Consider the following 56,477-nt stretch of genomic DNA (forward strand, 5'->3'; position numbering starts at 1 on the left):
CGTCTGCACCGGTTTCGGCCATGGCTTCCGCCACTGCGCCGAAGACCTTGATTTCCTTCTCGCCGTGTAGCACGGTGGTGCCGGCCTTGCGGGCGTTGACGCCACCGACGATGTTGGTGCCGGCCTTCAGCATCAGGGCGGTGTGCTTGGTACCCTCGCCACCGGTGATGCCCTGAACGATGACCTTGGAATCCTTGTTAAGGTAAATGCTCATGTTCGCGTATCCCTACTTACTTCGCTGCGTTGGCGAGCTCGGCGGCCTTGTCGGCGCCCTCGTCCATGGTTGCTGCCAGGGTGACCAACGGGTGGTTGGCCTCGGCAAGAATGCGGCGGCCCTCTTCGACGTTGTTGCCGTCCAGGCGCACGACCAGCGGCTTGTTGGCTGCGGAACCGAGCTCGGCCAGTGCGCCGACGATGCCCTTGGCAACGGCGTCACATGCGGTGATGCCACCGAAGACGTTCACGAAGACCGACTTGACCTGCTCGTCGTTCAAGATGACGTCAAGGCCTGCGGCCATGACCTCGGCGGAGGCTCCGCCGCCGATGTCCAGGAAGTTGGCGGGCTTCACGTTGCCGTGGTTTTCGCCGGCGTAGGCTACGACGTCCAGGGTCGACATGACCAGGCCTGCACCGTTTCCGATGATGCCCACTTCGCCGTCCAGCTTGACGTAGTTCAGGTCCATGGCCTTGGCCTTGGCCTCGAGCGGATCCGCTGCGTCCTTGTCCTCGAGCGCGACGTGGTGCGGGTTGCGGAATTCGGCGTTCTCGTCGATGGAGACCTTGCCGTCCAGTGCAACGATCTCGCCGGCGCCGGTGCGAACCAGCGGGTTGACCTCGACCAGGGTTGCGTCTTCCTTCTTGAAGACGTCCCACAGCTTCAGGATTGCCGCGGCGACCTTTTCGGTCAGTTCCGGTGCGAAGCCTGCTGCTGCGACGATCTCGTCGGCCTTGGCCTGGTCGATGCCGACGGCCGGGTCAACGGCGATGCGGGCCAGGGCCTCGGGACGCTCAACGGCGAGCTCCTCGATTTCCATGCCGCCTTCAACCGAGCACATGGCCAGGTAGTTGCGGTTCGCGCGGTCCAGCAGCACGGAGAAGTAGAACTCCTCGGCGATGTCGGCACCCTGGGCGATCATGACCTTGTTCACGGTGTGGCCCTTGATGTCCATGCCGAGAATGTCGGATGCATACTTGAACGCCTCGTCGGCGGTCTTTGCGACCTTCACGCCACCGGCCTTGCCGCGGCCTCCGACCTTTACCTGGGCTTTAACGACCACGACGCCGCCGATTTTCTCGGCTGCGGCCTTGGCTTCTTCAGGTGTGTAGGCAACGATGCCGGCCAGCACGGGTACACCGTGCGACTCGAACATATCGCGCGCCTGGTATTCATACAGGTCCACGGGCTTGTGTCCTTCTTGTCGAAGTCTATGCTGACTCAAGACACGGCTCCGTAAACACGGTTCCATGCTTTGAGGGGGAGAGTCCGTCCTGGAAACAGGGCAGGCTCCATTCCACAGCCTAGCGCCTTGGCGCCCAATGGCACAGTTCTACAAACGGTAGAGCCCAGTGGGCCGTGACGCCCGCCACAGACCCTGCAAACATGGCGTTCGCGGGAGTATCCTCACGCTTGGCTACGGATCTAGTCCAGCTTGGCCAGCGGGGCGTATCGCAGCAATAGCCGTTTCTCCGCGTCCGCGAACTTCACCTTGGCCACGGTCTTGTCCCCGGCACCTTCCAGGGCCAGGACCACGCCCTCGCCGAAGGTGCCATGGCTGACCTTGTCCCCCACCGACAGGGAGATGATTTCCTTGTTCGGCTGCACCCGGCCCTTGGCCCGTGCCGTGGGTGCGGTGCTCAGCGTGTGGATTTCCGGGGCGCCGGAGAGCCTGCCCCCGCCGCCGGATCCCGTGCCTGCACCCCAGTAGGACCCCGACTCGTAGCGGCTCGTGGCGAAGTTGCTGCTCCCTCCAAAGGACTCGAAGCTGGAACGCTTGGTGCCCTCGCGCTTCCACTCCACCAGGTTTTCCGGGATTTCCTCTAGGAACTGGCTGGCGGGGTTGTACTGCGACTGGCCCCATAGGCTGCGGTACTCGGCGCGGGTCAGGTACAGACGCTGGCGTGCCCGGGTGAGCCCCACGTAGGCCAGCCGGCGCTCCTCGGCCAGCTCCTTCTCATCGGTCAGGGACCGCTGGTGCGGGAAGATGCCGTGCTCCATGCCGGTGAGGAAGACGACGGGGAATTCCAGCCCCTTGGCCGTGTGCAGCGTCATCAACGTGACCATTCCCTCACGGTGGGCCATGTCCACGCCCTCGGCATCGGAGGGGGCGTCGGGGATGGAGTCGGCGTCCGCCACCAGCGCCACGCGCTCGAGGAAGTCGGTGAGCGTGCCTTCGGGGTTCTCCTTCATGAAGTCCCGGACCACCGCCACAAGCTCGGCAAGGTTTTCCACGCGGGATTCGTCCTGCGGGTCGCTGGAGGAACGCAGCATTTCCAGGTAGCCGGTCTGCTCCAGCACCGCCTCAAGCGCCTCGGCCGGGCCGGACCCGTCGGCGACCACGGCCAGGTCGTCCATGATCTTCACGAACGCGCCGACCATGTTCTGGCCACGGGTGCCCAGCCCGGGTGCGTCCTCGGCCCGGCGCAGCGCCTCCATGAAGGAGATCCGCTCGCGTTCGGCCAGCGCGGCCACCGAGTACTCGGCCCGATCCCCGATGCCGCGCTTGGGCTCGTTGAGGATCCGGCGCACGTTGATGTCGTCCTCGGGGTTCACCAGCACCCGCAGGTAGGCCAGGGCGTCCTTGACTTCCTTGCGGTCGTAGAATCGGGTTCCACCGATGACCTTGTACTTCAAGTCCACGCGGATCAACTGCTCCTCGAGGGAACGGGACTGCGCATTGGTGCGGTAGAAGATGGCAACATCGCCGGGGCGGATGGACTCTTCGTCGTTCAGGCGCAGGATCTCCTCGGCGATCCAGCGGGCTTCGTCCGACTCGGACTCCCCCACGTAGCCGATGATCTTCTCGCCGTCACCCTCGGCGGTCCACAGGCGCTTCTCGGGCCGGTCCGGGTTGCGCTTGATGACCTCGTTGGCGGCCGAGAGGATGGTCTGGGTGGAGCGGTAGTTCTGCTCGAGCTTGATGGTGACCGCGTCCGGGTAGTCCTTGGCGAACTCGACGATGTTGCGGATGTCGGCCCCGCGGAAGGCGTAGATCGACTGGTCGGAGTCGCCCACCACGGTCAGTTCCCCGCCCGGGGTCGGGCCGTCGGGCCCGGTCAGTTCGCGCACCAGGGCGTACTGGGCGTGGTTGGTGTCCTGGTACTCGTCGACCATGACGTGGCGGAAGCGCCTGCGGTAGTTGTCCGCCACCGCCGGGAAGGCACGGAAGATGTTGACCACGTGGGCGATGAGGTCATCGAAGTCCAGGGCGTTGGCCGCACGAAGCCGTTCGGTGTAGCCCCGGTAGACCTGGGAGACCGCCGAGGCGAACGGGTCGTTGGAGGCAACGGTGGCCGCATATTGCTCGTCGTCGATGAGCTCGTTCTTCAACGCGGAGATCTTGTGCGCCATGGACTTGGGCGTGAACCTCTTGGGGTCCAGTTCCAGGCCCTTGGACACCAGCGTGATCAGGCGCAGGGAATCGGCCGAGTCGTAGATGGAGAAGCTGGACTTCAGTCCCACCGATGCCGCCTCGCGGCGCAGGATCCGCACGCACGAGGAGTGGAAGGTGGAAACCCACATCTTCTTGGCCACGTCCTCGCCCACCAGCGCGGAAATGCGTTCACGCATCTCGGCGGCGGCCTTATTGGTGAAGGTGATGGCCAGGATCTCGTGCGGGCGCGCCCTGCCGGTGGCCAGCAGGTAGGCCATGCGGTGCGAGAGCACGCGCGTCTTGCCGGAGCCGGCGCCGGCAACGATCAGCAGCGGGGACCCGGCGTGCTTGACGGCCTGCTCCTGCTGGGGGTTCAGCCCGGCGAGGAGCGCCTGGGCATCTGGGAGGGGCGGGGCTTGGGCGGGCGCGACGAAGTCATCGAAAAGAAAATCCATGATGGCCCCAGTCTACGGCGGTGCGCCCACCGGTTGGCCTGGCCCCGATCATTTGGCGGCATAATTGGGGTCATGGCCAAGTCACAGAAGAAAAAGAAGCAGTACAACCGTCCCACCCCGGCAGCACCGGTTCCCAACCCCTCGACGCAGCGTTCCCCGGAGAAGGCTGCCAACAACGGGAGCCTGATCCTGGTGGCCGGGTTCGTCGTGGTGCTCTTCCTCTTTTGGTACTACCACCTGCTCGTGCTGAACCAGATGACGGATCTGTCCAACGGGTTGGCCATGCCGGACCAGATGGTTGGCGGCTACTCCGTCGGGCACATCGAGGCGTTGCGCCAGGCCATGGATGCGGACGCCGTCGGACAGTTGAACTACGTGCACAAGACCGCGGGCCTGCTCTTCCCGCTCTTCCTGGCGTTGGTCACCATGCTGGCCGTGAACATCAACACCTCCCGCGGCGTAGGCCGCTGGATCCTGTGGGCGGTGCCCATGCTCTTCGCGGTCGTTGACCTGTGGGAGAACCGTGCCGTCGATGCCCTGTTCACCGGCGCGCTGGAACCGGCCGCCGTGTCCCTGGCCTCCACGCTGACCACCACCCGCTGGATCCTGCTCTTTGCCACCGCGGCCATCCTGTTCGGGGTGCTCATCGCCTCGTTCGTGCGCACGTTCCGCGAAAAGTGGGAGTTGTCCAAGAAGGGCCTGCTCTAGGTCTTGGAAGTTCGCAGCAGCCAAACGGCGCGCTGCGCCACATTGGCCAAGCTTCGCCAAAATACCGTTAGGATTGATCCGGATCGTTTTTTGGCGAAACGCGCCCCTGTAGCTCAGTTGGATAGAGCGACTCTCTCCTAAAGAGTAGGCCATCGGTTCAATTCCGGTCAGGGGCACCAAACAAGAGCGCGACCTGCGAACCTGCAGGTCGCGCTCTTCTCATTGGAGCGGTTTCGGGTGTATCCGGACGCCCGGGCCCCGCTGCAGGTCGAACAAGTGGCATGTGCCTGCCGGCCCCGCCGATGCCCGGTTCCCACCGCCGGGCAAGTCCAGGCCGTGGTCGTCGCGGCACCCATCGCCCCGCGTGGTTTCGGGGCGCGCCACACAATCCGGCGTTAAGAAAAAGGTGCCGTCGACCGGTGAAACCGTGGGATAACTCCCATTACATCCCACGGCACCGGTCGACGGCGTCAAGAGCCGGGTCCCCAGCAGCCGACCTGCCGTTCCCCCACGCGTTAGCTTTGCGGAAAATCAAGACTGTCACACAAACAACGGTGGGCAGCTCGGATGCAACCAACTCTTACCGGTCATCTAAATCCATTAGAGATAGATTGTCAACCGACCCATCAGTAGTAAGACAATGGGTCGTCAGATAGTCACATCCGACGACCCATTGACGCAATATATGACCGTTTAGCGCAACAACAGCGCCGCGGCCTTGGGCGAGAGGCTCTCGTCCATGACGACGCAGGCACCGCCAATCGCACCCACTTCATGGCCCAGGGTCGAGGACCGGACCTCGACGGCATGGACGGTCTTGGAGCTGAAGCGTTCGTTGATGATTGCGCGCACGTCTTCCAGGCACCACTGGCCGACCTCGGACCACAATGGTCCGGCAAGGACCACCAGTCCTACGTCCAGGGTGTTGCACAGTTGTCCCGCGACCTGGCCGACGTGGCCCATGCATTCGCGGATCAGTTCCACGGCGGTTTCGTTGCCGGACTTCGCCAGGGCCACGATTTCGCCCATTCCGGCCGCGCGTTGTTCCGCGGTGCCGTCGTCGGGCACCGTGAGGCCCAGCCCTCGGGCGCGGGCATGCTTCGCAATCAGGTTGAACGACAAGGAGGCATGCAGGCAGTCGTTGCGGCTGCAGATCTCGCATTCCTGGGCAACGACACCGGTGGAGTAGTGCCCGATCTCGCCGGCGTTGTTGCTGATGCCGCGGTGGATTTCGCCGTTCAGGACCATGCCTGCACCGATTCCGGCACCCACATACATCGTGACGAAGTTGTCGCGTTCGGCGTCGTTGCCCTTCCACTGCTCGGCAATGGAAGCGGCAATGGTGTCCTTCTCGATGACGACATCCAGCTTAAGCATCCGGTGCAGCGGCTCGACCATGTCGACATCTTTCCAGCCGTCGAGCAACGGCGGGTCGATCATGACCCCGCGCACGGGATCCAGCGGTCCGGGGACCACCACGCCCACGCCAAGCACGTTGCTGCGCGGCACGCCGGATTCGGAAATGATTTCGTCCACGGTCTGTGCCATGGTCTCGATGGTTTTCTCGGGGACCTCGACGGCAGGGATGTCAAGGCGACGCGAGTGCATGATTTCGCCGCGGAGGTTCAGCATGACCACGGTGATGACACCCGGGTCGAGGTGGATGCCCACGGCCACCATGCGGTTGGCTTCGAGTTCCAGAACGGTTCGGGGCTTGCCCGGACCGGAAACAATCGTGCGGTCCTCGCGGACGAGCCCCTCGTCCAGAAGACGGCGCACGACGTTTGAGATGGTTTGCGGGGAAAGCCCGGTGGAACCGGCAAGCTCTACACGACTGACCCCGTCGACTGCACGGCGGATCGATTCAAAGATGACCGCCTGATTAAAATCTCCGAGTCGACCTAAGTTGGTGCCCCGCTGCATCAATTCTCCATTTGTAGATCCACATTTGATCCCCCGTTGGCCTTGCCCGAACCGTTAGTCCCCAATGACTAGGCCGGTTCGTCGGACGTGGCGCCTGGCCGATTTGACTCCAGTATCCACCGTTAAATGGAAAAACGCGCGACGAGACCTGTCCACAAAGCACGTTATCACCCCCACCTGTGCTTTGAATGGTTGTTAAGCTCAAGTTGTGCCAAAGATTCTCACCATCGCCGCCCTGCAATTGCTCGACACCTCCGGACGCATCCTCTTGGTGCGTAAACAGGGCACCGTGATGTTCATGCAGCCTGGTGGCAAGCTCGAACCCGGCGAAAGCCCGATGGCCGCGGTATTGCGCGAAGTCCAGGAGGAACTGGGGCTGACCTTCGCCCCAGGCCAGGTCGAATCCATGGGCCTGTGGAAGGGCCCGGCGGCCAACGAGGCCGACACGGATATCCACGCGCACCTCTTCGGGGCATGCACTTCCGACACGCCCAGGATCCAGGCCGAGATCGAACAGATGCTCTGGGTCGACCCGGCGGCGGCACTCACCCGCGGCGACATCGCCCCGCTGCTGCGGGACAAGGTGCTGCCGGGATTGCTGGGCCGCTGAGCCCGGCGATCACTGCGCGAACTGGGTGTCGTGCAGCTCGGCGTAGCGCCCGCGCACGGCCATGAGCTCGGCGTGGGTGCCGCGCTCGGCGACCCGCCCGTCCTCGATGACCAGGATCAAATCCGCCGAGCGGATGGTGGAGAGCCGGTGGGCGATCACCAGCGCGGTGCGGTTCTGCAGGGCCTCGGCCAGGGCCGCCTGCACGGCGGCCTCGTTGGCGGAATCCAGCGCCGCGGTGGCCTCGTCCAGGATGACCACCTGCGGGGCGGCCAGCAGCAGCCGGGCGATGGTCATGCGCTGGCGTTCCCCGCCCGAGAGCCGGTAGCCGCGCTCCCCCACCACGGTGTCCAGCCCGTCGGGCAGCGCCGAGATGGTCGGTTCCAAGCGTGCCCTTTCCAAGGCCTGCCAGATCTCCGCGTCGCTGGCCTCGGGCTTTGCCAGGCGCAGGTTCGAGCCGATGGTCTCATGGAAGAGGTGCCCGTCCTGGGTGACCATCGAGACCGTGGAGCGCAGCGAGTCGAGCTTGAGCTTGCGGATGTCGACGCCGGCCAGTTGCACGCTGCCCGAATCCACGTCGTACAGCCGCGCCAGCAGCGAGGCGATGGTGGACTTGCCGGCGCCCGAGGAACCGACCAGGGCCACCGTGGACCCTGCGGGGATTTCGAAGTCGATGCCGTGCAGCACCGTTTCCCCTCCCCGGGTGTCGAGCACCGAGACGTCCTCCAGCGAGGCGAGGGACACCTTTTCGGCGCTGGGGTAGGCGAAGGAGACGTTGGTGAATTTCACCGACACCGGACCGGGATCCAACACACGGGCGTCGGGTGCATCATGGATCAGCGGCTTGAGGTCGAGGATCTCAAAGACCCGGTCGAAGCTGACCAGCGCGCTGGTGATCTCCACCCGGGCATTGGCCAGGGACGTCAGCGGGGCGTACAGCCGGGTCAGCAGCATGCCAAGGACCACCACGTCGCCGGCTGCCAGCTCCCCGCGCATGGCGTAGACCCCGCCCAGCCCGTAGACCAGGGCCAGGGCCAGCGCAGCCACCAGGGTGAGCATGGCGACGAAGAAGAACTGGCGCATGGCCATCTTCACCCCGATGTCCCGCACCCGTCCGGCGCGCAGCCCGAATTGCGCCGATTCCTCGGCCGGGCGGCCAAAGAGCTTGATCAAGGTGGCGCCGGGCGCGGAGAAGCGTTCGGTCATCTGGGTGCCCATGGACGCATTCAGGTCCGCCGATTCCCGGCGCAGCAGAGCAATGGACTTGCCGAAGTGCCGGGCCGGGAGCAGGAAGATCGGCAGCAGCACCAGCGCCAGCGCGGTGACCTGCCAGGAGGTGGAGAACATGACCCCGGCGGTGAGCACCAGGGCCACGGTGTTGGACACAAGTCCCGAGAGCGTGCCGGCGAACGCGGACTGGGCGCCGATCACGTCGTTGTTCAGCCGGCTGACCAGTGCGCCGGTGCGGGTGCGGGTGAAGAAGGCCACGGGCATCTTCTGCACGTGGTCAAAGACCGCGGTGCGCAGATCGAAGATGATTCCCTCTCCCAGACGCGAGGAATACCAGCGCACCACCAGCGAGACGATGGCATCGGCGACGGCCACGATCGCGATGATCCCGGCCACCTTCAGCACCACCTGGACCCCGGACTGGGCCACGATGGCATCGACCACGCGCCCGGCCAGCACCGGGGTGATCACCGCCAGCACCGCGGAGAACACCGAGAAGAGCACGAAGACCAGCAACCTGTTCTTGTAGCTCGCCGCAAAGGACAGCACCCGTCGCGGGGTCGTGTCCGCGTAGGCCTTGCCCTTGTCTCCGGACATCCGCCACAGCGAATGCCAGGCCGCGTTTTCCATGCTCATGAGGTGTTCTCTACATCCTGCAGTGGTCCATCGATGCCCTGCCGGGATTCCGGCGGCACCTCAATGAACGATCTTAGTCTGCGGGCTGGTGGCCCACTGTAGTGCCAACCGATTCGAGGGCGGGATTCTTCCCGGTTCCGCCCTCGGCTGGAATCGCGGAGGCGTTCATGCGCAGCTTCGGCCGGGGCGGGCCGAGCGTGGCCGGGCACATGGCGGCCGGCTGATCGCGATCAGCCGGCAATCATGCCCGGCCCGGTGGCCGGGATCCCGACATGCCGCCGCACCAAGATGACGGAAAGGGTCCGGCACCGGGACGGGATCGGACCAGCATTCCCGATGAATGGGCTTGCCGGCGCGGCGCCTGCCGGCCGGCGCCGGCTCAGCCGACCGTTACGGCGTCCTCGTCGAACATCCGCGCGGCCTCGCGGGTATGCGGCACGAAGCGCACCGTGATGGCCTTGAACCCGGGGGTGTTGGACTCGCGGGCCACCAGATCCCGGTGCACCAGCGCGTTTGCCTCCGGGAAGTAGGCCGCGGCGCAGCCCTTGGCGGTCGGGTACGAAACCAGCCGGAAGCGGTTGGCGCGGCGCTCGGTGCCGCCAAAGGTGGAGATCACATCGACCAGGGACTTGTCCTCCAGGCCCAGCTCGAGAAGGTCCGCCGGGTTGATGAGGATGACCCGGCGCCCGTCCTTGATGCCGCGGTACCTGTCATCGAGCCCGTAGAACGTGGTGTTGTACTGGTCGTGGGACCGCATGGTCTGCAGGATCAGGTGCCCTTCCGGGGCCGAAAGCGCCTCGAAGGGCGAGACGGTGAACCTGCCCTTGCCGATGTCGGTGGCGAAGGATCGGGTGTCGCGCGGCGGGTTGGGCAGCACGAAGCCGTTGCGCCCGCGAACCCGGCGGTTGAAGTCCTCGAAGCCCGGCAGCACCCGGGAGATGTGGTCGCGGATGACGTCGTAGTCATCGGCCATTCCCTTCCAGTTGACCACGTGGTCCTCGCCCAGGATGGCGGTGGCCATGCGGGCGACGATGACAGGTTCTGCCATCAGGTGCTCGGAGACCGGCTTGAGCCGGCCCTGGGTGGAGTGGACGACGGACATGGAGTCCTCCACGGAGAGGAACTGGGGTCCGCCGGGGTGCTTGTCGTCGCGGTCGGTGCGGCCCAGGGTCGGCAGGATCAGCGAGGTCTGCCCGTGCACCACGTGCGAGCGGTTGGGCTTGGTGGAGATGTGCACGGTCAGCTTGGCCCGCTGCATGCCGGCCTCCAGGGCCTCGGTCTCCGAGTTGGCCAGGGCGAAGTTCCCGCCCATGGAGACGAACACGTCGACGGTGTCGTTTTCGAAGGCCACCAGTGCCTCGGTGGAGTCGTAGCCGTGGGCGCGCGGGGAGTCGATCTTGAACTCCGCATCCAGTGCCGCCAGCAGCCCCTCGCCGGGCTTCTCCCAGATGCCCATGGTCCGGTCTCCCTGGACGTTGGAGTGCCCGCGCACCGGGCAGGCGCCGGCGCCGGGCTTGCCGAAGTTGCCCTGCAGCAGCAGCAGGTTGATGATTTCCTTCAGCGTCGGCACCGAGTGCGGCTGCTGGGTCAATCCCAGGGCCCAGCAGAAGATCGAGGCCTTGGACTTGATGAGCAGGTTGGCCACGGTGGTGATCTGCGCGCGGGTCAGCCCCGTCGCTTCCTCGGTCGCTTCCCAATCCAGGGTGGCACGGGCTTCCTTGTAGGCGTCGTAGCCGTCGGTCACCGAGTCGATGAATGCCGCGTCGATCACGGTGCCGGGGTTCTTGGCCTCGGCCGTCAAAAGCAGGTGGCCGAAGGCCTGGAAGAGCGCCAGGTCCCCGCCGACCTTGATCTGCAGGAAGTGGTCGCTGATGTCATCGGCCTTGCCGAGCATGCCGCGCACGGCCTGCGGGTCCTTGAACCCGAAGAAGCCGGCCTCCGGCAGCGGGTTCACCGCAACGATGTGTGCCCCGCGCTTGCGCGCATCGGCCAGGGCCGAGAGCATCCGCGGGTGGTTGGTGCCGGGGTTCTGGCCGATGACGAAGATCAGTTCGGCGTGCTCGAAGTCCTCCAGGGAGACGGTGCCCTTGCCGATGCCGATGGTGGGGTTCAGCGCGGAGCCGGAGGATTCGTGGCACATGTTCGAGCAGTCCGGCAGGTTGTTGGTGCCCAGGCTCCGCGCCAGCAGCTGGTACATGAACGCTGTCTCGTTGGCCGTGCGGCCCGAGGTGTAGAAGACGCATTTGTCCGGGGTGGTGGCGTTGACGTGCTCGCCGATGGTCGCGAAGGCGCGGGCCCAGGTGATCGGCGTGTAGTGGGTTTCGCCCTCGCGGATGATCATCGGTTCGGTGATCCGGCCCTGTGAGCCGAGCCAGTACTCTGTCTTCTCGCGCAGCACGCTGATCGGGTGCTTGGCCCACCACTCGGGGGTGACGGTGCGGGCACTGGCCTCCTCGGCGATGGCCTTGGCGCCGTTTTCGCAGAACTCGGCGGGCTTGCGGGCCCCGGTGATGGACTCGGGCCAAGCGCAGCCCGGGCAGTCGAAGCCGCCGCGCTGGTTGATGCGCAGCATCGAGCGCAGGGTCCGGCTCACCCCGGCCTCGGAGAACCCGCGTTCCAGGGACACCATCACGGCCTTGACCCCGGCCGCACTGCGTTTTGGCTCGGTGACTACCAGGTCGTCTTCATTGATATCCTGCGTTGGGGCTGGCCGATGCATGTGTCCTCCACGTTCAACAACGGTATCGCGGACCGCGGCCGCTCGCGTGCCCTGACGGGGAAACCCGGTTCCGGATGGTTCCTAGGAACCGGATCCAACCCTGTCGGCATGCGTATATATGTTTACCGTACTACCCCGGGAGAATGCAGCAAGCGTCAACCCGGTTTCATCGGCCAGTTCCACTGCCAGCGAAGAAGGGGCACTGACGGCCGACAGCACCGGAATCCCGGCCATCGCGGCCTTTTGCACCAGCTCGAACGAGGCCCTCCCGGAGACCTGCAGGACGGAGTCATGAAGCGGTAATTTATGCTCGCGCAGCGCCGCGCCGACAACCTTGTCCACGGCGTTGTGCCGCCCGACGTCCTCGCGCAGCACCAGCAGTTCCCCGGAGGTGGTGAACAGGCCTGCGGCGTGCACTCCCCCGGTGGCGGAGAACAGTTCCTGGGCGTCGCGCAGGGTGTCGGGCATCTTCAACAGCGTCTGGACCGGCAGGTGGCCGCGGGCCGGATCCAGCGGGTAGGAGGACTTCTTGGCGACCTCGTCGATGGAGTTGGTCCCGCAGATCCCGCAGGCCGAGGAAGTCACCACGTTCCGTGCCGCAGACAGGTCCGGGGCCTGGGCCCCGAAGCCGAGCTGCACGTCAATGACGTTGAAGGTTTGGTTGCCCTCCTCGTCGGTGCCGGCGCAATAGCGCATGGACAGCAGGTGTTCGGTGCGGCTGATGATGCCCTCGGCCAGCAGGAACCCGGCAACCATGTCGAAGTCGTCGCCCGGGGTCCGCATGGAGGTCGTGAAGGAGGTTCCGTTGAAGCGTATTTCCAGCGGTTCCTCGACGGCCAGCTTTTCCTCGCGGGCAATCCGGGCCCCGTCCAGCGTAGCCCGGGTGATGCGCCTGCGGACTATTTTCCGTCCCATGTCCTTCTCTTGCCTTTCCGGCCTTGGCTGTTGGTCTTGCGTGTTTTCGGTCCCGGCTACCACGGTAACCGAAGGTAGGAAACCGGCGCACCGGCACTTGCGCCGTCCGGCCCGACCACCAGGATCGCATCGGCCGCGGCCAGCCCGCGCAGCATCGCCGGGGAGACATGCTCCGCCGGGGCCAGGGCATCGGGCCCGGCGGAACCGGGGATCCAGCGGGCCGGGACCAGGCGGGTGCGCCCGGGCAGCGGAGCGAAGTCCGCGGCGCAGATCGCGGTGCGCAGCCTGGCCGGTTCGCGACCCGTGGCCCCGCGCAGCATCGGGTCAAGCAGCGTGGCCACGGCCATGAGCGCGGCCAACGGGTTTCCGGGCAGGGCGACCAACAGGCGGTTTCCGGGCAGCCTTGACAGCATCGATGGGTGGCCCGGGCGCATGGCGATGGAAGGGACCACTTCCGTCCCGCCCACTTCGCGAACTGCGGCGCGCACGAAGTCCCGATCGGAGAACCCGGTGCCGCCGGTGGTGACGATGATGTTCGCCGCCCGGGCCGACGCCGAGTCGATCGCCGCCACCGTGGCTTCGAGGCTGTCCCCGATGCGCACCGCGCTGCCGACCGTGCCGCCCAGGGCGGCCACGACCTGCGGCAGCACCGGGGAGAATCCGTCGCGGACCTGTCCGGGGGCCGGATGCCCCACGGCGATGACTTCGTCGCCGGTGAACACCAGGTGCACCGACGGGGTTGCCGCCACCAGCAGTTCGTCGTGGCCGGAGACCGCGGCCGTGGCGATCACCCCTGCCCGCAGCGTCATTCCGGCTCGGGCCAGCAGCTCGCCCTTGGCGGCTTCGGTTCCGGCCGGGCGGATGTCCGCGCCGAGGCGCAGCTGGCGGTCGCCGTGGAGCAGCCCGCCCTCCAGCCGGGAGTGCTCGACGCGCAGGATCGCGGTGGTGCCCTCGGGGACCAGCGACCCGGTGACCACCGCGGTTGCCTCCGAGGGTGCGAGCACCAGGTTTTCGCCCGCGCCCGGGTTGCCGGCCTGCGCCCTGAGCAGCTGCCAGGGTCCCGGTCCGTTGACCGCGTAGCCGTCCATGGCGGAGGTCGCGCAATGCGGCATCGGGTAGGCGGTCACCAGGTCGGCGGCGAGGATCCGTCCTGCGGCAAGGTGCAGGGGAACGGTTTGGGGGGCGGCGGCGATCCGGGTGCCCAGCCGGTGGGCATCGGTGCGGGCGCCGTCCCAGGAATGGTCTTTCAACGGGGCGCGGCTCAGGCGTCGTCGGTGGAGGCGGGGTGTGCCGCCAGCACGGTCCGTGCCAACGAATCGGCCGACTCCATCGCCGGTTTCATGCCGGACTGTCCGCTGCCCACGGCAAGGCCTGCCGCATAGCCGGCCAGGTAGGTGGTCAGCGGGGCGGCGGGGCGGATGATGGTGTGCGCGGCAACGCCGGCCAGCGAGAGCACCTGGTCGATGTCGATTTCGGTGTCGGTGAGTTCATACGCCGCCAGGAGTTCCCTGACCCATTGATCGAGCTGGGCTTCCGGCATGGTGCATTCTCCTTGTCAGTGGCCGTTGGCCACCGCTATCCCGTGCCGCCCGGCATCCCCGGGCGTATCGATGTCGCTGAAGTCCGCGTCGGGAAGCTTCAACCGTTCCATCTGCACTGTAGCAAGCAGACGCATCATTGACGCATTCTCGAGGCTTCCGCGGGGTTCGGAGGCCCGGGTGATGGCTTCGCGCAGGGACGAGGTGAGGACCGCGCAGGAGAGAGTCTGCAGCACCCCCGAGGCATCCTGGGGTACCCATGCCTCGGTTCCCGGAACCGGGTGGTCGGTGGCGGCCAGCAGGGCCGCGACCACCGGGCCCGGGTCCAGGAGATCGGAGGCCAGCACGACGGTCAGCTCGGAGGCCTCGTTTTCGCGCTGCGCGCTTTCGTCGTCGGGTCCGTCGTCCAGGGCGGCCCGTCCGGCGGCGACCGCCGCGGCGGGACCGGCAAAGGTTGGATATTCCCGGGTGATGACCACTCGCTGGTGGTCCGGGGCGCCGTCCATGTACCGGGTGACGGCTTCGGCCAGGGCGTGGGCGCCGACCACGGCGATGGCCTGGGCGTCACGGACGGCGTTGAGCGAATGCTCCAGCAACGTCTCGCCGCGGTGTTCAAGAAGGGGCTTGCTGACCCCGCCAAGCCGGGACCCACGGCCACCGGCCACGATGATCGCATCGAATTTCATGCTGCACTCCGTAAGAAGGGACTCCAAGCCTCTGCGGGGCGTTCCAGTTCGGTGATGAACCACTGGGCGCCTCGCGGTCGGCTCGGGGCGAACCGCAGCTTCCAGCCCAGCTGTGCCAGCGTCCGGTCTCCCTTGGCGCTGTTGCAGCCCTGGCATGCCGCTACTAAATTCTCCCATGAATCCTCGCCGCCGCGGCTCCGCGGCACGATGTGGTCGATCGTGTTGGCGCTTCGTCCGCAGTATGCGCAGCGGTGCCCGTCGCGGCGCAGCACCCCGCGGCGCGAGACGTTGACGACGGAGCGGTACGGCAGGCGGATGTAGCGGTTCAGCAGGATCACCGTGGGTCTGGGCACCACCTGGTTGACCCCGACGACCGGGTCCCGGTCGTCATCGGCAAGGACGGTGGCCTTCCCGGTGAGGACAAGGAGAAGTGCCCGGCGGAAGGTGATGACCGCCAGCGGTTCAAATCCTGCATTCAGTACAAGGGTTCGCATGTGCGCATCCTTTGATCCTGACCCGGCGCAACAGAGGGACCCGTCCACGACGGAAATCCCTCACGGTGGCGCACGCGGCACTCGGCTTTGGCTCCTGTGCCCTAGCCTAAGACAATGGATCACTGTTTTGCTCGCATTTGCCGGCAACTGGTTCAAAAATCCACCGGAAATTTGCCCTCAGTACACCCCTGCAAGGGTGTTCCGACCGTTCCCGGGAGCACTGGCGAGGGCGTCGCGGGCCGTCCTTGCCGTCCCGGACGGGCCCTGCTGGCGGCATTAACCACAAAGGCCCCCGTCGATCCTTGCGGATCGCCCGGGGGCCTTGGAACGCTTGAGCTTAGCCCTTGAGGGTGTAGTACCCGTAGAGCGGGTTGCGGGTCACGTCGTGAAGGATCGTGTCGACGGTCGGGTTCTGTGCACCGATCATCTTGCCGCCACCGAGGTAGATGCCGACGTGGCCGCCACCGTTCTGGAACACCAGGTCGCCCGGCTTCGGGCTGGAGGTGCGAACGAACTGGCCCGAGCCACGGATGGCCGAGGTGCCGCGGGCGATGTTGATGCCGTGCTGTGCGTAGACGTACTTGACGAAGCCGGAGCAATCCCAGCCCGACGGGGTGCTGCCGCCCCATACGTAGGGAACGCCCACGTACTTGGCAGCGGTTGCCGCGATGCCAGAGAGGTTGGCGGTGTTGACCGAGTCGCTTTTGACCTTGGGTGCCGAGGCGGTGGAGTCTGTGGTGCCGCGGTTCGAGCGGGTTACCGGCGCAAAGGCGTCGGCATTGCTGGAACGCGTCGAGGAAGTGGTGGAGCGCGGGGTGACCTCGTTGGCCACGGCGATCACGACGGGAGCCGGAGCCGGCTTGGAGGTGAACGCTGCGCGCTCGATGTTCAGGTCCTTGGCACGTTCGGTCGAGACCGAGACGGCCTTGACGGCTACGCGCTCTGCGGAAAGGCCCTCAACGGGGACGGCGCTTGCTTCGCGGGATACGTTGCCCTGGGCTGCGGGAACGCCCAAGGTCAAAACGAGACCTGATGCGGCTGCAATGACTGCGGCCTGGCGGCCAACCGACCCAGCGTTCGAGGCTACGGCCTTCGAGATGGATTCTAGCGGGTTGGTCCGAACCGGGGTCGCGCGGTGGCGGCCCAATGCTTGACGTGTAGTCACGTAGTAATGCCTCTCCTGATGCCTGCGAGGTGAGCTGTCGGGTTCGAGTGGGAGTCACTCGGCAATCCGGCCGCCAGGCCGAACTACTTAACCCCAAGGCTTCCTGGTGTGGAAACCGAAAGTGGGTCCCCCGCCACTGCCAAACGAGTTTTTGAACGGACACCGTGGGCTGGCAGTGCTCGGCACTTCCCACGGCGGTGATCAGGGTTGGTCCCTGAGCACTTACTTAGAATATATGAAGCGAATCCAAAAGTCACGTTCCGGTCACGGAACGGTGACAATTGTCGTTATAACCAGCCTTCGGGGTTTACCCACTTGCCGTTGACGATGACCTCGAGGTGCAGGTGGGGGCCGGTTGAGTTGCCCGTGCTGCCACTGAGCGAGACAATTTCTCCACGCTTGACCTTTTGCCCCACGGTGACCTTCAAGGACGAGTTGTGGTTGTAGCTGGTGTGCAAGCCGTTCCCGTGGTCGATCTCCACGCGGAAGCCGGAGTGGCCCGCCCAGGCTGCCTGCACGACGGTGCCGGCGGCGGCGGCCTTGATCGGCGTACCCATGGGAACTGCGTAGTCCAGTCCGTTGTGGTTCATGTAGCCGGGGCCGGTCGGGTTCTTGCGGTGGCCGAAGCGCGAAGTCAGTCGAATGCTGTCCACCGGCTGGGCAAGTACACCGCTCGTGGCGATCTTGGTGACATCCCCGCCTGCGGCGGTCATGACCGTTGCCAGCTTGTCTTCCTTGGTGAATTCGCTGGTCAGCGAGGCACGCTCGATCTTGACCTCGTCACCGGTCGGTGCCTGGACATCAACCACGACCGACTGGGCGACGCGCTGGGCGTCGGCGACGGCGCTCTCGGGCTCCTGCCCGGGAGATGCGGCGGCGAAGGCCAGGCCGGAAACGGCGGCAACCGCGGCGATCTTGTGCGTGAACCCCAGGCGGGTGCGCTGCGGCCGGGGAGCGAACTTGATGACATTGTCGAGCTCGTCGGCTTCGGCCGGGGCGACCATCGGGGCCACGGGTGCGGCCAGGGCCACGGGGATCTCGGTGGCTGCAATGGCTGCCGCGTCCGGGGACGCGCCGTAGCGCAGGCCCGCATCGAAGCGGCGGCCGGTGTACTGCAGGGAACCAATGGCCTCGACGGCTTCCGGAACCACGCTCAGTGCGCGGCGGCCGGGACGTCGGGAAGTGTTTTCGCCGCTCAGGGCGGTGTCTACGATCTGCTCCAATGAGCCTTCAGCAGGCAAAGCATCAACGGGTCCGGTCGCACGGCGGCGGCCGGAAGTGTGCTGCTGAGTCAAATGGTCAACCTCTCATGTATCGCCTGCGAAGTTAGCTGTCGGATTCGAGTCATGAGATCAACTCGGCCGAGCCCACCTAGGCGGACTCAACTTCACCCCAAGATCCATGGCCAATGGCCGGGAACGGTTGAAATGGGTCCTCCGCCCCTACCGGGAATTCTTGCTCCTGGATCCGCCGGTAGGGTTATGCGAACCGGATCAGGACTGGATTGCCTAAGTGCAACCCAACGAGAAACCCTACCGGGGTTTATGCCAAAGTTACAATTCCGTTATCAATCCATGCGGCGGACAAACACATGGGCGCTGACTTCGGTCGGAAGCTCCAGCGCACCCTCGATGCCCTCGACCCGCACCACCACGTACTCCCCGGCCCTTTCGAGGGTGACTAGGGCACCTGGGCGGATGCCTCCCTCATCGAGCTGCACCAGCAGCTCGGGTTCCACCTGGATGGTTTCGGCCAGGCGCTCGATGCGGACCGGGCCCACGTTGCCGTCCAGCAGGGCCGAATCGAGATTTTGGACACTCACGGAGATCTCGGCCAATCCTGGCCCTCCCAGCGCCTCGAGCCCCGGGATCGGGTTGCCGTACGGGGAAGCCGCCGGGTGGCCCAGCAACTTGTACAGCCGCTGCTCCACGCGCTCGCTCATCACGTGCTCCCAGCGGCAGGCCTCCTCATGGACGTACTCCCACTCCAGGCCGATCACGTCGGCCAGCAGGCGTTCGGCCAGGCGGTGCTTGCGCATCACGCCGGTGGCGACTTCCGCACCATGCTCCGTCAGTTCGAGGTGACGGTCGGTGGTGACCACGACCAGCCCGTCGCGCTCCATGCGGGCCACCGTCTGCGAAACCGTGGGCCCCGAGTGCCCCAGGCGCTCGGCAATACGTGCGCGCAGGGCGATGATGCCCTCCTCCTGGAGTTCCAGGATGGTACGCAGGTACATTTCGGTGGTATCGATCAGGTCTGACACGTTTGCAGCTCCCGCATGGGTTGATTTTTACAAGAGATCACTACGCTTCCCACTCTACCTGCGTTCACATTTCCGACTCGCTATTACGCATTGGGCGTCCGAGTGCGGGATTATTGAACCACTGGGCATCCCCGAATCGCATCAGACAGCGGATGCGAGGGTGTCAAAGCGTAAAACCCCCCTTATGAGGAGCAACATGAGCACCGGCCTGACTATTCCCCAAGAACTCTTGCCCGTGGACGGCCGATTCGGTGCCGGACCTTCCAAGGTCCGCCCCGAACAGGTCCAGGCACTGCTCGAGGCAGGCACTCAGCTCTTGGGCACCTCGCACCGCCAGGCCCCCGTGAAGAACCTGGTCCGCGAGATCCAGGAGGGCCTCAAGGCCTTCTTCAACGCCCCGGCGGACTACGAAGTGGTCCTTGGCGTTGGCGGGTCCACCGCATTCTGGGACATCGCCGCATTCGGCCTGGTCCGCGACAAGGCCCAGCACCTGTCCTTCGGCGAGTTCGGCTCGAAGTTCGCCGCGGCGACCAACAAGGCACCGTTCCTGGAGCCGTCTTCGATCATCACCTCCGAGCCCGGCTCCCGCCCGGTTCCCGTGGCCGAGGTTGGCGTGGACGTATACGCTTGGCCACAAAACGAGACCTCCACGGGCGTTGCCGCCCCGGTGCACCGCGTTGAAGGCGCCGACGAGGGCGCCCTGGTCGTCATCGACGCGACCTCCGCCGCCGGCGGACTGGATGTGGATGTCTCGCAGGCCGATGTGTACTACTTTGCCCCGCAGAAGAACTTCGCCTCCGACGGCGGCCTGTGGATTGCGCTCTTCTCCCCGGCGGCAATTGCCCGCGCCGAGGAAATTGCCGCCTCCGGACGCTGGATCCCGGACTTCCTGAACCTGAAGACGGCGATCGACAACTCACGCCTGAACCAGACCTACAACACCCCGGCACTGTCCACCCTGGTATCGCTCAACGCCCAGGTGCAGTGGCTCAATGCCAACGGCGGCCTGAAGTTCGCCGCAGCACGCACGGCCGACTCTGCTTCCCGCATCTACGACTGGGCCGAGGCCTCCGAGGTCGCCACCCCGTACGTCGTCGCACCCGAGGATCGCTCCAACGTCATCGCCACGATCGACTTCGACGATTCGATCGATGCCGCCGCGGTGGCCAAGACGCTGCGTGCCAACGGCGTGGTGGACGTGGAGCCGTACCGCAAGCTGGGCCGCAACCAGCTGCGCGTGGCAACGTTCGTGGCCATCGAGCCCGAGGATGTCTCTTCGCTGCTCAAGTGCATCGAGTACGTGCTGAAGAACAGCTAGGTTCTTCGCGAAGCATCCGGGCGGCGCCCCGGCACGGGTCAACACCACGTGCCGGGGCGCCGCCCTTTTGGCGTGGATTCCAAAGCCAACGGGCAACCCTTGCAAGGCCCGCCGCGCACGGGAAAGGGGGCCGGCGGTGACCAGTTCACGGTCGTCGCCAGCCCCCTTCAACATTCAGGGGACCAGTCCCCTGGTTGTCTATTCGACTACTTTGCGTCCGGGTCTTCGGAATCCTGCGCTTCGGCGTCGGCATCCTCGGTCGTTGCCGACTCGTCGGTCGCCTCGCCGCCCGTGGGTGCCTCGGCCTCGGCATCGGCATCGCCGGCTTCCCCACCCGGAGCCTCGATGCCGGCTTCTGCGGCAGCGGCCTCCTCGGCGGCGCGACGCTCGGCGTCCATTTCCTCCGGGCGGACGCGTTCGGCCCAGGGAACCCAGGCCGGGGCCAGCAGTGCGTCCTCGCCGGGAAGGATCCCGACCTCGCACACCGTGATGTCCTTGGCCTGGGCGCGCGGGATGCGGGTCAGCGTCGCGAACCAGCTCCATCCCTCGTAGCCGATGCGCAGCGACTCAAAGCGGTGGGTCACCAGGCGTTCGCCGTCGTTGACCGCCTCAAGGTACTCGCCAATCATCGCTTCGTCGGTGATCTCCAGCAGCGCGGCGCGTGCCTGGTCAACGGCCTTGGCCAGGGTTGTGTCCAATATCGGTTTGCGTGCCATGTGATCAGGCGTCCAAGTCGTCGGCTACGGCGCGCAGCACGGCTGCAATCTTGGCGCCATGGGCTTTTTCCGGGTAGCGGCCGTGGCGCAACCCGTTGGAGACAGAGTCGAGCACCTTGATGAGGTCCTCGATCAGCACTGCGGTGTCAACGGCCGGCTTGCGCTTGGCACGGGCCACCGAGGGTGCATCGTCGAGGATGCGCACGCTGAGCGCCTGCGCGCCCTTGCGCCCCTCGGCAATGCCGAATTCCATGCGTGTGCCTGCGCGCAGCTCGGTCACGCCCGCGGGCAACGCCGAGGCGTTCAAATACACTTCCTGGCCCTCGTCGGTTACCAGGAACCCGAACCCCTTGGAGGGTTCGTACCATTTCACTTTGCCGGTTGGCACGTCTAGCTACCTCGTCCTTGCGTCACAATGGGCCAACCGCGGGGGTCGAAAACCGTTCCGCGTTCCCATTTTCTGGCGATCTCCCGGCGCGAAACCACACAACCCGGCCCCGATGGGGGCTTGTGGGCGGGCTCTTGCGTCCGGGGAAGTCTATATCTTCTAGGGTACGACATCAGCGCCTTGCCCCCTTCCATGGCCGGGGACCGATCCCGATGTGGCTCTTTGCCCGGTGCGCGGTAGTTTTAAGGGGTGAACACCACCGCCCCGACCCCGGCTTCCCAGCGCATCCTGACCTTCCTATCCGGAGGCATCGCGATCGTCTCGCTGGCAGCGCTGGCAGTGATCCTCATCCAGTACATGATGCAGGTCGCCCCGGCGCCGGCATTCTTGGCGGTTGCGCTCTACGGCTTGCCGGTGGCCTTCATCCTGCTCATGGTGGTCCTGGTGCTGAACTTCCGCGAGCGACGCCGCTCCCGCTAGCGCCGCACGCCCTGCGCTTCGGGGCCCGTCTCCGGCAAGTTCCGGGTGCCTTGGCGGCGTTCGTGCTGCCAAGGACCCTTGCATGCACAACGAACACACAGGGTTCTTACAGATAGCGGTTGCAGACTGGTACCCATGAATGCCAAAACCCCCGAAGCAAAGCTCCTGGTCGTCGACGACGAACCAAACATCCGCGAATTGCTTTCCACCTCCCTGCGCTTTGCAGGCTTCGAGGTGGTTGCGGCGGCGAACGGCCGCGAGGCCCTGGCTGCCGTGGAGGCAGAGACCCCTGACCTTGCGGTGCTCGATGTGATGCTCCCGGACATGGACGGCTTCACCATCACCCGCCGCCTGCGCGCCGCGGGCAAGCACTTCCCCGTGCTGTTCCTCACCGCACGCGACGACACCGAGGACAAGGTCACCGGGCTGACCGTCGGCGGGGACGACTACGTCACCAAGCCCTTCAGCCTCGACGAGGTCGTGGCCCGCATCCGCGCGGTGCTGCGCCGCACCCAGCCGGCCGAGGAGGACAGCGCGGTCATCCGCGTCGATGACCTCGAGCTGGACGACGACGCGCACGAGGTCCGCCGCTCCGGCGAGGTCATCGAGCTCTCCCCCACGGAATTCAAGCTGCTGCGCTACCTGATGATGAATCCCAACCGGGTGCTGTCCAAGGCGCAGATCCTTGACCACGTCTGGGAATACGACTTCAACGGCGACGCCTCCATCGTGGAGTCATACATCTCCTACCTGCGCCGCAAGATCGACTCCAGGCCCGAGTGGCCCTCGCTGATCCAGACCAAGCGCGGTGTCGGCTACCTGATGCGAACCGCCGACCGCCGCTAAGACGAAAGACCGGTTCCCCCACGTGGAAAGCGCCCGCAGGTTCTGGCGACAGGTGTCGCTGCGCACCAAGCTCGTGGCCCTCATGAGCTCGTTGATGATCCTGGGGATCGTGGTCACCGCGGTCGGCTCGGCCCAGTCCCTGCGGCTGATGCTCACCGCGCAGCTGGACACCGATTTGAAGTCCAACACCGCCACGATCACCGCCACGATGCTCAACGACTATGCGGGCATCGCCTCCATCAACCCCAAGTCCAACGGGCTTGCCCGGTTCTACGGGGACTTGCGCAACGAGTCCGGGGACATCCTCTACACCATGCCGCGCAAGGCGGCCGCGGACAACAAGCCGCTGGATGCCCCGGACGTCAATGCCCAGGCCCTTGACCGGCTGCGCGAGGAACCCGCCGCCTCGCTGACGGTGCGCGGCACCAAGCTCGGCTCGGCCGGCTGGCGGGTGCGCATCGTGGATCTGCCGCGCACCGACTACGACCTGATCTATGCGCTGCCGATGACCTCGGTGCAGGACACCGTCACCAAGGCCACGATGCTGGTGATGTCCACCGGCATGCTCGCCACGCTGCTGATGTCGATGATCGCCTACGGGATCACCACCCGGGCCCTGCTGCCGCTGCTGCGCGTCGAACGCACGGCCGCTGCCATTGCCGCCGGGGACCTCTCCCGGCGTGTGGAGGACTATCCGCCGGAGACCGAGGTCGGGCGGCTCTCGCGCTCGCTGAACGCGATGCTGGCGCACATCGAGCACGCCTTCCGCGGCCGTGCGGCCTCCGAGCGCAAGATGCGCCGCTTCATCCAGGACGCCTCGCACGAGCTGCGCACCCCGCTGGTCACCATCCAGGGGTATTCGGAGTTCTACCGGCAGGGCGGGCTGAACGACCCGGAGATGCTGCGCACCGCAATGGGGCGGATCGAGGCCGAGTCCAAGCGCATGGCCCAGCTGGTCGAGGACCTGCTGACCCTGGCACGGCTGGACGAGCAGCGCCCGCTGGAGCGCAAGCCCATCGACCTGCTGCTGCTGGCCGGGGACGCCGCCGAGGATACCCGGGTCAACGCCGTGGACCGCAGGGTGCGGCTGATCGGCCTGGACGGCGGGGCCCCGCAACCGGCGCCCACCAGCGGGGACGAGGCCCGACTGCGCCAGATCGTGGCCAACCTGATGACCAACGCCCTGCGCTACACCCCCGAGGGCACCGACATCGAGATCGCGGTGGGCGTCAAGCCCGTCATCGACGGACGCTCGGATGCGGTGCTGGAAATCCGCGACCACGGGCCGGGCATCTCGGAGGAGGACGCGGGCCGGGTGTTCGAGCGCTTCTACCGCGCCGATTCCTCCCGCCAGCGCGAGACCGGCGGCACCGGGCTGGGCCTGGCCATCGTCGCGGCGATCGCCGCGCAGCACGACGGGTCCATCAGGCTCAGCGACACCCCCGGCGGCGGGGCGACCATGTCGATCCACCTGCCCTACGTCGCACCCGAGGACGAGCCAGAGGACGACGATCAGGACTAGGCCCACGCTCCCCACGCGTTATCCACACCCCGTTGCGGCCCTGCCCGCAGCGGGGTGTGCCGCTTCTAGCCTGAAGACGGAAGCACGCAGCGAATGCACCGGCGCGCTTCCCGCCGGGAACCGACAGGGCGAACCCCGTTTGCGCGGCCCCGGCGCCACGGAACCAATTGCACGGGAGTGAAAAGCAACATGAGCACGTTTGCCGCCAACACCAACGAGATGCAGGCCCGGTCCATGAACCTGCATGCCACCATCGAGCGCGTCCGGGCGGAGGTGAATTCGCTGACCTCTTCGCTGCAGGACCTGCAGGGCACCTGGCAGGGTGCGGCCTCGGCCAATTTCCAGTCAGTGGTCGCCGACTGGCGCAACACCCAGGCACGCGTGGAGGAATCGCTGTCCTCCATCGGCACCGCGCTGAACCGTGCCTCGGTGCAATACGACGAGGCCGAGGCCGCCAACGCCTCGCTGTTCACCTACTGAGGCCCTCGGGTGCCGGAGCCGGTGCGTGGTCCGGGCGCGTATTAGTCTGGGGACGTGTCCATCCTCATTGATCCCCCGTCGTGGCCGGCCCACGGAACGTTCTTTTCGCATCTTGTCTCCGATGTGTCCCTCGGCGAGCTCCATGGCTTTGCCCGGGCCCAGGGCCTGCCGGAGCGCGCCTTCGACCGCGACCACTACGACGTGCCGCAAAGCCGCCACGCCGACCTGGTCGCGGCCGGGGCACTCCCGCTCCCGGCCACCGAGCTGGTGCGACGGCTGATTGCCTCCGGGCTGCGGGTGCGCGCCAAGGAGCGCCCCGAACGCCTCGACGCGGTGCTGCTGGCCCGCTGGGAGTCGCTGGGGCTCGGCGCACCGGGACTGGGGCGGGAGCTGCTCGCCCGCTGGTCCGAGGACCAGCGGATCTACCACGACCGGGCCCACCTGCTGGCGGTGCTCACGGCCCTGGACGCCCTGGCCGGTCCGCACCGGCAGGACGCCGGCCACCTGCCGGTTTACCTGGCCGCGTGGTTCCACGACGCCGTGTACCGGGGCACGGCAACCGACGAGGAGGATTCCGCCGCGCTGGCCGCCCAACTGCTGCCGGGCGCTGGTGTTGCCTCACCGGTGGTGGACGAGGTGGTTCGGCTCGTCCTGTTGACCACGACCCACAAGCCCGCACCCGGGGACCACGTCGGGGCGCTGCTCTGCGACGCGGACCTCGAGGTGCTGTCCCGCAGCGTCGCGGCCTACCGCCGTTACGCCGCGGCGGTGCGCCGCGAATATGCCCACGTCCCGGACGCCGACTTCGCCCGCGGACGTGCCGCGATCCTGCGTGGGTTGCTGGCGGGCGGGTCGCTGTACTCCAGCGACCGCGGCCGGGAATTGTGGGAGGAACGGGCCCGGGCGAATCTGGAGGCCGAGCTTACCGAGCTGGAGCCCATGGGTCCATAGGTTCGGGCCGAAACAGCGGAACCGGGCTACGCACGCAGCGCCTGGACCCAAAGGGATTCATGGTCCTTCACGAACCGCGTGGCCCGCGCCCAATGTTCCCCATGCCCGTCCACGAACATCCGTCCCCAGGGCTGGACATCGCCGCGATGGGATTCGCGCAGGAAGTCATGCATGGCCTGTGTACGCGCTCCCATGGCCCGCGGCAATGCGGCACGCAACCCTGCAGCGGCGCCGTAGCCCTCGATGACCAATACGCGCAACCGGGCTGCCGCCGCGCCGGGGTCCTGGCCGTCATTGAGGAAGGCAAAGGACTGGGCAGCGTAGGCGAGGTCCCACAACCGAGTGCTTGGTCCTGCCCCGTCCCAGTCGATGAAGGCCAGGCGCTCCCCGGCAATCAGGTTCCACGGGGCGAGGTCGTTGTGGCAGACCAGTTCCGGTCTCTCGGCCGGGATCAATGTGTTCCAGATGTCGTCCGGCGACCGCTCGAAGCTTTCGGCGGCGTCATGGATCCGTCGTATCCGGCGCCCGACCTCTTCCAGGACCTCCAACGGCAGGGGCCGGTCATGAGGTGCCGGGGTCCCAGGCACGAATTCAACCACTTGCCGGCCCTGTGCGTCGGTGCCCAAAGGCTGCGGGACGTCGGTGAGGCCCTGCTCGCGGAGGTGGGCCATGAACCTCTGTACCGAGGGAGTGCTTTCAAGCCAGGGCTTGCGCACCGTCATGCCGATGCGCAGCACCTCCCCTGAAGCGTTCCCGCCGGCCAGCGGCTCTTGGATTTTCGGCATGGCCCCATCGTAATCCGGCACCGGCGCGCACCGCCCCCTCGTTAACGCCGAGGGCCGCCCTCCCGTGCGGCGAACCTCCTTCCGCAAGGGAAGTGGTGCACCGCCGGGAAAGCGGCCCGTGGTTTTGGCTGGTGAAGCCTACGCGCTAGGCGCGGGGTGTGGCAGGGGGATTAGAATCCGCCCATGCCGCCCATGCCACCCATGTCGTCGCCGCCACCGACTGCTGCGCCGGCCGGAACCGGCTTGTCAGCAACAACGGCTTCGGTGGTGAGGAACAAGCCGGCGATGGAGGCAGCGTTCTGCAGTGCAGAGCGGGTCACCTTTACCGGGTCGTTCACGCCGGCTGCGAGGAGGTCCTCGTAGACGCCGGTTGCAGCGTTCAGGCCGTGGCCTGCAGGCAGGCCCTTGACCTTGTCGGCAACAACGCCCGGCTCCAGGCCGGCGTTGAAGGCGATCTGCTTCAGCGGTGCTTCGATGGCAACGCGCACGATGTTTGCACCGGTTGCCTCGTCGCCTTCGAGCTTCAGCTTGGCGAATGCGACGGCACCGGCCTGGATGAGGGCCACGCCGCCACCGGCGACGATGCCTTCCTCGACTGCTGCCTTGGCGTTGCGCACTGCGTCTTCGATGCGGTGCTTGCGCTCCTTGAGCTCGACCTCGGTTGCGGCACCGGCCTTGATGACTGCAACGCCGCCGGCCAGCTTGGCCAGGCGCTCCTGCAACTTCTCGCGGTCGTAGTCCGAATCGGAGTTCTCGATCTCGGCGCGGATCTGGTTGACGCGGCCGGCGATCTCCTCGGCGTCGCCTGCACCCTCGACGATGGTGGTCTCGTCCTTGGTGACAACGACCTTGCGGGCGGAGCCCAGCAGGTCGATGGTGGCGTTTTCGAGCTTCAGGCCGATTTCCTCGGAGATGACCTGGCCACCGGTGAGGATGGCGATGTCGGCCAGCATGGCTTTGCGGCGGTCGCCGAAGCCCGGTGCCTTGACGGCGACGGACTTGAACAGGCCGCGGATCTTGTTCACGATCAGGGTTGCAAGGGCTTCGCCCTCGATGTCCTCAGCGATGATCAGCAGCGGCTTGTTCGACTGCATGACCTTCTCAAGGATCGAAACCATATCCTTGACATTGGTGATCTTCGAGTTGGCGATCAGGATGTACGGATCCTCAAGGACCGTTTCCTGGCGCTCGTTGTCGGTGACGAAGTAGGCCGAGATGTAGCCCTTGTCGAAGCGCATGCCCTCGGTGAGCTCAAGCTCGAGTCCGAAGGTGTTCGACTCCTCGACGGTGATGACACCTTCCTTGCCGACCTTGTCCAGTGCCTCGGCGATCAGGGCGCCGATTTCGTTGTCGCCGGCGGAGATCGATGCGGTGGCAGCGATCTGCTCCTTGGTCTCGATTTCCTTGGCGGAAGCCAGCAGCTCAGCGGTGACCGCCTCGACTGCCTTCTCGATGCCGCGCTTCAGGGACAGCGGGTCGGCGCCGGCAGCAACGTTGCGCAGGCCTTCCTTGACCAGGGCCTGGGCCAGAACGGTTGCGGTGGTGGTGCCGTCGCCTGCGACGTCATCGGTCTTCTTGGCAACTTCCTTGACGAGCTCCGCACCGATCTTCTCGTACGGGTCCTCGAGCTCGATCTCCTTGGCAATGGAGACACCGTCGTTGGTGATCGTGGGGGCGCCCCACTTCTTTTCCAGAACAACGTTGCGACCACGCGGGCCAAGGGTGACCTTGACGGCGTCGGCCAGGATGTTCAGGCCGCGCTCAAGGCCTCGGCGTGCTTCCTCGTCAAATGCAATGATTTTGGCCATAGCGGCTTATGTCCTTTCGGGACGTTCATGCGTATCTACGACCTGAGGCAACGCCCGCGACGGACGAAGAATCCACGATGTCATGGGACGATCGCAAAAGCTTCTCGCTGCCTTGGTCAAGGACTCACTCAAACAACACCCCGAAACCGCACGGATCCGGTCGAAACTTCGATCGAATTAGCAGTCGGGACGTGTGAGTGCTAATACAAATCTTGGCACTCAACCACCCGGAGTGCAAGCTGTGGGTCTTTGCCGACAGCGTAGTTCGCCGCGCTTCGGCCTAGCGGTAGTTGCTTCCCAGCACGATGGCGATATTGCCCGGGATGTTTGTGCTCTGCATGATCGAGCCGATGCCCAGTTCCCCGGCAGCTGCCTCCGCGGTGGCCCGCTGGGTCTCGGATCGGTAGTAGACCGTGGAGTAGGTGACCTTCTTGGTCCAGTTCGATGCCGAGACATTGCTGAACCCGGCATTCAAGAGCTCGGTGCGGGCCTGTCCGGCAAGGCCGCCGACCTTCGCCCCGTTGTAGACGCCCATGACCATGGTCGTGTCGACGTCCGCCGGCAGCCCGCTTGCGCTGGCGTCGGTGGACCCGGAAGCCGCGCTCGACTCGGCGGGGTCCGTGGAGCCGCTTTCGGAGGGCATTTCGCTGGGATCCTCGGTGGCGGTCGGCGACTCGGAGGCATCCGAGGAAGCCGGGGCCGAAGTAGTGCTCGAGGAGCTCGCGGCCACCGGTGCGGGGTCGTTCGAGGTGCCCATGAGCTTGGGCAGGACCATGAAGGAGAAGAGTCCCACCACCAGGGCAAGCACCCCGAAGACCATCAGCCAGCGCAACCCGGATCGGGCTCCGCCCACGGATGCGGCGGCAGCCCAGCCGTTTTCGCGGTGCGAGCCGCTACGGTTGCTGAACTCAGGGACGCGATCAAATTCATCGCGCGGATAGTTGGTCATGCCCGTCCTCGGTGATGTGTCGTGCAATGTGGGCATGCGCGGGTGCAGGAACACAAGCGCTTCCGGGCCCCGAAACGCCCGACGTGCGTTGCAATCATGCCTCGGATTCGAGCCGTTTCGCCGACCGAGCGCGATGCCTCGTCGTTCGTAGTCTACGCAATCGCTTGACCAGCATGGGGTCATGGGCCAGCGCAGCGTCCGTGTCGATCAGCGTATTCAACAACTGGTAGTAGTTGGTTGGCGAGATGGAAAACATCTCCGAGATGGCTTGCTCCTTGGCGCCGGCATACTTCCACCATTGGCGTTCCAGTGCGAGAATCCGCTGGGAACGCTCGTCCAGCTCGCTGGATTCATCGAGCTCAAACTCGAGCCCAAGTGCCTCGGATGACATTGCACTTCCCTCAACAATCCAGTTCCCGGTCCACGGCGAACTACCGGGCAATCTGCCTCAACTGTAATTATTCTAACGCGTCCCCCCGACACTTCGGCTGTCCAACCGGGCCGGCATCTGCCCACAATGGTTCCCATGGACACGCACGAAACACCCCTGTTCGAGCTCCCGGCCCCGGCCATCGCCACCGAGCCCTTCCCCTTTGCGAACGGGCTTGGCCCCGCCGCGGCCGGAGGATTCGTGGCCGAGGATTGGGCGCAGGCGCTGGCCCCGGTGGAGGGCACGCTGGTGCAGATCGCACGGACACTGGAGGCCAGGCGCGCCACCGGCGAGCGCATCTTGCCCGCGCCGGGGAACATCCTGCGGGCCTTCAAGCGCCCGCTGGCCGAAGCCCGGGTGCTGGTCATGGGCCAGGACCCCTATCCCACGCCGGGGCACTCCATGGGGCTGAGCTTTGCCGCGCTGCCGCAGGTCCACCCGTTGCCGCGCAGCCTGAAGAACATCTACACCGAGCTGCACGAGGACACCGGCGTGCCGGTCCCGGCGCACGGGGATCTTTCCGCGTGGGCCAACCAGGGCGTGGTGTTGCTGAACCGGGTGCTGACGGTCGCCGCAGGGGATGCCGGGTCGCACCGGAAGCTGGGTTGGGAGTCGGTGACCGATGCGGCGATGGCGGCGCTGGCCGCGCGCGGCGGTCCGCTGGTGGCGATCCTGTGGGGCAAGGACGCCCAGGCCCTGGCGCCGGCGCTGGCACCGATCCCGATCATCGCCTCGGCGCACCCCTCGCCGTTGTCTGCGCGGCGCGGTTTCTTCGGGTCCAAGCCCTTCACCCGGGCCAACGCACTGCTGGTGGAAGCCGGCGGGACGCCCATCGACTGGGCCCTGCCGATGGCGGCGCCCCGGTCCTAGCGGCGGCGGATGTTGCGGCGCTCGGCGAGCGCCTCGGCGCCGATCAGCGGGCGGGCGAGCGTGTCGCCGAAGACCACCCCGCCGGCAATGGCCATCATGATGGTGAAGGCGGTGAACATCTCCACCATGGCCGAGGACATGTCCGCGACGTCAAAGACGATCCCGTACATGGAACGGAAGATCATCAGGCCAGGCAGCAGGAACACGATCGCGGGGGCCGCGAGCACCAGCTGCGGGGCGCGCATCTTGTAGGCCACCCAGCGCCCGGCCATGCCGACGAAGGTCGCCGCGACGGCCGGTGAGGCCCGGTCCCCCACGCCCAGGGCCTGGATGCCCAGCAGGATCAGGTAGCCCAGCAGGGCAATGGCACCGGTGGGCAGCAGGAGCTTGGGCTCGGACTGTTCGGTGATCGCACCGGCGATGACGGCCACCACCACCAGGACGGCCAACAGCCAGCCGGGGTAGGAGATCGGGTCGATGGCGCTGACATCCAGCAGCGGGGCTCCCAGCAGCTGCCCGGAGACCAGCGCGGCCATGATCCCGGTCAGGATTGCGGCATAGGTCAGCCCCGCGGAGAAGAAGCGCCCGGCGGCGGTGACGGGGAACCCGTTGATCGCGTCCTGCAGGGCCGAGACGAACCTGGAGGAGGGCAGCAGCAGCAGGATGCCGCCGGCGACCACCAGCGCCGGGTCGATGGGTGCATTCAGGGCATGGAAGAGCACGGCGATGGCCGTGATCACGAACGTGGCGGTGGCGACCGAGAAGAACTCGGGCACCCGCCAGCGGGCGGCGTACTTGAGGATCTGCCCGACGGCCACCGAGGAGACGAAGGCCAGTGCGGCGCCCATCAGCGAGCCGCCGATGAAGACCACGAAGAAAGCGGCAAAGGCGCCGGCCGCCGAGGCGATCATCCAGCGCGGGAACGGCTTGGGCTTGCGCGAGACCTCCCGCAACCGGTCCACCGACTGCTGCCTGGTCACACCTCCGGCAACGATGTCAGAGACCAGCCGGTGCACCTGCGCCAGGCCGGCAAAGTTGCTGGTCCAGGAGCGCACCACGCGCAGCATCGAGTACGACTCGCCCTCGGGCGGGGAGAAGTTCAGGTGGATGGACTGGTTGGTGATGTCCACGTCGGTGTGGCTCAGTCCGAGGGCCGCGGTCACAGCGATGACACTGGTTTCCACCTCCAGGGCCCCCGCCCCGTAGCGGAACATGGTTTCGGCCAGGTCCAGGGCGAATTCGAGGGTCTTGCGCGCCGAGGCGTCCTTGGCCGCGTTCACCTTCGGGTTGGCGTAGGGGGTGCCCTTGAGCCGCTCCACGATGTTGAACGCCTGGGTGGGCGGGGTGTCGGAGGCCAGCAGGCGGGAGATCATGCGCCGGGCCGCCGGGTTGGCGCGTGGAGGCAACGCCGGGGCGCCGGTGGAGGTGACGCCCACCTGTCCGGTCTTGGCGTTGATGGCGTCCTGGGCCAGGGTGGTGGGCCGCGGCCTGCGGGCGGGCCGAGCCGGCTTCGCGGGCCGGGCCGACCGGGGGCTTCCCGGGCGCTTGGCAGCCGGCTTCCCCCCGGCTCCGTCAACTGGCACCGCGGAGGGCTGCGCGGGCACGGCCGGGTCCTTCGGCACTGCTGCGTGCGGGATTCCGGGGGCGCTTTGCGCGTGCGCGGCAGCATCCTTCAAGGCCTGGGCAATGTGGACCATTTCCCGTGTCTGGACACGTCGAATGCTCGAGACCTGCGGGTTGGGATCCTCGCCCGGGGACGCCGGCGTGGTGGTGTCCGGTCCCTTACCTGAAGACACGCTTTCTCCTGTCAATTGCGCTTGTTCCCACCCACCATACAGCCGCCTTGTTGCCCGGAAATCCACCCGCCGCGCGCCCGGCAATTGAGGCTGCGCTTGATGCCGACGATACAGCCGCGGGAATATCCGCAGGACCTCCTGCGTTGAGCCACTTTGAATGCAAACGCATATAAATTCTGTCGGAAGAAACACGGGAGATCATGAGTAATTCCACTGGCAACGTTCAGCCTCTTGAGATCGGGATCGAGACCTTCGGCGACATCACCGTCGATGCCAACGGCGTGCCGCTGCACGCGGCACAGGTGTTGCGCAACGTGGTCGCCGAGGCCCGGGCCGCCGAAGCCGCAGGGCTCGACTTCTTCGGGGTGGGCGAACACCACCGCGACGACTACTCGATCTCGGCACCCGAGGTGGTGCTGGGAGCCATCGCCTCGGTGACCGAAACGATCCGCCTCGGCACCGCGGTGACGGTGTTGAGCTCGGATGACCCGGTGCGCGTCTACGAACGATTCGCCACCCTCGACGGCCTGTCCAACGGCCGGGCCGAAGTCATCCTGGGACGCGGCTCCTTCATCGAATCCTTCCCGCTCTTCGGCTACGAGCTCACCGACTACGAGCTGCTCTTCGAGGAGAAGCTCGCCCTGTTCGCAAAGCTGCGCAAGGGCGAACCGGTCAGCTGGTCCGGCCAGACCCGCTCGGCGCTGCGCAACCAGTCGGTCTACCCGCCCATCGAGCGCGGCACGCTGGATGCCTGGGTGGGTGTGGGCGGAAGCCCCGAATCGGTGGTGCGCGCGGCCAAGCACGGGCTGCCGCTGTTCCTGGCCATCATCGGCGGACAGCCCATGGCCTTCGAACCGCTGACCCGGCTCTACAAGCGCTCGCTGGAGGAGTTCGGCCACCAGAGGCAGAAGATCGGCGCGCACTTCCACGGCCTGGTCGCCGACACCGACGAGGAAGCCATGGATCTGTTGTGGCCGCACTACAAGACCACCATGGACCGACTGGGTGCCGAGCGCGGCTGGCCGCCGGCAAGCCGCATGCGCTTCGAGGCCTCCACCGGACCCGATGGATCGATGCTTGCCGGCAGCCCCGAGACGGTGGCCAGGAAGATGGCCCGCTTTGCGCAGGGCCTCGGGCTCTCCCGGATCGACATCAAGTACTCGGCCGGAACCCTGCCGCACGAGACCATGATGCGCAGCATCGAGCTGCTCGGCACCAAGGTCAAGCCGCTGGTCCTGGATATGCTCAGCGACAAGTAGACGCGGCCCCATGGCAGTAAGTACGGCGGTAAGCAAGCCCGATTAACGAAAAGAGCCCCGGATATCCGGGGCTCTTTTCCTTGGGTGGTTCTTAGCAGACTCGAACTGCTGACCTCTCGCGTGTGAAGCGAGCGCTCTAACCAACTGAGCTAAAGAACCGTCACGCAACTCCCGAAGGAGTACCTAGCAAGATTAGCCGAGCACTGCGGCACACACCAAATCGAATGAACAGATCCCTTTGCCGGGCTTCGTACTGGCCCCGGAGCCGGAGCCTGCCGCACCCTTTTGCGGCCACGCCCGGGCGCGCAAACCGAAGGTGAATTCTTGGCGAGCCCGCACCCTTCCGACGTCGCCATGGCCCGCGGGATTCCGGGCCTTCTTGGCCCCCGACCCGGTTCCGTGCGACGCACATTTCCAGGGGTTCGGCGAGTCGTTATGCAGCCGTGTTTACAACGGGGCTTCCGGCGGGTAATAATTTCACTGTCGAAATCTTCGACGCCCAAACTGGGCCCTACAAGGAAGCTGCCGGGATCCGCCGGCAGCGGTCCCCTACCGGCCAAAGAACCGGCCCGGCGTAATTCCGGGAACCACTTCTTTTGTTCGCTCTATTTCGCCTAGAGGACCGCTCCCAGTGCTTCCCATCATTGAGTATTCCCTGTCCTATTCCGCGCCCACCGGCGCCGAACGTGATGCCCTGTCCGCACTCACCCTGACCCCCGATGCCCGCTGGCACGAACGCATGGACCATGCACGGTTCGTGGTCACCGCGCTGCACGAGGGCACCCGGGTGGGAGTGGGAATCGTGCACACCTCCGTGACCGCACCGACCATGGTGCCAAGCCCCATGGAACTCGGCGGCATGTTCGTGCACCCCGCCTACCGCCGGCTGGGCATCCGCCAGCACATGGCCGAGGCCAGGCTGACCTATGCCTTGTCCATGGGCGGCACCCCGATCACCGTCATCGACAACCGCAACCAGGCCTCGTGGGGCTACTACGAGCGCTCCGCCCGGTGGACGCCGGAACGTGAGTACACCGGCTACGTCACCGGGCTGCCCATGACCATCTGGGTGTCGACAGAGTCGTCCTGGTACCGCACGGCCATGGGCCTGAACCCGCTGGTCCCGGCCCAGCCCAACACCGTCCTGCCGCACGATGCCTCCCCGCAGCGGCCGCTGGCACTCGGGCCGGACCAGGACAACGCCGTTCCCGCGTAGGAAAAAGCGGGCGGATGGCGATGGAAGGGGACTATGCCCTTGCGGCCCCGGGGCGCATGTCGCCGGTGTCGATGTAGCGCTGGTGCCAGGACAGCGACTCCCCCAAGAGGTGCGGGGTGTGCTTGCCGTAGCTGGAAACCTTGGCGCGGTCGAAGTAGTCCTGCAGCATCGGGCGGTACTCCGGGGCGGAGCATTTGTCGATGACGAGCTGGGCGCGCTGCTTGGGCGAGAGGCCGCGCAGGTCGGCAAGCCCCTGCTCGGTAATCAGGATCATGGTGTCGTGCTCGGTGTGGTCCACGTGGCTGGCCATCGGCACGATGCCGGAAATCTTCCCGCCCTTGGCGGTGGACGGGGACATGAACACCGACAGGTAGCCGTTGCGGGCGAAGTCGCCCGAGCCGCCGATGCCGTTCATGACGTGCGAGCCGACCACGTTGGTTGAGTTCACGTTGCCGTAGATGTCGGCCTCGATCATCCCGTTCAGGGCGATGCAGCCCAGCCGGCGGACCAGTTCGGGGTGGTTGGAGATCTCCTGCGGGCGCAGCAGGATGCGTTCGCGGTAGAAGTCGACGTGCGCATTGAACTCGTCGATGCCGTCGGAGGACAGGGAGAAGGAGGTCGCCGAGGCGAAACCGATCGTCCCGTCCTTGAGCAGGGACAGCATGCCGTCCTGGATGACCTCGGTGTAGGCCTGCAGGCCCTTGTAGCCGCCTCGGGCCAGGCCGGCGAGCACGGCGTTGGCGATGTTGCCCACGCCCGACTGCAGCGGCAGCAGCTTGTCGGTGAGCCTGCCGGCGCGGATTTCGTGGTCCAGGAAGTCCAGCAGGTGGTCGGCGATCTGCTTGGAGGTCTCGTCGACCGGGGCGAAGGGGCTCAGCCGGTCCGGGGCGCTGGTTTCCACCACGGCGACGATCTTGGCCGGGTCCACGCGCAGGTAGGGCTCGCCGATGCGCTGGTCCGCGGTGGTCATCTCGATCGGCTTGCGGTGCGGTGGCAGCGCGGTGCCGTAGTAGATGTCGTGCATCCCTTCCATGGCGGCGGACTGCTGGGTGTTGACCTCGATAATGACCTTGTCGGCCATGTCCAGCCAGGTCTTGTTGTTGCCCACGGAGGAGGACGGGATCAGCTTTCCGTCCTCGGTCACGCCGACGACCTCGATGATGGCCAGGTCGATCTTGCCGTAGAAGCCGAACCAGGCGTGCTGGGCCACATGGGACAGGTGGATGTCCATGTATTCCATTTCGCCGGCGTTGATGCGGCGGCGCAGTTCCGGGTCGGACATGTAGGGCAGGCGCAGTTCCATGCCGCCGGCGCGGGCCAGCACGCCGTCGAGTTCCGGGGCGGTGGAGGCGCCGGTCAGCACGTTGATCTTGAAGGGGTTCCCCGCGGCCTGTTCCTTTTCCATGAGCGTGGCGAGCGCGCCCGGGACTGCCTTCGGGTACCCGGCACCGGTGAACCCGCTCATGGCCACCGTCATGCCCGGCTTCACCAGGTCGGCGGCCTGCTCTGCCGACATGCGGAGGTCAAGGAACTTGGAGTAGTGGATCCGATCGTGCACGGTTGCCCTTTCCGAGGAGTTGCGACACACCAGCTTCGTGTCATCTGCGCCACTTTAGCCCCTGGTTGCATCACATTTGGTCCGTTTTGCGCTCGCCTGACGCCAACGGTTCCAACGCTCGGTGAGCCGACCCGATTTTGCGGTGACCGGCAGGTGAAAGCCGGTCGCCGGATAGCATTGCGGGATGACCGAGAAGCAGAAAATGATCTGGACCATGTCCGCCATCGGAATCCTGGTGGTTGCCGGTTGGGTGTTTATCGGCTCCGGGGGCCTGGCGCTGCTGCTCGATTCCTGACCTTTGTCGTGGCAGACTCGGTCCCATGACCTGCGCCCTGACCACGACCGCCCGGTTGCGCCGTGCCGACGCCTTCTGCGGCAATCCGGCGGTCGGCACGACCGACTTCACCCCCATTCTTGACGGCGGCGACCCGGTGTTGCTGGAGCTCGGCGCCCGGCTGCGGGCAGGCACCGGCAGCGACCTGGAGTTCCTGCGCGAGGCCCACCGGTGGATCCAGCAGCGGATCCGCCCCGTGTATTCGCTCAACGAAACCCAGCCGGCGTCGGCCACGCTGGCCAAGGGACGGGGCTCGTGCTCGCAGCGCATCGCCCTCCTGGAGGCCTTGGCCCGAGGGGCCGGAATCGCCACCGCTCGGAGGCCCTGCTGATCCACGGTTCGTTTTGGCATCCGCGGTTCAGGTACTTGCGCCGCGCGGTTCCCCAGCGAATCCTGATCGCCTGGCCGGATTTCTTGGTCGATTCGGCCTGGATGAATCTCTCGGATCTCTTCGTGGCGGATGCCAAGGACCCGGCCCCGGCTTTCGCCAACCAGGGCGCCGAGACCCTCTTCGATGCCATCGCCACCGGCTCCGCCAATTGGGTGGCAAGCGGCTGCGCCGAGGGTTCCTGCATGCCCGCCGACCTGGCCCAGGTCGATCTGTCGCTGGGCAGGTTCGCTGACCGGGATGCGGTCTTTGCCCGTTACGGCCAGAACCTGCCGAGCGTCCTGCGCGTGGTCCTCGAACCCGTTTTCGGCCGCTGGGCGGCCAAGGGCTAGATTCCGGCCATCCCCACGGCCATTGGCCGGGACAAGAATCAGGCAGGTCCGAGCTGCCGCACGTATTGCCGGCACACATAAACCCGCTTGAAGGCCCGGCGCATGCTTTCCTCCTCCTTGATGTCCGCATGCATGAAGGCCAGCACGGGCCGGGACAACCCGTCCGGGCTTTGGAACCCGGCATTCGGATCCTTGTATCCCTTGTACACGTGCAGGTATCGGTAGGCCTCTTCAAAGCCGTTGCGCCGGTACCAGCCATTTGCCGCAACATCTTCCCGGGTCCAGGCATCCAGGGTTTGAGTGCCGGCGGGCAGGCGGGACAGGGCCTCGGCCAGCAGTGCCGATGCCATCCTCTGCTGCCGGGCATTTGGATGCACAGCGATGGAATCGATGGTTGCCGCATCGCCGTCCACCTCGATGTCGAGCAGGCCCACGATCGTGCCGTTGTCCTCTGCCACCAGGCTCAGGTTCGGGGCCTTGATGTCGCTGCGGTCGGTGCGGACGTCGTCGTAGTAGTTGCTGTCCAGGAAGCTGGGCAACCTGCACTCGAGCCAGCCGCGTTCGTCTGCCGGTTGGTATTCACGGATATTGAACATTGCGGGTGTGACCTGTCAGTGGACGGTGTGGGCCATGAATTGATCGTGCTGGGCGCTGGCGGTATTCCTGCAACCTCACGTCACACCACCAAGCTACCACCGTTCGATTATGCATTTCACGGGCACCCTGGCAAGGGTTCTTGCGCGACCCAACACAAGACGGGTGTGTCCGCCACTCCAGTGGCGGACACACCCGTTTGTACCGTGCATTGGCCCGGGCCGTTCATTCCCGGGCCAACCACAAACCTATGCGACCTGCTCGGCGCCCGGTTCCTCATGCTCGTTGTGTGCCTTGCGGTAACGAGCGACCATCGAAAAGGTCAGTACGCTCAGTAGTCCGATCATCGTGAAGGCCGTAATGATGAGTGCTTCATGACCTGGTGTCATTATGATTCGTCCTTTCATGACAGTGCGGCGATTTGACGGGCTCTTGCCCCTTCTCTTATCAACCGCCGGAAGTGCCGGGCTCGTCGCCGGGAGGCGTCAAGCCCTGGGCCCGTTCCGTTTCTTGCTTTGTTTCTGTTGCATGCCCCGACACCATTGGAGGGGCGTTCCTGCGTTTCGGACAGTCCTCGTCATGTGGCCAATCCTGCAACCTGCCTGGCCGCTACGCGCCCTCGATGACCCGCATCGATGCGCGAGCGAAACGTGCCGGCAATGAATTCCGGCAGGCTTGCCTCATCGAATCGCACGGCACACCCTCGGGGCTACCCGATCCAAGCGGCCGTTTGCGGAGCTCGGGACAACTTGGCATCGCCATCAGCGCTGCATCCGGCCTTGACCAATGCATCCCGGGACCACCGTCCGAACCCCCTCTGGGTCCGCATGGGATTTTGAGCGGCTGTGCGAATCAATTCGACGGCTCACGCTCTTCTAGCAACCCTTGAGGAGGTCTTTAATTATCACATATTTGTACTAAATAGACAAATCGATGGTCAGCTGAACGCGACATAATCATCCGGCCGGCCAAAGGCATTCACCATTCCAATTCCTCGAGCAGCAGCGACTCGTCGGCCGCATCGCGGGCGATGGCCACGCCGAGCCGCCGGGCACAGAGGCGGTAGTCGTCGTTTCCCGAGACCGTGGTGATGGCCCTGGCGATGGTGCCGGCCGAGGCGCGGCGGGACACCGCGACGCCGGCACCCCTCGAGGTGACCCGGATGGCGTTTCCGGACTGGTCGCGGCCGTGATGCAGGATGACCAGCGGCACCCCCGCCGCCAGTGCCTTGACCACGGTGCCGTGCCCTCCATGGGTGATGACCAGGCTCGCCCGAGCCATGGCCTGGTGGTGGGGCGCGGCGGCCACCACCGCCACATTGGCCGGCGCGCGGATCTGTCCGGGATCGACCGCGGGGCCGGTGGTCACCAGACCGCGCACCGGCAGGCTCCCGAGCGCATCCACGATGCGTTGCATGCACTGCACGTGGTTCTGGAACGTCGAGGACATGGCCACCAGGACCAGCGGTTCCTCGCCTGCGGGCGGGGCCCACGGGGCGTTGGAGGTCCAGGCCGGGTCATCGAGGATCGGCCCCACGTAGCGGGCGTTGTCCGGAAGCTCGGCGGGGAAGTCGAAGGCCGAGGAGGTGAGGATCAGCTGGCGCCTGGCGCGATGCACCTGGGCCCATGTGTTGGCCACCGGGGCCAGCCCGTGATCGGCACGCAGCTCGTTCAACGGGGCAAGCGCGAACCTGTCGGCCAGCTTGGTGCCGCCGAATGCCGTCATGCGGTCGCGCAGTGCACCCAGCGGCCCCTTCGCCGGGGTGAAGCCGGTGCCGACCTGCGGCATGCCCTTGGCCGGCAGCGGGTAGGTGTTGGGGATCAGGACGTCGAAGGGAACCCCGCGGGCCTCGGCCCCGACCATGGCCCCGAAGGCGAAGAACGAGGTCAGCACCAGGTCCGGCCGCACCTCGTCAATGGCCTCCGCGGTGTCGCGGGCCTGCTGCGGGGCCAGGTTCCCGATCATGTTTTCGAACATGTCCCGGGCCAGGGCCATCGGGCTGTGCAGCGCCCAGTCGCGGACCTCTCCGGTGCGGCCATCGGTCCAGGAGCGGAACGAGGCCCCGGCGGCGGCTGCCTGGTCTTCCATGGAATCGTCGGCGAGCATCACGACCTCATGCCCGCGGCGGGCCAGCCGCCGGGCGACGCCGATCTCCGGCGGAACGGTGCCGCCGGCGTCCTTGAGTGCGAAAAGATAGGTGCGGCGGGCCGCTTCCGGCGCGGTTCCTGCACCCCGGGGGCTGGCTGGTGTCTGGCTCATGGCAGCTACGGTACGCCGCGGGTTCGGCGTGAACCATCCGTGCCTGTACCCGTTTTTCCCGGTTCCGGGCGCGGCTCACGCTCCCGTGGACTTCGGAAGGCTGCCGCGCGATATCCCCAAGTGCCTGAGCCGAGTAGGCTTCGGGGCATGAGGACCGCCATCGTATTCAGCGCAGTGCTTGCCCTGTTGGTCCTCTTCCAACTGGCCCTGGCGTTTGGTGCCCCGTGGGGCCGGTTTGCGTGGGGCGGGCGGCATCCGGATTCGCTGCCGCTTCCCCTCCGGATCGCTTCGGCGTTCTCCGTGTTGGTCTACGGGTTCATCGCGTTGCTCGCCCTGGACCGGGCAGGTGCCATCGAGTTGTTTCCCGCCGGGTTCTCCCGGGTCGGCATCTGGGTCGTGTTCGCCTACCTGGCCCTTGGGGTGGCGATGAATGCGATCTCCAGGTCCAGGCCGGAGCGCTACTCGATGACTCCGGTGGCGGTGGTGCTTGCGGTCCTCGCGCTGCTCATCGCGCTTTCACCCGCGCCCGAGCGTGCGTTCGCCGGCATGGTGCTGGATAACGGAAGCGGTCCGGTGTACTGCACGACCGTCATGGAGTCCTATCCACCGCAATGCGGCCACGACTCCCCTGCGGTGCTCGGCTGGGACTGGAATGCCGTGGACCATCAGCAGTCGCAGTCGGTACGCTGGGGCGAATACAGCTTCCAGGGCGGGCGCGGGCGCGGCACGATCACCCTGAAAGGCGCGGCGGAGCAGCTGCGCTGAACAGGCTAGCGGAAGGGCGGCATTCCATGAAGAAGGCACTGCGCGGCGCAGGGATGGCTTCCGTCCTCCTGGCAGCCCTGCTGCTGGCGAGCTGCGCGGAGCCGGTGAGCGTGGCGGAGCGCACCGCCCCCGAGCTTCCCGGTTCACTGACGCAGGCCCAGCGCGGGAACCTGGAACCCGGCGAACCGGCCACCTTCTGGCTCCAGGCCGGGTCCCGCTTCGCGCTGGTCACCTGGGGCAGTTCGTCCTGCCCGGCGGTGGTGACGCGGATGGATGCGATGGGTGCCGACGCAATCGAGCTGCGCGTGGAATCCTCCGGCGGATCCGGTCCGTGCAGCGCCGACCTGGCGCCGACCACCCACGAGCTGGAACTTCCGGAATCTGTCACCCGGCGCCCGGTCACCCTGACCCTGCACTACGCGGACGGCCCTGACGCCAGGACGCTGGTCCTGGACTGAGCCCCTGCCGCAACGCACAAGCGCCCTCCCGGGGAACGGCCCGGGAGGGAACTGGCGACAGGGTTCTCGGCCCATCCCGGGGGATCGGGAACGGGCCGGGTACCGGCTAGGCCTTGAGCCTGGCGAACACCGCGGAGGCATCCGGGTAGGCGGCCTGCGTGCCCTTTTTGGTGGTCGCCAGTGCGGCGCCCACCGAGGCGAAGGCGGCGGCCTCGGCCAACGGGTCGCCGGCGGCCAGGCGTGCGGCAAGTCCGCCGGTGAAGGCGTCGCCGGCACCGGTGGTGTCCACCGCATCCACGCGGGTCGGGGCGATGCGCACGATGCGCTTGCCCGCCTCGGCCCGCGAGTCCAGCACCACCGAGCCGTCCGCACCGAGGGTCACCACGGCGCTGGGCAGCCCGCGGGCCACCAGGTGCCGGAGCACCGGTTCCCAGGCCGGGGCCTCGGCGTCGGGGCCCGGGATCTGCTCCCCGTCCAGGAACTGCGAGGCCTCGTGCGCGTTGACCAGCAAGACGTCGGACAGCGCCGCAAGGCTTGGGCGGATGGGTGCGTACGGGGAGAGGTTCAGCAGCACCGTGGCCCCGGCCTCCGCTCCGGCCTTCGCCGCGGCCTCGACGGTGTCCAGGTCCACTTCCAGGCACAGGCACAGCACCGCGGCGCCCTCGAAGGCGGCTCCGGCTTCCGCGACGTCGCCCGGGGACAGTGTTCCGTTGGCGCCGGCGGAAATCACGATGGTGTTCTCCGCGGAGGCATCCACGGTCACCACGGCGACGCCGGTTTCCACGCCGGGGACCTGGTGCACGTGGGACACGTCCACATTGGCGGCGGCGCAGGATTCGAGCAGCATGGTGCCGTTGGCGTCCCGGCCCACGGCACCCACCAGCGACACGTCGGCCCCGAGCTTGCCGGCCGCAACGGCCTGGTTGGCGCTCTTGCCGCCGGGGTTCACGGTGAAGCCCTCACCGTGCAGGGTCTCCCCCGGTTCGGGCAGGCGTTCGGTGTAGATGGTCAGGTCGGCGTTCAGCGAGCCGACCACCACGATCTTGCCGGGCTGGTTGCCCGGGGCTTGGATATCCAACTACTTCACCTCTGCGTCGACGGGCTTGGGGATCAGCAACGAGGCGGCGAAGGCAGCCACGGTGATGAGCAGGCCGACCACCACCACGGTGACGTAGGAAGCGCGGTCGCCCAGGGACGAGGTTCCCACAAGCACCGCCGGAAGCACAAGGAAGCTCAGTCCGGCGCCCAGGTTGAAGGCCCCGGCGTTCATGCCCGGCAGGAAGCCGGGGTTGCCCGCCGGCGAGAGCACCACGCCCAGGCCGTTGAGCATGATGTTGGCGGTTCCGGCGTACATGATGCCCAGCAGCGAGGTGCCGGCGACCATCATGGGCAGCGAATCCATGCCGAAGAACACGATGACCAGCAGTGCCGCCACCGAGCCGAGCATGCCGATCCGCAGCACCTTGTTATAGCCCCAGACCGGTGCCAGGCGTCCGCTGATGGGTCCGAAGATCCAGCCCAGCAGCGCGTACGGGGTCAGGATCAGCAGCGCGGTCTGCGTGGGACCGACCCCGAAGCCGGGACCGGCGGCCTGCACGTAGGCCGGGACGATGCCGTTGATGACCGCGAAGATGCCGGTCATGGTCAGCACCGTGGTCAGCAGCGGTGCCCAGGTGGCGCGCTGGCGCAGGTGCTCGAGCTGCACCATGGGTTCGGCCACGCGCTTCTCGGTGGACCAGAAGCCGTAGAACGCCGCGGCGGACACTGCCAGCAGGACCAGCGACAGGATGACGGTGGCCGGGTCGATGCCCGAGACCAGCTTTGCGGCCTCGTTCAGGGCCGTGAGCAGCGCGCCGACGGCCACCACGATGAAGAACACCCCGCGCCAGTCCATCTTGGTGCCGGCCTGCGGCTTGGACTCGCGGGTCAGCAGCGCCACCGCTGCGGCGGCAAGCACCGCCAGGACGACCATGAACCAGAAGATCGAGCGGAAGCCGTGGTTCTCGGCCAGGTAGCCGCCGAGGAAGGAATCGACGCCGGCGACCCCGCCGTTGACGGCGAGGATCAGGCCCATCAGGACGCCGTAGCGGCGCGGGTTGGGCACGGCACTGCGCAGCATCAGCAGGGCCAGCGGGACGGTGGGCCCGGAGATGCCCTGGATGATGCGTCCGGCGAAGAGCCAGCCGATGTTCGGGGCCAGGGCCGCGACGACGGAGCCGACGGCGGTCAGCAGCATCATGATGACCAGGATGCGCTTGCGGCCCACGACGTCCGAAAGACGGGGCAGGAACAGCGAGAACAGGGCGGCGGTGGTGAAGAACCAGGTCTGCGACAGGCCGATCGCGGCCTGGTCGGTGCCCAGCTCCTCGCCCATGGTGACCAGCGCGGGGCTGAGCATCGAGGCGTTGAGCTGGAACGCCACGCAGGCGGTAAGCAGGGCTGCGGTCAGCGCCGCGGCGCCGCCGCGGGAAACGGCGGGGGCCTTCTCGGTCAGGGTGCTCATGCGATTGCGACCTCTACCTCGCCGATGCGCACCAGGGCGTCGGTCACAAGGTTCCAGAAGCGCTCGTGGTCAAGGTCCACGGCCACCGAGGTGTGGCAGCCGGCCGGGGCCGGGGCGCGGAAGTCTGCAACCGTCATGCCCAGGGTCAAGGTGCCGGCCAGCTCGATGTTCACCGGCACCTTGCGGGTGGTGACAATGGTTGGGTCAATCACGTAGGCCACGGCGCAGGGGTCGTGGACCGGCGGGAAGTCGAAGCCCTGGGCGTCCTTGTAGGTGGCCTTGAAGAAATCCATGAGTTCGCGCACGAACTTGGCCGGACCGGTGCCCACTGCCTCGATCTGCGCGACGACCTCGTCGGTGGCCAGCGCCTGGTGGGTCAAATCGAGCCCGACCATGACCACCGGCCACTTCTCGTTGAAGACGATGTGTGCGGCCTCGGGGTCGATGATGATGTTGAACTCGGCCACGGCGCTCCAGTTGCCCACGTGGTAGCCGCCGCCCATCAGGACAACTTCCTTCACGCGCTCGACGATGCGCGGTTCCTTGCGCGCGGCCATGGCGATGTTGGTCAGCCCGCCGGTGGGGACCAGGGTCACGGTGCCCGGCTCGTGGGCCATGATGGTGTCGATGATCAGGTCCACCGCGTGGCGGGGATCCAGTTCGATGGTGGATTCTGGCTGCTTGGGTCCATCCATGCCGGATTCGCCGTGGATGTCGGGTGCGTTTTCGATGGTGCGCACCAGCGGGCGGTCGCAGCCCGCGGCGAAGGGAACACCGGTAATGCCGGCGATGGTTCCGGTTGCCAGGGCATTCTTGGTGACCTTGGCCAGGGTCTGGTTGCCGACCACGGTGGTGACGGCAAGCAGCTCGATGGCGGGGCTGCCGTGCGCCAGCAGGATGGCAACGGCGTCGTCATGTCCCGGATCGCAGTCCAAGATGATCTTCCGCGGCTCGGTTGTAGCGATGGGTGCACCCATTGTCGTTCTCCACATCTTCGGGGATACCCCTGCCCGCGGTTTTCGGCCGTGGACAGGAAATGCTGTTTCACCGGAATTCTGGCACCTTTGGCGCCCGTACGTCAAACGCTTAACTAATCGCCCGGAAATACCCTAGTCAAACGCTTGACGCCAATCGGGTTGCGGAGCCCGGTCCTCGACTAAGATAAAAGCCATGCATTCGACCCAAAAGCCACGGCCCACCCCCCCGAGCCGGCGACGGGTCACGGCCGCCATGGTGGCCGAACGTGCGGGGGTTTCCACCGCTACGGTGTCCCTGGTTGCCAACGGCAAGGCCAGCGGCCGGGTCTCGGCCACCAACGAGGCCAAGGTCCGCGAAGCCATCCGCGCGCTGGGCTACGTGGTGGACGGAATCGGAAGCTCACTGGCCAGGGGCGTGAGCAACACCGTGATCATGGTGGCACCGGACATCTCCAACCCGTTCTTTGCCACGGTCATTGCCGGGGTGCGCTCCGCGCTGGGCTCCAAGTACCAGTTGCTGCTCTCGGTCACCGATGCCGGCCAGTTGCCCAGCGCCGATGACACCCGCCGGCTGCTGGGCTTGCGCCCGGCCGGCCTGCTGGTGGACGCTCCCGAGCTTTCGTTCCTCGAGGAGCTTTCAGCCCCCGGCCCGCTGGTGCTGCTCGATGCCCCCGGTTTCGGCCCGGAGGTCCCGGCGGTGAACCTCGACGTCGCCCACGGCGCACGACTGGTGGCCGGGCATCTGGCCGCGGCCGGCCACAAGAAGGTCGCGTACCTCGACGGCACCACGGGAACCACCACCTTCGAGCTGCGCCGCACCGCGTTCCTGGACGCGGCGGCCGAACTTGGCATGGAGATCCCGGATGGTGCCATGGCCTCCACCACGATCAACGTGGGGGTGGCCGCCGACGCCTTCGCCGAGGCCTGGCCGGGCTGGAAGGCCGCCGGGGTGACCGCGGTGGTCTGCGCCACCGACACCCACGCCTACGGCATCCTGCAGGAAGCGCGCGCCGCGGGGATCTCGATCCCCGGCGAACTCGCCGTGACCGGCTTCGACGACCTGCCCTACTCGAGAACCAGTTCCCCGTCCCTGACCAGCGTGAACCTGCCCGGCGAGCTGCTGGGCCGGCGGGCGGCCGAGCAGCTGCTGCGGCTGATCGACGGCGAGGAACTGGAAACGCAGCAGGTCACCCTCGAGAGCACGCTGATGGTTCGCGGCTCCACCTTCGAGGCCTGAACCCGGCCTTCAGGAGGCCCGCACCGCGCGCAAGCGGACCCTGGTGCCCGCGGCCAGGTCGTGCGGACCGCGCCCGGTGGCAATCACCATCGCGATGTAGGCGACGGCAGCTGCCGTCGCCGCATGCATCCCCACAAAGATCCACGCCCGAGGAGCGGCATCCTTGCCCTCGCGATGGATGACACCCATCAACTGCCAGATGAAGAAGTGGGCAGTCTCCCACGGCAAGAGCTTCACGACGGTACGCAGCAGGATCTTCGTCCGCTTCGGAACCGAGCCGTCAACGCCGATGACCTCCAGGCCCATCCGGCGCTTGCCCCAGGTGCTGCGGTGCGGGCCGGACTCCGTCTTGTAGAGGTAGATGCCGACCACGAAGGTCAGCAGCAGGAAATACAGCAACTCGCTGCCGATCGGACCGAACATGCCCAGGGTGTCAGGCAGCTCGCCCCGGGTCAGGAAAATGATGGCGGTGACCAGGCCAAGGACGATCATCCAGGCCAGGATGACCAAGTAGTCCAGTCCCAGGGCGGCCAAGCGCCGCGTCCGCTCGCTCATCCGCCCAGCCTAACGGGCGCGGACCCCCACGCCAACGGTAATCCGAAAAAACTGATATATCCTCAGTGACCATGAAGCCATCGACGATGTTCACCGGCCTCAGCGCCTTTCCGCTGACCCCGCTCACCGATGCCGGCATCGACGAGCCCGCCTTCGAGCGCCTCGTTGCACGGGTCGCGGCCGCCGGCGTTGATTCCATCTGTGTCCTCGGCTCGACCGGCAGCTATGCCTACCTTGACCGGGCCGAACGCGCCCGCGCCGTCGAACTGGCCATGGCCGGCGCCGGAAACGTCCCGGTGCTCGCCGGTGTGGGTGCCCTGCGCACGCGGGATGTCCTGCGCCATGTCGAGGATGCCCAGGAATGCGGCGCCTCCGGCGTCCTGCTGGCCCCGATGAGCTACCAACCCCTGGGCGACGACGAGGTCTTCGGCTTGTACGAGGATGTCACGGCGAACCTCTCGGTTCCGCTGGTCGTTTATGACAACCCGACGACCACGCGCGTGGTTTTCAGCGACGAGTTGCACGCGCGGATTGCGCAGCTGCCCGGCGTTTTGTCGATCAAGATTCCTCCGGTGCCTGCCGATCCCGAGCAAGCGAAGGTCCGGGTATCCAGTCTCCGCGCCGGGCTGCCCGGGCACGTGACCATAGGCGTCAGCGGCGATGGTGCGGCGGCCGCCGGCCTCCTTGCCGGTTGCGATGCCTGGTACAGCGTCATTGCCGGCATCCTGCCCGAGCCGTGCTTGGCGATCACCCGTGCGGCAACGGCCGGCAACGCGGATTTGGCGCGTTCCCTGTCCATGGATTTGGAACCCTTGTGGCAGCTCATGGCCCGGTTCGGAAGCTACCGGGTGGCCTCTGCAGTGGCCGAAGACCTCGGCCTGGTCTCCGCAGGAAACCTTCCCGCCCCCGTCCAGGGATTGGATGGCAACGGGCGGGCTGCAGTGGCAAGGGCCTTGGAAGAAATGAAGATCCCCGGGTAGGCCACCGGGGAAACCGGGTCCGCCTCCGGCTTGGCTCCTCCTTCCTGCCACAATGACAGATACAACCAAGGTGATCCGGCAACCGTTCCGAGATGCGCAGGGCAAGAGCGGAATATGATGACCGGGGAATCCGGAACAACACCAAACTACGGCGTGCTGGCCGACAAGTTGGTGTTCCGGCTTCTGGTGGCAGCACCGGCGTGGACCCTCGCCGCGGTCACCGCCCTCTACCTGTTTCTGTTGGGCTCGATGCCGCAGTACATTGCCAGGCATGCGGGACCCGACGGCATCGGGTACAGTTCGACCACGCTCGTCCTGGCGATCATCGCCGCAGTTTCCGCCAGTGCGTTCGCGATCGGCGGCGCCACGGCCCACGGTTTCTTGAAGGCCGGCCACTGGTACCAGACCGAAAAAATGATTGCCGTCGGCATCGTGTCCCTTGGATACGGGGTCGCCGGCATCGGACTGGCAACGATGCTGGCGACCGTTCGCCTCGCCGCCGGGGAAATCGAGGGAGATGCCATCGGCGTTTCCATGGTGGCATTCGTCCTTGCCTTCATCGCCGCGGCTTGGACGTATACGCTCGCGCTTCCTCCGGGCGAGCTGGAGCAACTCGGCACCGACTGAGCTGCGGACAACAAGACGCGCAGTGTCGAGTCGTTGATGCAATCGTTCGAGGCGTTTCAGGCACGCTGCACCGGAGATTTTATCTGAAGACCGTGCTGCCATACCTCGGTGCCCCTGGCAAGACAACGGCGGCAGAGAGGGTCGAGGGATTCAAATTGACAGTTCTTGCTGCTGGACCGCAAGCCGTAAACCGGGTGCTTGCACGGCAGAAAATCGCTCTTCCGCTTCAGGACGACCCATCTGGTGTTGGATGCACAAACCCGGTGTTCATCAGGCCTAACAGGCATCAACCAACATTGTCCACAGCCTGCCTCATCCATCCCCCGGTGTGCAACCGACCATGAAATAATCGCGTCATGGCTACCGAACTCTCTTCCGGTATATACCGCATCACCACGGCGACGGGAAGCATCTATGACCTGGTCATCGGGCCCGCGGGCTCGACCCTTACACGCAGGCCCGGGGAGCTGCCGGTGCATCCGTCCATGGATGGAGCCGAGACCAATCCCCTGCGCCGAGACGCCGAGGCAATCACCGTACTTGCTATCCACCAATTGTCGGTGGGCGAGCCAGCTGTCTTTGTCCTGGATCTTCGCCGCGACGGCATCCCAACACTTCGAACCACGTCCACCGTACTTACATTCAAGCACTTGAGTTGACCCTGCTTTGGCCCGGGTCTTCTGGACCGCGATTCACCGACCCCCAATGGGTAGCCGGCTACGCTTCAATCAGTCCAAGTCGCTTGCCGGCCTTGACCAGCTCGCCGCGGAAATCATCTAAGGTGCTACTAAAATAGACGCCGTCGATCTTTTGATCCACCCAAAGCGCATGGATCTCCCGCAATGAGCTTTGGCGAAGCTTCCAGCCAATTCCGTCCACCGCGGCATACACATATTGTGTCGGCAATCGGGTGTGTGCCATGTCCTCCACCTCTCGCACAGCGTCGCCGAGCTTTGAGCCGGTCGAGTCGAACCCTTTCGCGGCTACGACGATGACGGGCCGGTCGTGTTCATCGAGAATCGCGAGATCGTACGGGGCCGTCCGCCCGCCGATCCCGCTGAATCGGCCACGCGTGCTGTACTTCAAGCCAAGGTCACTTGCGATTGCTTCCAGCTGATCTTCCAGGGACCGACCTGCCGCGCCAGCCCTGGCAGCCGTTCCGCGGGTGCCAGCACGAGCAACCAGGACATCACCGTAGGCATATTGCCGGCCACGCTGTGCGGTGAGCACCTGGACAAGGTTGTGCTCGGCGTCCAAGAGGGCCACCACCTCGGCAGGGTGTTCCTTTGCCAAGCGGTTGAGTGCTGGCGTGTCGAAGTGGTGCTTGCCCCAAGTCCGGAGCCGCTCCTGTCCCAAGCCCACCGCCAGACCTAGCACTCTGACTGCATCCCCACGGCCACTGATCCAGGCGGCGAGCGATTCCAAGTCCACGGAGTCCAACTCCACCAGCTCCGAGCCAATCAAGTGCACAGAGGTCAGTGCCGGAGTTTCAGCCAACAAGTTGGCCGGAGGAACAATCGGCCGAAGGGCAGCGATACATTCGGCAAATGTAGGGATGGGCAAAACTAGTCCTTTGCGATGAAAATGTACTCGGTTGCTTGGCGGCGGATCGCCGTGCCGTGCGTGCCGAAGCTGTAAGTGTGCGGAACCTCGCGAACCTCAACCGAGCTCTTGACCTTGCCAAGCTCCGTGGTCATCCACTCCAAGCCAGGCACCGAGTTGGAAGAGTAGGAGACAACCAAGGCGCGGGCGCCGGCAAACTTCTGGAAGGTTGCCCGTAGCGCATCAGAAGCAGTGAGCTTATTAGCAAAGGCCGAATGCCTCTTGGGGATCTTCTTGGTCTTGGTGTTCTGCATGATTTCCCCGGCAGCCCAGTAATCGGACAAGCCTTCAAGGAAGTGGTAGCGCTTGGTGTAGTCGGCGTCATCGGTCGGAGGGGCGTACGGGGGATCCATGTAGACGATGTCGTATTCGGTTTCCTCAAGTGACAAAGTGTCACCCTTGATGGCGCGGTGCTCCAGCCCGCCACCGAACGCGGTGTCGTTGTACTTGGCGGCGTGCTCAACGAAGTGTTCGCGTAGAGGGGTCCGGAGGTCGCGTCGCCCGTCGTCATAGTGGGAGAGATCGCCAGATATCGTGAACACACCGCGCGGCTGCTTGCGGGCCGCCGAAAGAATCAGCGCAGCCAAGGCCATATCCTTCGTCTGACCTTCGAGCTGGGCAATGTGCGACCAAGCCGAGTCCAGGAACACGCGATCGTCGGCGGTGAAGAACACTCCGTCAAAGGTGCGTTGGATGAAGTCGCGGTCATCGGCGGCCGGGCCCGTGATGCGCTCGATGATTTCCCGCGTCAGTAGTGGATCATTGCTGCAGATGGCAGCCGATGCGATGACGCGGCCATAGTTCATGTAGTCATTCGACGTCACTTGGAAGCCCATGGCCTTGGCAAGGTACCCGACGAACCCCGAGCCCGAAAACGCATCCAGAAATGTATCCCCGCCAAGCTCATCGAATACCGAGGCCAGCTGCGGGGCGAGCTTGTACTTGCTCCCCATGTAGCGAAGGCGCGGGTAATGGGCCGCGTGGGCAAGCGCGGCATTGATGCTGACGGTGGATGGTGCAGGGGCTGTCATCGGTTCTCTCAGATACTTCCCGGGGCTTGGGCGCCTCGATGCCCACGAGTCTACCGGCCTGGGTCCGACAAGAAGCCCAAGCAGGGGCAGTTCCAACTGTTCTGGGTTGAATGTCATGCAGCCAGTGTGGAGCGGCGCCGTCAGGCCGCGCGACGGCTGTAGCAGGAGTGTGGAAACGCCCCGTTCAAGGCCTCGCCCGGGGTCAGAAATAGACCTCACTCAAAATCCAATACCTCACATGGGCCCAGACAAACAAAAACTAGGCGTCTCGCTTATCGCAAAACGCCTAGTCAAACATTCTTTCTCCGAGCCCCCTGCCGGATTCGAACCGGCGACCCTCGCTTTACAAGAGCGATGCTCTGGCCAACTGAGCTAAGGAGGCATGCTGCCCGGGTCTGCCTGAACATGACCCAAGTGCAGGAACTAGCGTAACCGACATTCCTCGGCAGGATGAAACCGGCAGCGTGAAAGCCGCTGGCTCCAGTTCCATCGGTTGGGTGGTTCACCGGCACACGGCGAACCACCCAACTGGATGCTGGAACTACGTTGTTACTTGTTCGCCTTGATTGCTGCGTCTACGACGGCACCGAAGTCGGGCTCGGCGTTCGGGTCCCACAGCTTGTCCTGGACGAACACGCTCGGGGTGCCGCCAATGGCATCGACGCGGGCTGCCGCGTCGGTGAACTTCGCGAACGGACGGAAGGTTCCGTCATTGATGCAGCTGGCAACATCGGCGCCGTTGTCCTTGGCCAGCTGGATCAGCTGCTTGTTCTTCATTTCGCCCTCAGGGTAGTGCGCGAACACTGCCTTGGAGAACGGAAGGTACGAGGCCGGAGCCGCATCCGCCACGCAGGCCAGTGCGTTGGCACCGCGCGAGGAGTAGTTCGTCGGCGATGCCCCGTCAAGGAACGCCACGGTGCGGTACTCGACCGTCACGTCGCCGGCGGCAAGCCAGGTGCTGATCTGGCCGGCGTACTCGGTCTCGAAGTCGGCGCAGTGCACGCAGTTGACATCGACGTAAAGCAGCAGGTTGATCGGCTCGCCCTTGGGCGCTGCCTTGTAATCCCGCGGAGTCGGCGTCGCGCCTTCGGCCGGCGCCGCGCCCACCTTGTTGATGTCGACGGTGAGCCCGGAGGTGTCGGCAAGGGTCTTGTCTGAGGTCAGCGTAATACCGCCGGCAGCATTGCCGCCCTTCGGCACTGCGCCGGTGTCGGCAACCGTGCCCGAGTTCTTCTGCAGGACAAGGGCAACGACCAACGCAACCACGGCGAGCACCGCCACCAAGACGCCCAACTTGATAAACAGAGACTTGCGCTTGTCAGCGGCTTCTTGGGCCGCGTGCATTTTCTTTGCCTGCTCGCGCGCGCTGGCGGTCCGCTCGGCCTTGCTCGGCCGCTGGCTATTCGATGCCATAGGTCAAAACGTCCTTTAAGATTGGATTGATACTCCCCCGACCAGACCAGTTTAGGGTACGGGGGTAGCGTAGCTTAGCGCCGCCGTGTCGCTTACATCACGTAGTTACCCTAAGCTCAAGATCAATCTTGAGTAATAGGAACGGTGGGTCAACATGCAAACGGATCAGAAAGTCGACTACATATCCGGTAGCGAGAAACAAAGCTACGACTTCATCGTGGTGGCCAATCGACTTCCAGTGGACCGGGTAGAGGGCGAAGACGGCGAGCTGTCGTGGCGCCGCTCCCCCGGAGGCCTGGTAACAGCCATTGCCCCGGTCATGCAGGAATCAGACGGCGCCTGGGTCGGCTGGCACGGAGCCACCGGCGAGGAACTCGAGCCATTCGAAAACGACCGGATCCACCTCATTCCCGTTCCGCTGGACGACGAGGACCTGGAACTGTACTACGAAGGTTTCTCAAACTCGACCCTCTGGCCGCTCTATCACGACGTGATTGTGCCCCCTGAGTTCCACCGGACCTGGTGGGACAACTACAAGAAGGTCAACAAGCGCTTCGCCGACGCCACGGCCAAGGTTGCCGCCCCAGGCGCAACGGTATGGGTGCAGGACTACCAGCTCCAGCTTGTGCCCAAGCTCCTGCGCGAGGCGCGCCCGGACTTGCGCATCGGCTTCTTCAACCACATTCCCTTCCCGTCCCCCGGCATCTTCTCCCAGCTTCCCTGGCGCAAGCAGATCCTCGAGGGCCTGGCCGGCGCCGATGTCGTGGGCTTCCAGCGCACCGCCGATGCCAGCAACTTCCTGCGCTGCATGCGCCGCTACACGGACCGCACGGTCAAGGGCTCGCTGGCGATCCCGCCGGCATCGCCCGAGGCCAGCGGCTCCAGCTCCAATATCTGCCGCGCCGAGGCGCACCCGATCTCCATCGACACCCAGCATGTCGCGGAGCTCGCGCACGATCCGGAGATCATCGCCCGCGCCAAGCAGATCCGCCAGGAACTGGGCAACCCGAAGACCATCCTTCTGGGCGTGGACCGGCTCGATTACACCAAGGGAATCCGCCACCGTCTCAAGGCCTACGGCGAGTTGTTGGCCGATGGGGACATCACGGTCGGCGAGGCTTGCCTCGTGCAGGTTGCCAGCCCCAGCCGCGAGAATGTCGAGCGCTACCAGCAACTCAAGGACCAGGTCGAGCTCATGGTCGGCAACCTCAACGGCGAGCACGACACCATGGAGCACACGGCCATCCGCTACCTGCACCATTCGTACCCGATGCGCGAAATGATTGCCCTCTACCTGGCCGCGGACATCATGCTCGTGACCTCGCTGCGTGACGGCATGAACCTGGTGGCCAAGGAGTTCGTGGCGGCCCACACCGATGACACCGGCATGCTGGTGCTCTCCGAATTCACTGGGGCCGCGGACCAGCTGACCCAGTCGGTGTTGGTGAACCCGCACGACATCGACGGCATGAAGTCCGGGATCATGCGTGCCCTGCTCATGGACCCACAGGACGCTGCGCGGCGGATGCGCCGGATGCGCCGGCACCTGCGCGACCATGACGTGGCCCGCTGGTCCCAGACGTTCCTCTCCTCGCTGGACTCCCCGTTGCCGGTGGACACGCTGGTCTAGGCTTGAAGATGTATTGGCGCGGGTGCACGGCGGGAGTTCTTCCCGGTGCACCCGCGCATTGCATTTGCACCCATTGCCATGGGCCAAGCCGGGAAACCTGCCCCGGCCCGGGTGTTCGTTCCATGCCCGCTTCAACTGCCTGAAAGGATCAGCTGGTTACTTATGGGTCCAATAACTCCCGACCTCGCCGATGCCATCGAATCCCTGGTCGACACCCCGATCCTGCTCATAGCCCTGGACTTCGACGGAACCTTGGCACCCTTGGTCAACCGTCCCGAGGACGCGCGTCCGTTGCCTGCCGCTTCCGAGGCCCTGGCGAAGCTGGCCGCCCTGGAGAACACCGTCACCGCGTTGATCTCCGGCCGCGACCTGGCCTCGCTGCGTGCCGTGGGCAAGCCGCCCGAGCGAACATTGTTGGTTGGCAGCCACGGCACAGAACGCTGGGCACCGGAAATCTTCGGCGCCGAGGACGAACACATCGATCTCAGCGGCTCGCAGACCGTTGCCCTGGCCAAGGCCACCGGGATCCTGGAAGCCATCAGCGCGGCCAACCCGGGCACCACCCTTGAATACAAGCCCGCCTCGATCGTCCTGCACGTGCGGCAGGCCGCACCCGAGGTTGCCACGGCAGCCCTGCGCGCCGCCCACGAGCAGCTGGACGGAATTGAGAACCTTCAGGCCCTGGACGGCAAGGCCGTGCTGGAGGCCAGTGTGCTGGTGGGCACCAAGGGCGACGGCCTGAACTGGCTGCGCGAGGTCGCCGACGCCTCCACGGTGTTCTTTGCCGGAGACGACGTCACGGATGAGGACGCCTTTGCCGCGCTGCGCCCCGGAGACATCGGGGTAAAAATCGGGTCGGGGAAATCCAGGGCACAATTCCGTCTTAATGGGCCCGGGGAATTGCCTGCGCTTTTGGAATCCATCCTTGATATGAGAAGCTTGTGATTCCATTCACTACGGACCGTCGGGCACGTACCTGCCCGTGAAAGGATTGTTGCCCCTATGGCATCAGTAACATTTGACCAAGCCACCCGCATCTACCCGGGTGCCACCAAGCCCAGCGTTGACAAGATTTCCCTCGAGATCGCCGACGGCGAATTCCTCGTTCTTGTCGGACCCTCCGGCTGCGGAAAGTCCACGACCCTGCGCATGCTCGCCGGCCTGGAAGACATCAACGCCGGACGCATCCTCATCGGCGACCGCGATGTCACCAACGTTCCGCCCAAGGACCGCGACATCGCCATGGTTTTCCAGAACTACGCGCTGTACCCGCACATGACCGTGGGCGACAACATGGGCTTCGCCCTGAAGATCGCGGGCATCGACAAGGAAGAGCGCGCACGCCGCGTGCAGGAAGCCGCAAAGCTTCTTGACCTCGAGGACTACCTGGACCGCAAGCCGAAGGCACTCTCCGGCGGCCAGCGCCAGCGTGTTGCCATGGGCCGCGCCATCGTGCGTAGCCCGCAGGTCTTCCTGATGGATGAGCCGCTGTCGAACCTTGATGCCAAGCTCCGCGTGCAGACCCGCACGCAGATCGCTTCGCTGACCCGCCGTCTGGGCGTCACCACCGTGTACGTGACCCACGACCAGGTCGAGGCACTGACCATGGGCGACCGCGTCGCAGTCCTCAAGGACGGCTTGCTGCAGCAGGTCGGCACCCCTCGCGAACTCTACGACACACCGCAGAACGTCTTCGTCGCCGGCTTCATCGGCTCCCCGGCCATGAACCTCCTGGAACTTCCGGTGGCCGACGGCGGTGTCGCCTTCGGCGGCACCATCTACCCGGTGGCTTCGGCAACGCTGCAGGCCGCAACCGGCAACTCGGTGACCCTGGGCGTGCGTCCCGAGGACCTGGACCAGGTCGGTGCGGACGAAGGCCTCGCGGTCGAGGTCGACGTCGTCGAGGAACTCGGCGCCGATGCCTACGTCTACGGACACACTTTCGTGGGCGGCACCGAATACCAGATGGTCGTGCGCGTCGACGGCCGCAAGCCCCCGTTCAAGGGCGAAACCATCCACGTGCTGCCGAAGGTCGGACACATCCACCTCTTCGACACCGCCTCGGGCGAACGCCTGGCAGAGCCGGCCAACCGCGGGGCACACGCGCAGGTGGCCAGCGAGGTCTAAACCTCCTGCTAGTTGTCGCGGGTTCCCGCGGCAATGGCCAATGGCGGCCGTATTCAGCCCAGCGCTGGGTACGGCCGCCTTTGCATATCCATCCCTTTCCCCCTCCCCACCGCAGCAAGAAACGGCATCCACGCCATGATCCGCCACACCGCCAATTGGCACGACGAACCCACCAATCATGCCCAGTCGGGCAAGCTGCCGCGCGAGACTTCCGCGGCCGCGACCCCTGCGGTGTCCGGCTCGCTGTCGATCACCGCGGCCACCGCCGACCCCGGCCTGCTGGATTTGCCCTGGCAGCTCCCGCTGGAGGACTGGCCGGCCGACACCCTGGCCCCGCTGCCGCGCGGCATTTCCCGGCACGTGG

General features: G+C 65.9%; 54 protein-coding genes, 3 tRNA genes and 2 riboswitches (2 of these 59 only partly in view). Of the genes, 24 read left to right on the plus strand and 33 right to left on the minus strand.

The annotated features are described in order from the left end of the window. The 3 genes from sucD to pcrA form a co-directional block, all read right to left on the minus strand. Positions 1 to 214, minus strand: partial view of a succinate--CoA ligase subunit alpha gene (sucD, locus tag JOF46_RS21285; RefSeq protein ID WP_209911206.1) — the 5' portion only. 689 nt of this gene lie to the left of the window's left edge; 214 of the gene's 903 nt are visible here — the first part of the coding sequence; the start codon lies at positions 212 to 214; its stop codon lies beyond the left edge, outside the window. 16 nt (positions 215 to 230) lie between these two features. Further along, positions 231 to 1,400, minus strand: coding sequence for an ADP-forming succinate--CoA ligase subunit beta (gene sucC / locus JOF46_RS21290; RefSeq protein WP_209911209.1), 1,170 nt, complete (start codon positions 1,398 to 1,400; stop codon positions 231 to 233). 239 nt (positions 1,401 to 1,639) lie between these two features. Beyond that, on the minus strand, positions 1,640 to 4,045 hold the full coding sequence (gene pcrA, locus JOF46_RS21295) for a DNA helicase PcrA (RefSeq protein WP_209911211.1): 2,406 nt from the start codon (positions 4,043 to 4,045) through the stop codon (positions 1,640 to 1,642). 72 nt (positions 4,046 to 4,117) lie between these two features. Here pcrA and JOF46_RS21300 point away from each other — a divergent pair, with 72 nt between their 5' ends. After that, on the plus strand, positions 4,118 to 4,753 hold the full coding sequence (locus JOF46_RS21300; RefSeq protein ID WP_245348217.1) for a hypothetical protein: 636 nt from the start codon (positions 4,118 to 4,120) through the stop codon (positions 4,751 to 4,753). A gap of 102 nt (positions 4,754 to 4,855) precedes the next feature. Continuing rightward, positions 4,856 to 4,932: transfer RNA gene (locus JOF46_RS21305), tRNA-Arg, on the plus strand. Positions 4,933 to 5,446: 514 nt separating this feature from the next. Here the strand turns inward: JOF46_RS21305 and JOF46_RS21310 are convergent. Then, positions 5,447 to 6,676, minus strand: a complete 1,230-nt coding sequence (locus JOF46_RS21310) for an ROK family transcriptional regulator (protein WP_209911214.1) — start codon at positions 6,674 to 6,676, stop codon at positions 5,447 to 5,449. Positions 6,677 to 6,884: 208 nt separating this feature from the next. On the opposite strand from JOF46_RS21310, the gene JOF46_RS21315 reads away from it, so the two are divergent. Further along, positions 6,885 to 7,286 carry an NUDIX hydrolase gene (locus JOF46_RS21315; protein ID WP_209911217.1) on the plus strand — a complete coding sequence of 134 codons (402 nt, stop codon included), beginning with the start codon at positions 6,885 to 6,887 and terminating at the stop codon, positions 7,284 to 7,286. 9 nt (positions 7,287 to 7,295) lie between these two features. Here JOF46_RS21315 and JOF46_RS21320 read toward each other — a convergent pair whose 3' ends face one another. The 10 genes from JOF46_RS21320 to JOF46_RS21365 form a co-directional block, all read right to left on the minus strand. Then, complete coding sequence (locus JOF46_RS21320) at positions 7,296 to 9,149, minus strand: ABC transporter ATP-binding protein (RefSeq protein ID WP_209911220.1); 1,854 nt, start codon at positions 9,147 to 9,149, stop codon at positions 7,296 to 7,298. Positions 9,150 to 9,528: 379 nt separating this feature from the next. Then, on the minus strand, positions 9,529 to 11,868 hold the full coding sequence (locus JOF46_RS21325; RefSeq protein WP_209911223.1) for an FdhF/YdeP family oxidoreductase: 2,340 nt from the start codon (positions 11,866 to 11,868) through the stop codon (positions 9,529 to 9,531). A gap of 81 nt (positions 11,869 to 11,949) precedes the next feature. Beyond that, entirely contained in the window at positions 11,950 to 12,783 is an 834-nt protein-coding gene (gene fdhD, locus JOF46_RS21330; RefSeq protein ID WP_209911226.1) for a formate dehydrogenase accessory sulfurtransferase FdhD, read from the minus strand. Between the two features lie 56 nt (positions 12,784 to 12,839). Beyond that, the gene (locus JOF46_RS21335; protein WP_209911229.1) at positions 12,840 to 14,033 is read right to left on the minus strand and encodes a molybdopterin molybdotransferase MoeA; all 1,194 of its coding nucleotides are present in this window, start codon (positions 14,031 to 14,033) and stop codon (positions 12,840 to 12,842) included. 11 nt (positions 14,034 to 14,044) lie between these two features. Further along, entirely contained in the window at positions 14,045 to 14,323 is a 279-nt protein-coding gene (locus tag JOF46_RS21340) for a DUF6457 domain-containing protein (RefSeq protein WP_209911231.1), read from the minus strand. A 15-nt stretch (positions 14,324 to 14,338) separates the two neighbouring features. Continuing rightward, entirely contained in the window at positions 14,339 to 15,007 is a 669-nt protein-coding gene (gene mobA / locus JOF46_RS21345) for a molybdenum cofactor guanylyltransferase (protein ID WP_209911234.1), read from the minus strand. Then, positions 15,004 to 15,501, minus strand: coding sequence for an HNH endonuclease (locus JOF46_RS21350; protein WP_209911237.1), 498 nt, complete (start codon positions 15,499 to 15,501; stop codon positions 15,004 to 15,006). The genes mobA and JOF46_RS21350 overlap by 4 nt, the downstream gene beginning before the upstream one ends. Before the next feature lie 337 nt (positions 15,502 to 15,838). Then, positions 15,839 to 16,516, minus strand: coding sequence for a C40 family peptidase (locus JOF46_RS21355; protein ID WP_245348218.1), 678 nt, complete (start codon positions 16,514 to 16,516; stop codon positions 15,839 to 15,841). 155 nt (positions 16,517 to 16,671) lie between these two features. Beyond that, a riboswitch (cyclic di-AMP (ydaO/yuaA leader) is annotated at positions 16,672 to 16,826 on the minus strand. 127 nt (positions 16,827 to 16,953) lie between these two features. After that, positions 16,954 to 17,889: a M23 family metallopeptidase gene (locus tag JOF46_RS21360; protein WP_245348219.1), complete on the minus strand. Its 936-nt coding sequence runs from the start codon at positions 17,887 to 17,889 to the stop codon at positions 16,954 to 16,956. Positions 17,890 to 17,965: 76 nt separating this feature from the next. Further along, a riboswitch (cyclic di-AMP (ydaO/yuaA leader) is annotated at positions 17,966 to 18,149 on the minus strand. 84 nt (positions 18,150 to 18,233) lie between these two features. Continuing rightward, positions 18,234 to 18,929, minus strand: a complete 696-nt coding sequence (locus tag JOF46_RS21365; protein ID WP_209911246.1) for an iron-dependent transcriptional repressor DtxR — start codon at positions 18,927 to 18,929, stop codon at positions 18,234 to 18,236. Between the two features lie 196 nt (positions 18,930 to 19,125). Here JOF46_RS21365 and serC point away from each other — a divergent pair, with 196 nt between their 5' ends. After that, positions 19,126 to 20,247: a phosphoserine transaminase gene (gene serC, locus JOF46_RS21370; protein ID WP_209911250.1), complete on the plus strand. Its 1,122-nt coding sequence runs from the start codon at positions 19,126 to 19,128 to the stop codon at positions 20,245 to 20,247. A gap of 206 nt (positions 20,248 to 20,453) precedes the next feature. Here the strand turns inward: serC and JOF46_RS21375 are convergent, their stop codons facing one another. Further along, positions 20,454 to 20,963 carry a DUF3027 domain-containing protein gene (locus JOF46_RS21375; protein WP_209911252.1) on the minus strand — a complete coding sequence of 170 codons (510 nt, stop codon included), beginning with the start codon at positions 20,961 to 20,963 and terminating at the stop codon, positions 20,454 to 20,456. Between the two features lie 4 nt (positions 20,964 to 20,967). Continuing rightward, entirely contained in the window at positions 20,968 to 21,351 is a 384-nt protein-coding gene (locus JOF46_RS21380; protein ID WP_071216363.1) for a cold-shock protein, read from the minus strand. Between the two features lie 249 nt (positions 21,352 to 21,600). Here JOF46_RS21380 and JOF46_RS21385 point away from each other — a divergent pair, with 249 nt between their 5' ends. The 5 genes from JOF46_RS21385 (at position 21,601) to JOF46_RS21405 (ending at position 25,630) form a co-directional block, all read left to right on the plus strand. Next, positions 21,601 to 21,831 (plus strand): hypothetical protein, encoded by a 231-nt coding sequence (locus JOF46_RS21385; RefSeq protein WP_209912140.1) that lies wholly within the window; start codon positions 21,601 to 21,603, stop codon positions 21,829 to 21,831. Positions 21,832 to 21,966: 135 nt separating this feature from the next. Further along, positions 21,967 to 22,677, plus strand: a complete 711-nt coding sequence (locus JOF46_RS21390) for a response regulator transcription factor (protein ID WP_071216365.1) — start codon at positions 21,967 to 21,969, stop codon at positions 22,675 to 22,677. Between the two features lie 22 nt (positions 22,678 to 22,699). Continuing rightward, positions 22,700 to 24,199 carry a sensor histidine kinase gene (locus JOF46_RS21395; RefSeq protein ID WP_209911254.1) on the plus strand — a complete coding sequence of 500 codons (1,500 nt, stop codon included), beginning with the start codon at positions 22,700 to 22,702 and terminating at the stop codon, positions 24,197 to 24,199. A 189-nt stretch (positions 24,200 to 24,388) separates the two neighbouring features. After that, positions 24,389 to 24,679, plus strand: coding sequence for a WXG100 family type VII secretion target (locus JOF46_RS21400; RefSeq protein ID WP_113762778.1), 291 nt, complete (start codon positions 24,389 to 24,391; stop codon positions 24,677 to 24,679). A gap of 54 nt (positions 24,680 to 24,733) precedes the next feature. Next, on the plus strand, positions 24,734 to 25,630 hold the full coding sequence (locus tag JOF46_RS21405) for a DUF4031 domain-containing protein (protein WP_209911256.1): 897 nt from the start codon (positions 24,734 to 24,736) through the stop codon (positions 25,628 to 25,630). A gap of 26 nt (positions 25,631 to 25,656) precedes the next feature. Here the strand turns inward: JOF46_RS21405 and JOF46_RS21410 are convergent, their stop codons facing one another. The 4 genes from JOF46_RS21410 to JOF46_RS21425 form a co-directional block, all read right to left on the minus strand. After that, the gene (locus JOF46_RS21410) at positions 25,657 to 26,415 is read right to left on the minus strand and encodes a phosphotransferase enzyme family protein (protein ID WP_209911261.1); all 759 of its coding nucleotides are present in this window, start codon (positions 26,413 to 26,415) and stop codon (positions 25,657 to 25,659) included. Between the two features lie 170 nt (positions 26,416 to 26,585). Next, positions 26,586 to 28,223, minus strand: coding sequence for a chaperonin GroEL (gene groL, locus JOF46_RS21415; RefSeq protein ID WP_209911264.1), 1,638 nt, complete (start codon positions 28,221 to 28,223; stop codon positions 26,586 to 26,588). A gap of 280 nt (positions 28,224 to 28,503) precedes the next feature. After that, positions 28,504 to 29,172: a LytR C-terminal domain-containing protein gene (locus JOF46_RS21420; RefSeq protein ID WP_209911267.1), complete on the minus strand. Its 669-nt coding sequence runs from the start codon at positions 29,170 to 29,172 to the stop codon at positions 28,504 to 28,506. 94 nt (positions 29,173 to 29,266) lie between these two features. Further along, positions 29,267 to 29,563, minus strand: coding sequence for a DUF3263 domain-containing protein (locus JOF46_RS21425; protein ID WP_113762781.1), 297 nt, complete (start codon positions 29,561 to 29,563; stop codon positions 29,267 to 29,269). Positions 29,564 to 29,698: 135 nt separating this feature from the next. Here JOF46_RS21425 and JOF46_RS21430 point away from each other — a divergent pair, with 135 nt between their 5' ends. Further along, positions 29,699 to 30,472: a uracil-DNA glycosylase gene (locus JOF46_RS21430; RefSeq protein ID WP_209911270.1), complete on the plus strand. Its 774-nt coding sequence runs from the start codon at positions 29,699 to 29,701 to the stop codon at positions 30,470 to 30,472. On the opposite strand, the gene JOF46_RS21435 is transcribed toward JOF46_RS21430, so the two are convergent. After that, the gene (locus tag JOF46_RS21435) at positions 30,469 to 32,268 is read right to left on the minus strand and encodes a threonine/serine exporter family protein (protein WP_209911273.1); all 1,800 of its coding nucleotides are present in this window, start codon (positions 32,266 to 32,268) and stop codon (positions 30,469 to 30,471) included. The genes JOF46_RS21430 and JOF46_RS21435 overlap by 4 nt on opposite strands. Positions 32,269 to 32,468: 200 nt before the next feature. On the opposite strand from JOF46_RS21435, the gene JOF46_RS21440 reads away from it, so the two are divergent. Continuing rightward, a complete protein-coding gene (locus JOF46_RS21440; RefSeq protein WP_209911275.1) occupies positions 32,469 to 33,527 on the plus strand; it encodes an LLM class flavin-dependent oxidoreductase in 1,059 nt (352 codons plus the stop codon). A gap of 85 nt (positions 33,528 to 33,612) precedes the next feature. Here the strand turns inward: JOF46_RS21440 and JOF46_RS21445 are convergent. After that, positions 33,613 to 33,686 (minus strand) — tRNA-Val (locus tag JOF46_RS21445). A gap of 472 nt (positions 33,687 to 34,158) precedes the next feature. On the opposite strand from JOF46_RS21445, the gene JOF46_RS21450 reads away from it, so the two are divergent. Continuing rightward, positions 34,159 to 34,743 (plus strand): GNAT family N-acetyltransferase, encoded by a 585-nt coding sequence (locus JOF46_RS21450; RefSeq protein ID WP_209911278.1) that lies wholly within the window; start codon positions 34,159 to 34,161, stop codon positions 34,741 to 34,743. Positions 34,744 to 34,774: 31 nt separating this feature from the next. Here the strand turns inward: JOF46_RS21450 and scpC are convergent, their stop codons facing one another. After that, positions 34,775 to 36,301, minus strand: a complete 1,527-nt coding sequence (gene scpC, locus JOF46_RS21455) for a succinyl-CoA:acetate CoA-transferase ScpC (protein WP_209911280.1) — start codon at positions 36,299 to 36,301, stop codon at positions 34,775 to 34,777. Positions 36,302 to 36,621: 320 nt separating this feature from the next. Here scpC and JOF46_RS21460 point away from each other — a divergent pair, with 320 nt between their 5' ends. Next, the gene (locus tag JOF46_RS21460) at positions 36,622 to 36,966 is read left to right on the plus strand and encodes a transglutaminase-like domain-containing protein (RefSeq protein ID WP_209911283.1); all 345 of its coding nucleotides are present in this window, start codon (positions 36,622 to 36,624) and stop codon (positions 36,964 to 36,966) included. 83 nt (positions 36,967 to 37,049) lie between these two features. Continuing rightward, complete coding sequence (locus tag JOF46_RS21465; RefSeq protein ID WP_209911286.1) at positions 37,050 to 37,355, plus strand: hypothetical protein; 306 nt, start codon at positions 37,050 to 37,052, stop codon at positions 37,353 to 37,355. Positions 37,356 to 37,393: 38 nt separating this feature from the next. On the opposite strand, the gene JOF46_RS21470 is transcribed toward JOF46_RS21465, so the two are convergent. Together JOF46_RS21470 and JOF46_RS21475 are read right to left on the minus strand one after the other, a co-directional pair. After that, entirely contained in the window at positions 37,394 to 37,951 is a 558-nt protein-coding gene (locus JOF46_RS21470; protein ID WP_209911289.1) for a GNAT family N-acetyltransferase, read from the minus strand. Between the two features lie 976 nt (positions 37,952 to 38,927). Beyond that, entirely contained in the window at positions 38,928 to 40,208 is a 1,281-nt protein-coding gene (locus JOF46_RS21475; protein WP_209911292.1) for a glycosyltransferase, read from the minus strand. 147 nt (positions 40,209 to 40,355) lie between these two features. Between JOF46_RS21475 and JOF46_RS22435 the strand changes: the two genes are divergently transcribed. Together JOF46_RS22435 and JOF46_RS21485 are read left to right on the plus strand one after the other, a co-directional pair. Continuing rightward, positions 40,356 to 40,973 (plus strand): hypothetical protein, encoded by a 618-nt coding sequence (locus JOF46_RS22435; protein WP_245348221.1) that lies wholly within the window; start codon positions 40,356 to 40,358, stop codon positions 40,971 to 40,973. A gap of 26 nt (positions 40,974 to 40,999) precedes the next feature. Beyond that, positions 41,000 to 41,431: a hypothetical protein gene (locus JOF46_RS21485; protein WP_209911294.1), complete on the plus strand. Its 432-nt coding sequence runs from the start codon at positions 41,000 to 41,002 to the stop codon at positions 41,429 to 41,431. 106 nt (positions 41,432 to 41,537) lie between these two features. Here the strand turns inward: JOF46_RS21485 and JOF46_RS21490 are convergent, their stop codons facing one another. From JOF46_RS21490 to uriH, 3 genes are read right to left on the minus strand one after another with little or no spacing between them, the layout of a single operon-like run. Further along, positions 41,538 to 42,503, minus strand: a complete 966-nt coding sequence (locus tag JOF46_RS21490; RefSeq protein WP_209912119.1) for a ribokinase — start codon at positions 42,501 to 42,503, stop codon at positions 41,538 to 41,540. Positions 42,504 to 42,509: 6 nt separating this feature from the next. Next, positions 42,510 to 43,934, minus strand: a complete 1,425-nt coding sequence (gene uriT, locus JOF46_RS21495) for a uridine transporter UriT (RefSeq protein WP_209911297.1) — start codon at positions 43,932 to 43,934, stop codon at positions 42,510 to 42,512. Further along, positions 43,931 to 44,911: a uridine-preferring nucleoside hydrolase UriH gene (uriH, locus tag JOF46_RS21500; RefSeq protein WP_209911301.1), complete on the minus strand. Its 981-nt coding sequence runs from the start codon at positions 44,909 to 44,911 to the stop codon at positions 43,931 to 43,933. The genes uriT and uriH overlap by 4 nt, the downstream gene beginning before the upstream one ends. 193 nt (positions 44,912 to 45,104) lie before the next feature. Here uriH and JOF46_RS21505 point away from each other — a divergent pair, with 193 nt between their 5' ends. Next, entirely contained in the window at positions 45,105 to 46,148 is a 1,044-nt protein-coding gene (locus JOF46_RS21505; protein ID WP_245348223.1) for a LacI family DNA-binding transcriptional regulator, read from the plus strand. A gap of 9 nt (positions 46,149 to 46,157) precedes the next feature. Here the strand turns inward: JOF46_RS21505 and JOF46_RS21510 are convergent, their stop codons facing one another. Beyond that, complete coding sequence (locus JOF46_RS21510) at positions 46,158 to 46,703, minus strand: RDD family protein (RefSeq protein WP_209911304.1); 546 nt, start codon at positions 46,701 to 46,703, stop codon at positions 46,158 to 46,160. A 71-nt stretch (positions 46,704 to 46,774) separates the two neighbouring features. Here JOF46_RS21510 and JOF46_RS21515 point away from each other — a divergent pair, with 71 nt between their 5' ends. The 3 genes from JOF46_RS21515 to JOF46_RS21525 all read left to right on the plus strand — a co-directional run bounded on the left by JOF46_RS21515 (position 46,775) and on the right by JOF46_RS21525 (position 48,969). Then, positions 46,775 to 47,683 carry a dihydrodipicolinate synthase family protein gene (locus tag JOF46_RS21515; protein WP_342592566.1) on the plus strand — a complete coding sequence of 303 codons (909 nt, stop codon included), beginning with the start codon at positions 46,775 to 46,777 and terminating at the stop codon, positions 47,681 to 47,683. A gap of 117 nt (positions 47,684 to 47,800) precedes the next feature. Continuing rightward, on the plus strand, positions 47,801 to 48,310 hold the full coding sequence (locus tag JOF46_RS21520) for a hypothetical protein (RefSeq protein ID WP_209911306.1): 510 nt from the start codon (positions 47,801 to 47,803) through the stop codon (positions 48,308 to 48,310). Positions 48,311 to 48,666: 356 nt separating this feature from the next. Next, positions 48,667 to 48,969, plus strand: a complete 303-nt coding sequence (locus JOF46_RS21525; RefSeq protein WP_209911309.1) for a hypothetical protein — start codon at positions 48,667 to 48,669, stop codon at positions 48,967 to 48,969. Between the two features lie 58 nt (positions 48,970 to 49,027). On the opposite strand, the gene JOF46_RS21530 is transcribed toward JOF46_RS21525, so the two are convergent. From JOF46_RS21530 to JOF46_RS21545, 4 genes are all read right to left on the minus strand, one after another. Beyond that, positions 49,028 to 49,741 carry a hypothetical protein gene (locus JOF46_RS21530; RefSeq protein WP_342592531.1) on the minus strand — a complete coding sequence of 238 codons (714 nt, stop codon included), beginning with the start codon at positions 49,739 to 49,741 and terminating at the stop codon, positions 49,028 to 49,030. Positions 49,742 to 49,875: 134 nt separating this feature from the next. Next, positions 49,876 to 50,943: a DNA adenine methylase gene (locus tag JOF46_RS21535; RefSeq protein WP_245348224.1), complete on the minus strand. Its 1,068-nt coding sequence runs from the start codon at positions 50,941 to 50,943 to the stop codon at positions 49,876 to 49,878. A gap of 308 nt (positions 50,944 to 51,251) precedes the next feature. Then, a tRNA-Thr gene (locus JOF46_RS21540) sits at positions 51,252 to 51,325 on the minus strand. Positions 51,326 to 51,492: 167 nt separating this feature from the next. Further along, complete coding sequence (locus JOF46_RS21545; RefSeq protein WP_209911310.1) at positions 51,493 to 52,356, minus strand: DsbA family protein; 864 nt, start codon at positions 52,354 to 52,356, stop codon at positions 51,493 to 51,495. Between the two features lie 154 nt (positions 52,357 to 52,510). Here JOF46_RS21545 and JOF46_RS21550 point away from each other — a divergent pair, with 154 nt between their 5' ends. The 4 genes from JOF46_RS21550 to JOF46_RS21565 all read left to right on the plus strand — a co-directional run. Beyond that, entirely contained in the window at positions 52,511 to 53,986 is a 1,476-nt protein-coding gene (locus JOF46_RS21550) for an alpha,alpha-trehalose-phosphate synthase (UDP-forming) (RefSeq protein ID WP_209911313.1), read from the plus strand. A gap of 162 nt (positions 53,987 to 54,148) precedes the next feature. Beyond that, a complete protein-coding gene (otsB, locus tag JOF46_RS21555; RefSeq protein ID WP_209911316.1) occupies positions 54,149 to 54,931 on the plus strand; it encodes a trehalose-phosphatase in 783 nt (260 codons plus the stop codon). Positions 54,932 to 54,988: 57 nt separating this feature from the next. Then, positions 54,989 to 56,113 carry an ABC transporter ATP-binding protein gene (locus JOF46_RS21560; protein WP_209911319.1) on the plus strand — a complete coding sequence of 375 codons (1,125 nt, stop codon included), beginning with the start codon at positions 54,989 to 54,991 and terminating at the stop codon, positions 56,111 to 56,113. A gap of 135 nt (positions 56,114 to 56,248) precedes the next feature. Then, positions 56,249 to 56,477, plus strand: the 5' portion of a protein-coding gene (locus JOF46_RS21565; protein ID WP_209911321.1) for a DUF4032 domain-containing protein. Its footprint extends 1,103 nt past the window's final position; the window shows 229 of its 1,332 coding nt (coding positions 1-229); it begins with the start codon at positions 56,249 to 56,251; the stop codon falls past the right edge of the window.

It is taken from the genome of Paeniglutamicibacter psychrophenolicus (assembly GCF_017876575.1).
Lineage (GTDB): Bacteria > Actinomycetota > Actinomycetes > Actinomycetales > Micrococcaceae > Paeniglutamicibacter > Paeniglutamicibacter psychrophenolicus.

Coding starts and splice junctions, on each gene's coding strand:
- JOF46_RS21475 (WP_209911292.1), bottom strand. CDS start 40,208: ATGAGCCAGACACCAGCCAGCCCCCGGGGTGCAGGAACCGCGCCGGAA.
- JOF46_RS21300 (WP_245348217.1), top strand. CDS start 4,118: ATGGCCAAGTCACAGAAGAAAAAGAAGCAGTACAACCGTCCCACCCCG.
- JOF46_RS21515 (WP_342592566.1), top strand. CDS start 46,775: ATGAAGCCATCGACGATGTTCACCGGCCTCAGCGCCTTTCCGCTGACC.
- JOF46_RS21535 (WP_245348224.1), bottom strand. CDS start 50,943: ATGACAGCCCCTGCACCATCCACCGTCAGCATCAATGCCGCGCTTGCC.
- JOF46_RS21320 (WP_209911220.1), bottom strand. CDS start 9,149: ATGAGCATGGAAAACGCGGCCTGGCATTCGCTGTGGCGGATGTCCGGA.
- JOF46_RS21420 (WP_209911267.1), bottom strand. CDS start 29,172: ATGACCAACTATCCGCGCGATGAATTTGATCGCGTCCCTGAGTTCAGC.
- JOF46_RS22435 (WP_245348221.1), top strand. CDS start 40,356: ATGAGGACCGCCATCGTATTCAGCGCAGTGCTTGCCCTGTTGGTCCTC.
- JOF46_RS21460 (WP_209911283.1), top strand. CDS start 36,622: ATGACCTGCGCCCTGACCACGACCGCCCGGTTGCGCCGTGCCGACGCC.
- uriT (WP_209911297.1), bottom strand. CDS start 43,934: ATGAGCACCCTGACCGAGAAGGCCCCCGCCGTTTCCCGCGGCGGCGCC.
- JOF46_RS21440 (WP_209911275.1), top strand. CDS start 32,469: ATGAGTAATTCCACTGGCAACGTTCAGCCTCTTGAGATCGGGATCGAG.
- JOF46_RS21520 (WP_209911306.1), top strand. CDS start 47,801: ATGACCGGGGAATCCGGAACAACACCAAACTACGGCGTGCTGGCCGAC.
- JOF46_RS21410 (WP_209911261.1), bottom strand. CDS start 26,415: ATGCCGAAAATCCAAGAGCCGCTGGCCGGCGGGAACGCTTCAGGGGAG.
- mobA (WP_209911234.1), bottom strand. CDS start 15,007: ATGAAATTCGATGCGATCATCGTGGCCGGTGGCCGTGGGTCCCGGCTT.
- serC (WP_209911250.1), top strand. CDS start 19,126: ATGAGCACCGGCCTGACTATTCCCCAAGAACTCTTGCCCGTGGACGGC.
- JOF46_RS21310 (WP_209911214.1), bottom strand. CDS start 6,676: ATGCAGCGGGGCACCAACTTAGGTCGACTCGGAGATTTTAATCAGGCG.
- JOF46_RS21430 (WP_209911270.1), top strand. CDS start 29,699: ATGGACACGCACGAAACACCCCTGTTCGAGCTCCCGGCCCCGGCCATC.
- JOF46_RS21560 (WP_209911319.1), top strand. CDS start 54,989: ATGGCATCAGTAACATTTGACCAAGCCACCCGCATCTACCCGGGTGCC.
- JOF46_RS21425 (WP_113762781.1), bottom strand. CDS start 29,563: ATGTCATCCGAGGCACTTGGGCTCGAGTTTGAGCTCGATGAATCCAGC.
- JOF46_RS21375 (WP_209911252.1), bottom strand. CDS start 20,963: ATGGCACGCAAACCGATATTGGACACAACCCTGGCCAAGGCCGTTGAC.
- pcrA (WP_209911211.1), bottom strand. CDS start 4,045: ATGGATTTTCTTTTCGATGACTTCGTCGCGCCCGCCCAAGCCCCGCCC.
- JOF46_RS21390 (WP_071216365.1), top strand. CDS start 21,967: ATGAATGCCAAAACCCCCGAAGCAAAGCTCCTGGTCGTCGACGACGAA.
- uriH (WP_209911301.1), bottom strand. CDS start 44,911: ATGGGTGCACCCATCGCTACAACCGAGCCGCGGAAGATCATCTTGGAC.
- JOF46_RS21485 (WP_209911294.1), top strand. CDS start 41,000: ATGAAGAAGGCACTGCGCGGCGCAGGGATGGCTTCCGTCCTCCTGGCA.
- JOF46_RS21325 (WP_209911223.1), bottom strand. CDS start 11,868: ATGCATCGGCCAGCCCCAACGCAGGATATCAATGAAGACGACCTGGTA.
- JOF46_RS21470 (WP_209911289.1), bottom strand. CDS start 37,951: ATGTTCAATATCCGTGAATACCAACCGGCAGACGAACGCGGCTGGCTC.
- JOF46_RS21505 (WP_245348223.1), top strand. CDS start 45,105: ATGCATTCGACCCAAAAGCCACGGCCCACCCCCCCGAGCCGGCGACGG.
- JOF46_RS21340 (WP_209911231.1), bottom strand. CDS start 14,323: ATGCCGGAAGCCCAGCTCGATCAATGGGTCAGGGAACTCCTGGCGGCG.
- groL (WP_209911264.1), bottom strand. CDS start 28,223: ATGGCCAAAATCATTGCATTTGACGAGGAAGCACGCCGAGGCCTTGAG.
- fdhD (WP_209911226.1), bottom strand. CDS start 12,783: ATGGGACGGAAAATAGTCCGCAGGCGCATCACCCGGGCTACGCTGGAC.
- JOF46_RS21545 (WP_209911310.1), bottom strand. CDS start 52,356: ATGGCATCGAATAGCCAGCGGCCGAGCAAGGCCGAGCGGACCGCCAGC.
- JOF46_RS21525 (WP_209911309.1), top strand. CDS start 48,667: ATGGCTACCGAACTCTCTTCCGGTATATACCGCATCACCACGGCGACG.
- JOF46_RS21550 (WP_209911313.1), top strand. CDS start 52,511: ATGCAAACGGATCAGAAAGTCGACTACATATCCGGTAGCGAGAAACAA.
- JOF46_RS21510 (WP_209911304.1), bottom strand. CDS start 46,703: ATGAGCGAGCGGACGCGGCGCTTGGCCGCCCTGGGACTGGACTACTTG.
- JOF46_RS21400 (WP_113762778.1), top strand. CDS start 24,389: ATGAGCACGTTTGCCGCCAACACCAACGAGATGCAGGCCCGGTCCATG.
- otsB (WP_209911316.1), top strand. CDS start 54,149: ATGGGTCCAATAACTCCCGACCTCGCCGATGCCATCGAATCCCTGGTC.
- JOF46_RS21350 (WP_209911237.1), bottom strand. CDS start 15,501: ATGCGAACCCTTGTACTGAATGCAGGATTTGAACCGCTGGCGGTCATC.